Genomic DNA, 48,313 nt, shown 5'->3' on the forward strand with positions numbered 1-48,313 from the left:
CGACAGCCGCAGCTCCGGCAGCGGCTCGCCGGGGGCGGCGGGCTTCGGCCGGGGCGCGGTGGCGCAGGCGACCAGCGTGGCGGTGAGCAGGGCGGTGATGGCTAGGCGCACACGGCCTCGAGCACGCCCAGACGCCGCTTGCTCTCCGCGACGTAGGGGTTGTTCGTGTCCCAGGCGTAGCCGGCCAGGATGGCGGAGATCATCCGCCGCACGTCCGGGGACGGGGTTGGATGGAAGAGGACCCGCTGGAAGCCGCCCTCGTACCAGGACTCCACGAAGGTGCGGAAGGTGTCCACGCCCGCCTTGAGCGGCTTCGCGTAGTCCTGCTCCCAGTCCACCGTCTCCCCGTTGTGCGCCCGCTGGATGCAGGCCGCCGCGAGGCTCGCGGACTTGAAGGCGATGGTGACGCCCGAGGAGAACACCGGATCCAGGAACTCGCCCGCGTTGCCCAGCAGCGCGAAGCCCGGGCCCCACAGCGACTTCACGTTGGCCGCGTAGCCGGTGAGCTTGCGCGCGGGCGTGTCCCACACCGCGTCCTTCAGCAGCTCCGCCAGCGACGGCGTCTCCTTCACGATGGCCTGGAGCCGCTCGGTGTCCGTGCCCTGGTACTGGTCCAGGTATTCCGTCTTCGCGACGACGCCCAGCGAGCAGCGGCCGTCGGAGAAGGGGATGGTCCAGTACCAGACGTGCACGTGTTCGGGGTGCACCGTCACGCGGATCTTGTTGCGATCAAAGCTGCCCGGCGGCGTGCGGTCCAGGACGTGGGTGAAGATGGCGCCGCGCCGGGGGAAGTCCGACGGCGTCTCCAGGTTCAGCAGGCGCGGCAGCACGCGGCCAAAGCCGCTCGCGTCCAGGAGGAAGCGCGCGCGCACCAGGTACGTCTCTCCTTCGGGCGAGCGCACCGTCACCTCCGGCCTGGCACCGCTCGTGTCCACGGACAGGACTTCGTGGCGGTAGCGCACGGTGGCGCCCTGGCGCTCGGCGCTCCTGGCGAGCACGTGGTCGAAGTGGGCGCGCTGCACCTGGAAGGTGGTGCCCCAGCCGGGGGAGAACTTGTCGCGGAAGTCGAAGTCCGTGTACTGGTCGCCGCGCACGAAGGCCGCGCCGTTCTTGTACTGGAAGCCCGCCTCCACCACGTCCTGGAGCATGCCGGCCTCCTCGATGTACTCCATGCTCTGCGGCAGCAGGCTCTCGCCGATGGAGAAGCGGGGGAACTGCTCGCGCTCCAGCACGAGGACGTCCCGGCCCTGCTTGCGCAGGAGGCCCGCGGCGACGGAGCCCGCGGGGCCCGCGCCAATGATGAGGATGTCCGCCAGTTCAGTTTTCAAGGTGTGGCCTTCTTGGGTGGAAGTCGGAAGCAGGGGGTGAGGATCCAGATGGTGACCTCGCCCAGCAGCATGGCGAGGCCGAAGGAGCGCAACGCGGGCGTGGCCGACAGGGCCAGCAGGCCGAAGGACAGGAGCGTGCTCACGCCGGCCAGCGCCACCGCGAGCCACGCGGCGCCGTCACCGGGGTGCTCCAGCAGGAAGATGCCGTAGTCCACGCCCATGCCCAGCAGCAGCACCAGTCCCAGCACGGTGAACAGCTGCAGGGGCGCGCCCACCCAGCCGAAGAGCGCGAGCGTGATGAGCGTGCCCAGCACGGACGGCAGCCACGCGCGCCACGCCTGCCGCCCGAAGCGGGCCCCCAGCATGAGCAGCACCGCGACATAACCCGCGACGATGAGCCCGCCCATGATGCGCCGGTAGCGGCCGAGCAGCCCGGAGATCTCCGCCGTCTTGTCCACCCAGCGGATGCCCTCCAGGCCGCGCGTGGCCTCCTCCAGTCGCGGGAGCTGCTGGGGGTCGTTGAGGCCGCGCAGCATGAGGACGCTGTATTGACGCGCGCCCAGCGTCCCCAGCCATTGCTGGCGGATGGTGGCGGCGGCGGGGCCGGCCAGGAAGCGCGAGGGCGTGAGCGGCTCCTCGGCGAAGGCGGCGCGCGTGGGGGCCTCGCCCGTGGACTCGCTGACGGCGGCCACGGCCCGCGCTTCGGCGCGAGCGCTCAGGGCCGCGTCCTCGCGCTGCTGGGCCTGGGAGGGGAGCCAGTCGGACACGGCGCGGTAGCCCGCGAACACCCGGGCCGCGACCAGTGCGTCCAGCCGCTGCTTGAGCGCTGACTCGCGCGCGAGCACCTGTTCGTCGCTGTCCCCCTCCACCAGGAAGAACTGCGCGGGGCTGGGCAGGCCCAACAGCCGCCCCAGCTCGCGCTGGTCGGCGATGAGGTTCGCGGGGGCGCCCTGCAACTGGCGCAGGTCGTCCTGGGGCTCCAGCTTCCAGAGGCCCACGGCCACCAGCGCGGCGACGGCGGCGCCCGTCAGCCACCAGCCCCGCGTGGAGGTGATGCGCGGCCAGCGGGTGATGGAGGCGGAGAAGCGCGCGGAGAAGGCGGTGACGTGCAGCGTGCCCCGGTCCAGGGACGGGAACCAGCACATCACGGTGAGGAACGCGGCGGTGAGGCCGGCGGCGGAGAACACCGCCATCTGGCGCAGGCCGGGGAAGGGCGCGACGCCCAGCGCCAGGTACGCCACCACGCTGGTGACGAGCGCCAGCGCCATGCCCGGCAGGAGCGAGCGCATCACCGGCCCGCGCTCGGACGGGGCCCTGCCCTGGCGCGCGGCGAAGTAGTGGAAGCCGTAGTCCTCCGCCACGCCCACCAGGCTCGCGCCGAACACCAGCGTGAGCAGGTGCACCCGGTCGAACACGAGCGCGGTGACGCTCAGCGCCACCGCGCACCCCAGCGCGAGCGACACGCCCACGAGCAGGATGGGACGCAGCGAGCGGAAGGTGAGCCATACCAGGACGAGCACCGCCGCCAGCGAGCCGAGGCCGATGGTGGACATCTCCCAGCTCGCCTGCGCCGCGGCGGCCTCCGCGTACAGCGGCACGCCCGAGGCCACCAGCCGGGCGCCGGGCACGGCGGCCTCCACCCGCGCGCGGGCCTGCTCCACGGCGGCGGTGACGCGGGCGCCGTCTCCCAGCGCGAAGGCGGAGACCTTGCTCTTCCAGGTGAGGAGCACCCACTCGCGGCCCTCGCCCGACAGCCACAGCCGCCCGTCGCGGGGCCGCGCGGAGGTCTCCCCCGCGCGGGCCTGCCACCAGTCCGGCCACAGGCCCAGCGGATCCGCGTTCCAGTCCGTCATCCGCGCGCCCGCGGGCTGGTACAGCTTCATCAGGGCCGTGCCGCCCAGCTCCTCCGGCGTCGCGCGCGTGAGCCACTGGCGCTGCGCGGGCGTGAGCAGCCGGTCCCGATAGGGCCGGTAGAAGTCCACCGCCTGGTCCAGCGCGGAGGTGTCCACCACGGCGGGCTCCAGCACGTCGGAGGCCTGCGCCAGGGCCCGCGTGGCCTCGTCCGCGACCTGCTGCGCGGAGGCCCAGTCCTTCGCGCCCACCAGCAGCACCACCTGCCGGCCGGCCTCGTCGGCCAGCTTGCGCGTGGCGGCGTCCACCTCCGGCGCCTGCTCGTCCTCCGGCAGGAGCGCGAGCACGTCGGTGTCCAGGCGGGCCGCGCGCCAGAAGTGCACCTGGTGCACGCCCACGGCGAGCACCACCAGGGCCCAGAGGATGGCCAGCCTATTTGCCAAGGCGCTCGGTTTCCGTGGCATCCGGCGGCGGCGTCCGGGTGAGCTGGTCGAAGAGGATGACGCTCACGTCGCCGCGCGTCTCCTCCATCCGCACCTGCCGCACGTACCCGTCGCCTTCCAGTTGGATGTGCTTGAAGACGCGCGCGAGCCCGGCGTCCGTGGGCGTCAGCTCCAGCCGCCAGCCGGCGGGGCCCACCAGCGCGCCCTCCACCTTGAAGCGCTTCTGCAGCGTCGTCACGTCACCGGCGAGCAGCGCGAAGAGCAGCTCGTTCACCGCCGCCAGCGCCGGCTCCTTCGTGGAGTCCAGGTGGTAGGCCGCGCCGCCCTGGCCCTGCTCGGCGCTCAGCGACTTGCGCGTGAGCGTCAGCGTGGAGGCGAAGGGCGTGCGCGTGTTCCACAGCACGCCCTGGTCGCGGGCGAGCAGGAAGTCGCCCTTTGACACCAGCGGCTTCTTGAAGCCCGTCACGGTCTTCTTCTGCTCGAACCGGCCCCGCACGAGCGGCGCGTCCACCAGCCGGGCGCGCACGTCCTTCACGAGGTCGGAGGCGTGGGCGCTCAGCGACAGCAGCGCGCAGCCAAGGGCGAGAAGGCGCTTCATTCCGGTCTCACTCCCAGCTTGGTCCAGAGGACCTCCGGACAGACGAACTGCATCTCCCCCGTCGCCAGGGCCACCGCCACCTGGATGGTGTGGGCCTGGTTCACCTTGCGCCCCGTGGCCGCGTCGCGCAGCGCGTAGTCGAAGCGCAGCCGGTTCTCCCACTCGGTGATTTCGGCGCGCACGATGATCTTCTGCTTGTAGGAGATGGGGGACACGTACTTGAGCCGCATGTCCACCACGGGCCAGCCGTAGCCGGACTCGCGCATCCGCGGATAGTCGTAGTCGTGGCGGCGCAGGAGGGCGCAGCGCGCCAGCTCCAGGTACTTCACGTAGTGGCCGTGCCAGACGATCTCCATCATGTCGAGGTCGTGGAACGGCGGCTCGATTTCGATTTCGCAGCTCAGGTCAGGCTTCATGCAACCTCCACTCGCGGCGGCGGAGCGCCGTCAGCAGGCCCTGCAGCTCGCCATCCAGGGCCCGGTCCTCCACCAGCAGGGGGATGCGCGCCTCCAGGTCCGCGTGCATGGCCGCGAGCGCGGGGCCCGGCTTCACCTCCGCGTCCACGCGCTGCCGCAGGGTGACGCCCTGGCGCGCCGCGATGAGCATGGCCGCCACCACCTGCTCCGTCAGCTCCAGCACGCGCAGGCAGTCGCGCGCGGCGATGGTGCCCATGCTGACCTTGTCCTGGTTGTGGCACTCCGTGGAGCGGGAGAAGACGGACGCGGGCATCGTCTGCTTGAGCGCCTCCGCCGTCCACGCTGAGACGCTGATCTGCACCGCCTTGAGGCCGTGGTTGATGGCCGCCCTGGGGCCCGTGCAGGCGGAGAGGTTGGCGGGCAACCCGTGGTTGAAGCGGGGGTCCACCAGCAGCGCGAGCTGCCGGTCCAGCAGGTCCGCCACGTTGGCCACCGCCGTCTTCAGGCCGTCCATGGCGAAGGCGATGTGGCCGCCGTAGAAGTGGCCGCCGTGCAGCACGCGCTCGCCGTCGGGGTCGATGAGCGGGTTGTCGTTGGCGCTGTTCAGCTCGTTCTCGATGAGCGTGCGGAAGAAGGGCAGCGCGTCCTCCAGCACGCCGATGACGTGCGGCGCGCACCGCAGCGAATACCGGTCTTGAAGCCGCTGCTCGTTGCGGGACGGCCGGTCCGTGACCAGGTCCGCGCGCAGCCGGGCCGCCACGCGCTGCTGGCCCGCGTGCGGCTTGGCGGAGAAGAGCGTCTCATCGAAGTGGTGCGTATTGCCGGCGCTCGCCAGCACGTTGAACGCGGTCAGCCGCGTGGCCAGCCGGGACAGGTACTCCGCCCGCTCCCACGCCAGACACGCCAGGGCGGTCATCACGGCGGTGCCGTTCATGATGGCCAGCCCCTCCTTCGGCCGCAGCTTCAGGGCAGGGACGCCCAGCGACGCCAGCACCTGCGCCGCGGGCTTCCGCTCGCCCTGGTACCAGACGTCGCGCTCGCCGCAGAGCACCGCCGCCACGTAGGACAGGGGCGTCAAATCACCGCTCGCGCCCACGGAGCCCTCGGCCGGAATCAGGGGCAGCACGTCGTGCTGGAGCAGCAGCTCCAACTGGGAGAGCAGCCCCTCGCCCACGCCGGAGAAGCCCTGGCACAGCGAGGCGAGCCGCGTGGCCAGCACCGCGCGCGTCTCCTCGGGCGTGAGGAACCGGCCCGCGCCGATGCCGTGGTACGTGTAGAGGTGGTGCGGCAGCTCCGCGACGAGCGCGGGCGGGATGGACACCGTCACGGAGTCGCCGTAGCCGGTGGTGACGCCGTAGATGACGCCGTCCTCCGCCAGCAGCCGGTCCAGGAACGCGGCGCCCTTCGCGATGCGCTGGCGGAAGGCGGGGGCGGTCCCCAGCGCGGCCGGGCGTTCACGGCGCGCCAGCGCGCCCACGTCCTCCAGGGTCAGCCGCCCGCCGTCGAAGCGCACCGGCAGGTCAGTGGGTAGGGGGCTTCGCGGAGACATTCACCTGATCCCAGAAGGGAAAGAAGTTGAACCAGTCGTAGGGCGCGCGCTGGAGGAGCGCGGTGACCCGGGCGGCGTAGTGGCGTGCGCAGTCGGTGAGCGCGGCCTCGCGCTGGCCCCGGGGCAGGACGACGCGCTCGGAGAGGCACTCGAAGTGGATGGTGTAGCCGTCGCCTTCATGGATGCAGCCCAGCAGGTAGAGCGGACACTTGAGCAGCGCCGCCAGAACGTAGGGCCCCACGGGGAAGGGCGCGGGGTGGCCCAGGAAGTCGACGCGCACGGTCTGGCTGGCATTCACGGGAATGCGATCGCCCGCGATGACGACGAACTCGCCGGCCTCCACGCGCTCGTTCAACGCGACGGCGGTGGCCGGGCCCATGTCGGTGACCTCCATCAGGCGGAAGTCGCTCTCCGGGTTGAGCCGCTTGAGCAGGCGGTTGAACTGCTCCGCGTGCAGCGTGTGGACCAGGATGTTGAGCTTCACCTCGCCCCTGCGCTCCGCCATGGTGCGGCACAGCTCCAGGCAGCCCATGTGCGCGGTGACGATGACGCCGCCCCGGCCCGCCTTCGCCGCCTGGTAGAACTCCTCGCGGCCCTCGGTGCGCACGTTCTCGAAGCGGTAGCGCCCGCTGACCGCCAGCAGCTTGTCCAGCATCGTCTCCGCGAAGCTCAGCGTGTGGCGGACGCTGTCGCGCCAGTGGGGCTTGTGGCCCAGCGCGCCCGTCGCGGCCTCCACCCGCTCCAGGTACTGGCGCGAGGACTGGCGCAGCAGGGGCCGGCCCAGCCAGTGCGCCAGCACCACCGGGTACAGGCAGAGCCGGAACGGCCAGCGGCCCAGCAGCCGGTGGATCCAGTACAGCAGCCAGATGCCGGCGACGAAGGTCGTCTCCCCCATCTCCGCCCAATGGCGGGGCTTCATCGCGCCACCTTGCGCCACAGCAGCAGGGGCAGGCGCGCCAGCATCCCGAAGAAGAGCCGGGCGTGCATGCCGGAGATGCGCACGTTGTCCCAGAGCACGTCGAAGTGGGAGATGCCGTCGGTGGGGTAGCGCACGTGCGTGGGCTGGTTGAGGATGCGCATGCCGCGCCAGAACAGGCGCACCAGCACCTCCACGTCGAAGTCCATCCGCTTGCCGATGCGCACCGAGTCGATGAGCGCCACGGTGGGCGCCAGCGGGTAGACGCGGAAGCCGCACATCGAATCGCGGATGGCGAACGACAGCGTGTTGATCCACACCCAGACGTGCGTGGCGTAGCGGCCGTACAGCCGGCCCTTGGGCACGGACTCGTCGTAGACGGGCGTGCCGCACACCATCGTGTCGGGGTGCTGCTGCGCCAGCGCGAGGAAGCGGGGGATGTCGCGGGCGTCGTGCTGGCCGTCCGCGTCGATCTGCAACGCGTGGCTGTAGCCGCGCGCCCGGGCCGCGCGCAGGCCCGCCATCATCGCGCCGCCCTTGCCTTCGTTCCGGGGCAGGCGGACCACCTCCACGCCGCCGCTGTCGTCGCGCGCCAGCCCGTCCAGCACCGCCGCGCAGCCGGGCTCGCTGCCGTCGTCCACCAGCACGCAGGGCAGCCCGTGGGCGCGCACCGCGTGCACCACCGCGCCCACGGCCTCGCCGTGGTTGTAGACGGGAATCACCGCGCAGACCTTCATCCCACCCCTCCACCCAGCACGATGCGACCGCTGGCGTGCGCGCCCGCGTCCGACGTCAGCTTGAAGCCCAGCCGTCCGGACTCCGCCGCCCAGGTGAGCTCCAGCGTCAGGTGCGTGCCGGGCGGAATCACCTGCTGGAACTTCAGCGTCTCCAGCCGCAGGAAGTCCGGCGGCAGGGCGAAGTGCTCGCGGCCCAGCAGGAGCGCCCAGTCCACCTGGACGACGCCGGGCAGGATGGGCGTGCCGGGGAAGTGCCCCTCGAAGTAGGGCGAGCCCTCCTGGGCCTCCAGCGACAGGAGCACGCGGTCCGGGGCGCGCTCCAGCACGCGGAACGAGGGGCGCCTCGGGTCGAAGAGGGCGGCGAGCGCCGCTTCGGTGGATTTGCCCTGGGGGTTGACCGGCATGGCCTCCAGATACCGGAACCGGCGCGGCAAGGCACTGGACTCGAAATGCGGGGCCAGTTTCTCGCGCAGCGCCTGGTTCAGGGAGCGTCTGCCCCCCGCCTCCTGGAGCCGCCAGCCCGCCGCGTCCGGCACCGCCACCACCGCGAGCGTCACCCGGTGCCCGTCCGCCAGGGGCAGCACGCGCGCCTCGTGCACGAGCCCGCTGTCCACCAGCGCCCGCTCCATGGCGCTCAGGGACACGCGCTTCTCCTCCAGCTTGAGCAGCCGGTCGCGCCGGCCCAGCAGCTCGAAGCCGCCGGGCACGGGCCGCGCCCGGTCCTCTGTCGTGAACCACGCGCCCTCGGGCAGGTCCAGGTGCGGCGAGCGGACGGCCAGGACGTCGTCGGCGCCAGGGCCAGGGTCGGCGCCGGTGCGCACCTGCACGCCGGGCATCACCCGCCACGCCGCGGCGTCATCGGTGTCCCGCCTCCGCCACGCGACGCCGCCCGTCTCCGAGCTGCCGTAGACCTCCACCGGCGCCCGTCCCAGCAGGTCCCGGCAAGCCTGGAGCGCTTCGGGGCCGAGCGGCCCTCCCGACGAGAACAGCCCGCGCAGGTGGCCGCGCGCCGACGCCCAGTCGAGCGACGGGGGCAGCCGCTTCAGGTGCGCGGGGCTGGCCACCAGCAGCGCGGGGCCCGGGCGCAGCGCGGCCACGACGTCCTCCGGGTAGGGCAGCGCGTGCGCGTCGAAGGGCCGGCCTGACGCCAGCGGCCACAGCACCCGGAACAACAGGCCGTAGATGTGCTGGTGCGACACGGTGGCCAGGACGGGCACGTCCCCGGCCTCCGCGTCGAACAGGGCCCCCAACGTCACGACTTCGCGGGAGAGCTGCGACAGGCGCTTGGGGATGGCCGTGGGCTCGCCGCTGGAGCCGGACGTGTAGACGACCAGCGCGGCCAGCTCCGGCGCCAGCGAGTAGAACGCCCCGTCCGCGTCCGGGAGCGGCGCAATCGCCGTCACGCCCGCGGGGGCCCGTCCCGCGAAGCCCTCCACCTGGGCGCGCAGCGCGTCCAGCGTGGCGGGCCGCGCGTCGGCGGGGAGATAGATGCACACGCCCGCATGCCAGGCGCCCAGGAGCGCGGCGGCGAACTCGAAGGTGTCCTCCAGGAAGAGCGCGTGCCGCGTCCCCCCGTGCGCCGCGAAGGCCGCGCGCCAGCCCGCGACCCGGGCCCGGAGCGCGGCGAAGTCCAGCACCTGTCCCTCGCGGTGGGCCACGGGGTACCCGGCGGGACGGCCGTGGACGAGCAGGTGTTCGAGCGCGAGCGGCTCACCCATGGGCGTGCCGTGCGCGCACCCGCTGCCGCACCACCCATTCGCCGGCGAAGAGCAGCCCCATGAGGCCGTAGGCGATGAGGCCGTTGTAGAGCGCCCAGGTGGCGTCGCTCGCCCAGAGCGCGGTGGTGAGCGCGAGGCCGCCGTTGAGCACGAAGAAGCCGCACCACATCTGCGTTACCTTGCGCGTGTAGACGACGCCGGACGGGGGCAGGTCCTTCTCCCGCAGCCGCGCCAGCCGCTCAATGACGCTGGGGGGATAGGCGAGGCTGGTGGCGAAGACGGTGAGCAGCACGCCGTTCACCAGCACCGGGTAGAGCTTCAGGGGCAGCGCGTGGTTGCCCAGCATGCTGGAGGCCGCGAGCACCAGCGCCCCGACGGCGGCGGCGAGCCACATCTTCTCGCGGGTGGCCACCGCGCGCACCACCGCCATGCCCGCCAGGGGGAGCGCCATCCAGCGGGGCTCGAAGTGGCCCAGGCCCAGATAGACGAGTGGCGGATACGCGAGGCTCAAGAGCCCCAACAGCACCGGACGCAGGCGCTTCACGCCGCGGCGGAGTCGCTGCCGAGCAGGCCGTGCAGCGCGTCCACCACGTCCTGCAGCGTGCGCACCGAACGGAACACCTCCGGCGGAACGCGCTGGCCCGCCACGGGCTTCAGGCGCACCAGCAGGTCGATGGCGTCGATGCTGTCGATGTCCAGGTCATCATGCAGCCGCGCCTCCGGGATGATGCGCGACGGTTCGATGTCGAAGGTTTCCTGGAGGATGGCGCTGAGGCGCTCGAACAACTCGGGCTTGGTCATGGGGTGGGTGGCTCCGCGCTGGGGGTTCAGGAATCAGGATTTGGTGCGGTGGGTGCTGACGAAGTCCGCGAGCGCCCGCACGCTGGCGAAGTGGCGGCGGTTCTCCTTGGAGTCGCTCGCCAGCACGACGCCGTAGGACCGCTGCAACGCGAGTCCCAGCTCCAGGGCGTCGATGGAGTCCAGCCCCAGGCCTTCGACGAACAACGGCGCGGCCGGATCGATGTCGTCCGGTTTGAGGTCTTCGAGGTTCAGCGTCTCGATGACCAGACGCTTGATTTCGTGCTCAAGCTCCAGCATGGCCCTGGCTCTCCCGGGAGAAATGGTCGTGAAGGCGTGTGGTGAGGTGGCGCGCGGCCTTCGCCGCGTCGCCCGCATCCGCGTCCCTGGCGGAGACGGGGATGTCATCCTCCACGCGGATGATGAAGTGCATGGGCTTCGGCGGCACCTTCCACCAGGGCGTGCCCTTGGTGAGGCCCAGCGGCGCGACGCGGATGGTGACGGGCGTGATGTCGCAGGGGCCGCGCACCGCGATGTTGGCGGCGCCGCGCTGCAACTGCATGGGCCCGTGCACGGGCGTGCGCGTGCCCTCCGGGAAGATGATGAGGTTGTTGCCGGCCTTCACGGACGCGATGCAGTCCTGGATGAGCCCGGGCCCGGAGTCGTTGCACAGGTAGCGCGTCGCCCGGATGGGGCCGCGCATGAACGGGTTGTTCGCCAGGCTCGCCTTCACCACGCAGTCCGCGTTGGGCACCAGCGAGATGAGGAACACCACGTCGATGAGCGTCGGGTGGTTGGCCAGGATGAGCAGCCCGGAGCGCGACAGCTTCTCCACCCCTTCCAGCTCGTAGCGCAGCACGCCCAGGAACCGCATGTAGCCGACGAAGAAGCGGAAGGAGTGGTGCACCGCCAGCCGCGCCAGCCGCGTCTGCCGGGCCGGCTCGCGAACGAAGAGCTGGAGCAGCGGGAAGTAGATCAGGCGCAGCGCCAGCCCCCCCAGCCCGAACGTGGCGAAGGACAGGCCGGTGGCGAAGATGCGCCAGAGCCGGTCGAGCTTCTCAAGCATGGCGTTCCCACCGCCAGCTCCGGGCGCCGCCCACCGGGTGCTCCCACCGCCGCGCGCCGGAGACCAGGAAGCGCAGCGCGCGCAGGTCCTCTGGCAGCGACTCCGGCTCCTGTGACGGCGCGTCCAGGGTCCCGGCGTGGCAGCCCAGGTGGATGGAGTCCGGGCCCGTGGCGGCCGTCAGCAGGCACGCCCAGGCGCGCGGGAACTTCCACTCCGCGGCCGGGGAGAAGTGCTGCCAGGGGGCTGGCACCGGCTCGTCGTAGATGACGACCATGACGCGGGGCGCGCCGTCCGCCAGCAGGCCCCCCGCTTCCGTGAAGGCGGCCTCCACCGTCTCCTCGCCCGCGGCGATGGCGCCATAGGCGGAAGTGTCCCCCCGCGCGATGGAGTAGAGCGCGCCAATGGCGTTGTGCACCGACAGGCTGAACGACGTGGGCGACAGCGGCTCCGAGCGCGCCAGCTGCGTGAGCAGCTCCAGCGAGCGGCCCAGGTCCCCGTAGCGGGAGGCGAAGAGCACCGGGGCCTCCGGGGCGTCCGCGTGCGCCTGATACGTGGCCTGGAGGGCGATTCGCCCCAGCCGGTCCACCCGGCGGCGCATCATCGCGGGCATCTCCGTGAGCGCGGGCGTGCCTTCGGCAGGGAGGGGGTGGGGCTTCGCGAGCCAGGTGTCCCAAGCGGCCGGCTCAACGAGGCCAGGGGCCCATGCGGCCCAGCGCTGAACGGTGAATCCCATCATGACGGAGAGGCCCCAAGCGCTCCCAAAGGCAACCCTTACCAAAGCATCCACAGGGAGACAATTGCAGCCCCCAGACGGGCCAGCAGGGGAGCAGGGGGTTGCTTCGCTTTGTGCCCCCACGTCCTTGCAAGCCACCACTTTTGCTGGGGAAACGCGCAATCCGGACTCGGCTTTCAGGAACCAGCAGGTTTGTCCAGGGGGGCCTGCCTCCAGAGCCCCCGCAGGTCGAAAAGACCCCCACGGGTGATTCGGAGCCACCGTGGGCGCCGGGTCGCGTGCGTGCGTTGCCGACGTCGCGGAGGCCCTGCGTATTCACCGTCCCCGCGCGGCCATGCCGGAGCCCCGGCCGGAAGCGCTAAGGTTTTTCTGTTCTTGCTCTGAATCCAGGTTCATGGACGGGAGAGGCGCTCAAGACATGGGACGCATGACGACGTGGAAGCGGGCGGTGGTGGTGCAGGCGGTGTGGCTGTTGGGAGGTACGGGCACCGCGGGCGCGGTGACGCCGACGAACGTGACGAAGGTGGCGCGGGTGACGGGGGCGACGCCCGCGGGGGAGCTGCTGCCCAACCCGAACCAGACGCACACGAACTATGAGGTGTACGGCACGGACCTGGGCATCGTCTGGGACAAGGGCGGCGGGGAGGTGTTCGTCCTGTTCGGGGACACCTTCGGCGTGGGCTGGTGTGGCGACGGCGGGTGCGGGGGAGGGTGGCGCAGCAACGTGCTGGCGCGCTCGGCGGACGCCACGCTGTCCAACGGACTCACCTTCACCGCGATGGTGCAGGACCGCACGAGGCACGCGAAGGAGATCCTCCCGTCGAAGAAGGTGAACAACGACGAGATGACCGTCATCCCCACCGCGGGCGTCACCGTGGGGTCGCGGCACTACATCCACTACATGTCCGTGCACCACTGGGGTGACCCGGGGCAGTGGTTCACGAACCACGCGGGCATCGCGTACTCGGACGACAACGGCCAGAACTGGGTGAAGCACCCGTCGGCCCGCTGGGCGAACAACGCGGCCTGGACGAACCCCTTCCAGATGGCGGCGATGGTGAAGAACGGCGGGTTCGTCTACCTGTTCACCACGCCCAACGGCCGCTTCGGCAACGTGCACCTGGCGCGCGCTCCGGAGGGCGCGCTGCTGGACATCAACGCGTACCGCTACTGGGACGGCAACGGCTGGTCCACGTCGCAGGCGGCGGCGCGGCCCGTGGCGGTCGGCGTCGCGGGAGAGCTGTCCGTCGTCTACAACGCGGCGCTGGGCCGCTTCCTGATGACGTACCTCAACGAGCACCGTCAGGCCGTCGTCCTGCGCGACGCGGGCACGCCGACGGGGCCCTGGAGCGGGGAGAAGGTGCTGGCCACCGGCGCTGCCTTCCCCGGCATCTACAACGCGTTCATCCACCCGTGGGGCCAGAGCGCCACGGAGCTGTACTTCATCTCCTCGCAGTGGACGCCCTACAACACGTTCCTGCTGCGCGCGTCGCTCGCCGCCGACACGCAAGGGGACAACCTGCTGTCGGAGCCGGGCTTCGAGACGCAGGCCGCGACGCCGACGATGGCGCCCTGGTACCTCGCGGGCGGAGGCGGCATCGACCGCGCGCAGGGGCAGGCGCGCACCGGACAGGACAACGGCTTCGTGCGCGGCGGCAGCGGCTGGAACGCGCTCAAGCAGAACGTCGTCGTGCAGCCCCACACGGACTACACGCTCAAGGGGTGGCTGCGGACGTCCTCCAACAACGCGGCGGGCTACTTCGGTGCGCGCGCGGCGGGCAACGGCCCCGTCCTGGGCGAGGCGCCCTTCGGCGCGCTGGCGGCGTGGACCGAGCGCACCGTCACCTTCAACTCCGGCGCGAACACCGTGGTGGAGGTCTACGGCGGCGTCTGGGCGGACGCGGCCGACACCTGGGCGCAGCTGGATGACGTGAGCCTCACGCGGGGCGCGAACCTCGTCGCGCAAGGCGGCTTCGAACAGCAGCCCTCCGGCACGGCCACCTCCCCCTGGTACACGCTGGGCAAGGCGGGCATCGACCGGGGGCTGGGCTTCGCGCGCACGGGCGCGAACAACGCGTGGGTGCGCAACAACACGGGCTGGAACGCCATCAAGCAGGAGGTCGCGGTGACGCCCCACACCCGCTACACGCTGACGGGCTGGGTGAAGACGTCCGCCAACCAGGACGACGGCTACTTCGGCGCGCGCGGGCTCAACAATGGCCCCATCCTCAACGAGGCGCACCTCACCCAGGCCCTGGGCAACTACACGCTCCAGAGCGTCTCGTTCGACTCCGGCCCGAACCACGCCGTGGAGGTGTACGCCGGGACGTGGGCGAACACGGGCGACACCTGGCTCCAGGTGGACGACGTGGCGGTGACGCGAAACTAGCGCTGCGGCTCCGGGCCCCGGGCGGCCAACGTGCCGCTCAGGGCTCGGCGGGGAACAGCGCGCGCAGGTCCTTGAGCGTGCGGGGACTGGCGCCCCGGGGGCCGGTGACCCAGATGATCTCCGGCTCCAGCGCCAGCTCGCGCCAGGCCACCGCGCCGCCGTCGGGCAGCAGCACCTCGCCGTCCAGGCGCACCACCGAGTGGCGCCGCGACACCGCCTCCAGGCCGAACAGCAGCCGCTCCACGTCGCTCCAGCGCGCGGGGGCGAACAGCAGATCCACGTCCGACAGTGGCCGCAGGAAGGGCACGCCCGAGCGCAGCTGCCACGCCAGCGAGCCGAACACCGCCACCGTGAGGTCCAACACGGTGCCCAGCGCGAGGACGTCCTCCAGCGCGGGCTGCCACGCGGCGGGCGCGGAGGCGCGGGCCTCGCCCACGGTGGGCGGCGGCAACACGCGCACCACGGCCGGCAGGGCCACGTGCACCGCCAGGTGACGGCGGTCGGGCAGGGTGAGCCCCAGGCGCAGCTCGTCGTCCTGGTCCGGCATGTCCTGGCGGGCGACCGTGAGGGGCCGGCCCTGGTCGCTCCACGCCTTCACCTGCCGGAGGACGTCCGGGTTCAGCGGTGAGCGCAGGTGCTCCGCCCAGTCGGCGCCCAGGTACACCCAGTCGTGCCGTACCGGACGCTTACCCGGCATCAATGACGGACCCCTCTGCCCGGGCGGAACCCGGGCGCCCTCGCCGGGAGGCTCGCGGACGCGGAAGGAGGGGCGGAGCAACGGAGGCCATCACCACCCGATTCATTACCCGGATTCACGCCCCGGGTGGGGCCCAACCTGCACGCGGCGGCGCGACAGCCGTCCGGCCGTCCTCTGTCCAGCACCTCTCCCCGGAAATCCGGGTGGGAGGCCCTGTGTGAGGAGGCGCCTCGCGGGAGGCGGAGCGCTCCCGTGCCCGGCGTGTAGAACCGGAAACGCGGGGCTAACGGGGCGGGTGGAGCGCGGGGCGCACGGCGCCCACGTGCTGCCGGCGCATGTCGATGAGGATGTCGTAGTTGCGCGGCTCGGGGGCGACCGGGCCGGCGGCGAAGCGGTAGAGGCCTCCGACGTCCGGCTCCCGGGGGAAGCGCTCCTTCACGAGCGCCTTGAGCATCTCCTTGGCCACCCACTCCGCGTCCACGGAGACGGAGCCGAACTCGTCCAGGTAGTGGAAGGGCGCGGTGGAGTCCGCCTGCTTCGCGGTGAGCACGAAGACGCGCGGCCTCTGGGCCGGGACGACGAGGCTCGCGCCTTGCTCCATCAGCGCCAGCTCCCGCCCCTGGGGCAGGGCGAACAGCTCCAGGGACTGCTCGTGCGCGAGGAGCGCGCTGAAGGCCACGAACCCGCTGAGCAGCAGCGTGGCCGCGCGCGGCCCGTACCGGGGCCAGACGGTGCCCAGGTTCACCAGCGACGCGGCGAAGAAGACGGCCCACACGCCGGTGAGCGCGTTGAGCGTGCGGTAGGTGGGCCAGCGCTCGCCAGCGAGGAAGCCCGCCGAGTACGCCGCCGCCGACAGCGTTACCAGCGCCAGCAGCCAGCGCCCCACCCCGGTGAGCCCCGAGCGGCGGCCCTCCACGCCCACGCCCACGCCCAGCAGCGTCAACGTCAGCGCCACCATGCCCCAGTAGCCGTCCATGTCGCCGGGGGCCTCATTGAGCGCGGACAGGGCGAGCGCGTTGGGGAACACGTGCGTGAGCGCCCAGAGGGTCTTGTCCACCCAGTGCTTCTCGAAGGAGAAGCGGGGGGACGCCGTGAAGAGGCCCGTGGCGAACGTCACGCGGGTGATGGCGTAGGCGACCACCAGCCCCACGCCCATCACGACCAGGTGCTTCGCCATCCAGCGCACGGTGTCCTTCAGCGACGCGTCCTTCCGCACCACCACCGCCGCCGCCAGCAGCACCGCGTAGAACAGCCCGCTCACCTGGTAGATGAGCGTCGCGGTGGCCATGGCCCCCACCGCCGCCAGCATCCAGCCCGGCCCCCGCGACGCCCCCTCGTGTTCGTGGCCGATGGCGCGGCGGGCGCACGCGAAGGACACAAGCCCCAGCACCAACGCCACCGCCTGCGGCCAGCAGATGCTCCAGTTGGCGATGACCTGCGCGGACGGCGTCAGCGTCAGGAACGCCGCGAGCAGGGCCGCGGAGCCCGTCCTCCAGCCCTCCTTGCGCAACAGCAGGAAGACCGCCGCCGCCAGCGCGCCCAGCCCGGCCACGCCCAGGAGGCGCAGCCCCATCAACCCGTCGATGCCGCCCGCCGCCTTCGCGGACAGCTCCAGGAGCCAGCCGTACAAGGGGCGGCCCTGCGAGGCGCAGAAGCGGAGGATCTTCCCCGGCTCCTCGCGCGCCTCCCTCAGGATGGCGTAGTCGTCACGCAGGCCGTAGCGGTGGACGACCGCGCTCGAATAGATGAGCCAGGGGAGCAGGAACAGCATCACCACCGTGCCGGGAACCACCAGCGCACGGGGCGTGGGACGCATCATCAACGGAAAGGCCATCGCGGTTGACGCACTGTAGCAGGGCCCTCCCCACGACTCCCGGAGGAACCGGGACACGGCAGCGTTCCAGCGCCACTGAGAAGCGCGGTGTTCCAAGGACTTTCATGCGGCGGTGTCCGGGTTCGCGGAGGCTTCTGCGAACTCCGGTCCCCTGGGCTCGCGCAGCACGGTGAGCACGGGGCGCGCTTCGGTCAGGGAGGGCGTGAAGAGCGAGGGCTGGTCGGGATCCGCGAACACGGTGGCGAAGTCCTCCGCCGTGAGGCCTCGCGCGAGCCGCGCCGCGAAGGAGTCCTTGAGCAGGCGCACGTAGTATTCGACGTCGTAGTCGCGCGGGTCGTCGCCGGCAGGGGAGCCGACCGCGAGCCGGGCCGCGGGTTCGCCCTCCTCCGCGTCCGGCTCCACGAGCAGGCCCGCGCGGCCTCCGGTGGCGCGGTAGATGCGCACGCGCTCGCCCACGGCCCAGCGGTCGCGGCCATTGGTGAGCAGCGCTTCGTAGGACAGCTCACGTCGCTGCTTGCGCGTGGCCAGGTACTGCGCGGGCGACTTCGTCAGCCGCACCTGGGCCGTCACCTCGAAGGTGGGCACCAGCCGCCGCCGCAGCGCCATCACCGCGTCCACCCAGGTGTCCCGCACGGCGCGCACGTCCCCGGCCAGCAGGCCCTGGATGGCGCGGCGCAGGAAGTGCTCGCCATAGGGCTCCGCGCGGCTGGAGCGGAACGCCACGCCGCGCAGGAGCAGCGGCCCCGCGTAGGGGCGCAGCGCGTAGTTCTTCGGCTCGTGCGACAGCATGGAGGCGTAGCGCCCGTCGAACTCCAGCCGCACGCGGGGCGGCAGCAGGGCCGCGACCTCCGACACCACGCGGCGCTCGTCGGCCTCCGTCCACGCCTCCGGCACCGCGAAGTAGACGCCGTCCGTGTCCGCCTCCAGCAGCGTCACGCCCCGGCCCGCCAGCTCCCGGCACAGCAGGCCCAGCACCTCGCGTCCGTGCCGCGTCACCTCGTTGGCGGCGTGCACGTCGGAGAAGCGCGTGAGGCCCACCGCGCCCAGGTAGCCGTAGGCGGAGTTGATGACGATCTTCATCGCCGCGGAGAGCGCCTCGTGCGTGTGGCGCTCCGGCGAGCCGGGCGGGGCCAGCTTCGCCTTCGCCTTGGCGTCCAGCCGCTGATCCACCAGCCGGTCCACCAGCGCGAGCAGCACGTTCAGCCGGTCGCGCTTCGGTCCAATCCGGTACTGGCGCATGAGCGACGGGTAGAGGCTGGCCACGTCCGCCTTCACCACGTGGTGCGCGACGCCGGTGGCGAACAGGTGCAGCGCCGCGCCGCTGTGGGACGTGCCGTCGCCGGACTCGTGCGCCGGGAGCGCCGCGCCCTCGCGCAGGTAGGCGCGCACCAGCAGCGGATCCAGCACGCCGGTGGCCGGGCCCGCGTCCGCCAGCCGCTCGTACCGCCGGGGCGCCATGCGCGCGAGCGCGAACGCCGCGCCACCCAGCAGGTGCGCGAGCCCCGCGGCCTCCGTCACGTCGTCGCGCGCGTAGCGGCGCACCCGCTCCGGATCCTTGCCGAACACCTCGTACACGCGCGCGCCGGGGATGAGCTCGCGCTCGGGCCCGGACAGCCCCAGGTGCCGTGCCACCGCCTTGAGGCCGTGGCCGGGCAGGTCGCGCGCGGAGAAGTCGTGCCGGCGCACGGCGTCCAGCGTGTCGATGAATTCGCGCCCCGGGACGGTGTAGCGCGCGCGGCGCATGGCGTCCGCCTCGCGGCCTCCGGGCCCATGTCCCAGCGCGGCGCCCCGGGCGGAGGGCCGGTGGCGCAGGCCCGGCAGCCCCGCGCGGCCCAGCGCCAGCGGCACGTTCAGTTGCTTCGCGCGCTGGTCCAGGAACGGCAGGTCGAAGCCGTGCAGGTTGTGGTTCTCCACCACGTCCGGGTCCGCCTCCCGGATGCGCGCGACCAGCCGGCGCAGCAGGTCCGCCTCCCCCGCGTCGCCGTCCTGCGTCACCTCCAGCGTCTCCGCGCGGCCTTCGGGGTCCCTCAGCGCGACGAGGAAGATGCGGTCCTTCGTGGGATTGAGGCCGGTGGTCTCCAGGTCGAACTGGAGGCGGCGCAGGTCATCGAAGACGAGGTCGCGGAAGTACGTGCGCCCGGTGGCGACCAGGTATTGCTCCTCCGGGGGCAGCACCAGCACCGCGTGGGGGCCCAGGTCCCGCAGGTGCCCCACGCGCTGGCCCAGCCGCGACGACGCGCCCCGGAGCACCGCGGCCCCCAGCGCCCGGCCGTCGTCCGCGCTCACCTGATAGCGCAGCGCCCCTGGTCCCTCCAGTTCGCGGAACGTCACCGCGCCCGCCGGGGCCCGCGCCCCTTCCGGCTGGAGCGCCGGGCCCAGGTGCTCCAGGTCCTGGAGCGACGCGAGCAGCAGCCAGGGCCGGTAGCGCGCGTCCTCGCGAAGCCTCACGGAGGTGCCCGGCTGGCGCTTCCACACGAAGGCGCGCCCGTCCGGCTCCGCCCACACCGACACGATGCCCGGCGTGGGGTCCCAGCCCCACAACCACGCGTCCTCCTTCGGATGGGCCGGGGGCGGTGGGGCCATGGGGACGGGGTCGGGTCGCGGCGGGATGCGCGCGGCGCTCCCGGTGCTCATAGGCGCGCCGGTGCCGGGTTCGCAAGGGCGGGTGGCGCAAGGCGCGACGGCGCTGTCGAAGGGGCTTCGCATCACGGAGGCTCGGCCCGCAGCTTGAGGCCCCCGGCTGACAGCGGTATGTCAGGATACCCGGACCATGCAGCGCACCGAGCGACTCTTCGCCCTCGCCGAGTACCTGAGGGGCCGCCGCACCGGCGTCACCGCGGAGGTGCTGGCGGAGCGCTTCGGCGTGACGGTGCGGACCATCTACCGCGACCTGGACACGCTGCGCGCCGCGTCCCTGCCAGTGGGGGCGGAGCGGGGCCGGGGCGGGGGCTATGCGCTGGACCGCAGCTACAGCCTGCCGCCGGTGAACTTCACCGCGCGCGAGGCGGCGCTCATCGTGGCGCTGGGCCGCTTCGCCATCGACATGCGGCTGTTGCCCTTCACGGGGACGCTGGAGTCGGCGCTCGACAAGGTGCGCTCGGCCCTGTCCACGTCCGCGCAGCGGGAGCTGCTGGAGCGGCTGCGGGAGCTGACGTTCCTGGGCGTGCCGTCGCTGCCCACGCGCAAGCCCGTGCGCGAGGCGCTGGAGCGCGCGTGGTTCGAACGCCAGCCGCTGCGCATCACCTACGTGGACGGCAACTACCTGGAGACGGTGCGCGAGGTGCGCATCGAGTCCGTGGTGATGGACCGGCACGAGACGCGGCTGGACGCGGTGGACCTCGCGTCCGGCGAACGGCGCCACTTCCGGTTGGACCGCATCACCCGCGCGGAGGCCCTGGGGTGAGGCCGCGAGCCCCGGCTTCGGGGCCGGGCCCGCCGCGGACACGCCTCAGCCGCGCGAGGGGAAGATGCCTTCCATCGCGATGATGAAGTTCACGCAGGTGTACGGGTTCATGATGGGCACTGGCTGGCTGCCGCCAGCGATGCCCACGGCCTGGGGCCCCATCACCGTATTGGGCGTCGTGTTGTAGGGGGTCGGCGTGCTGCCGGGAGGATAGGCGGCGAGGTACGCGCCCTCCGGGCTCTCCGCGTTGCCCTCCTGCATGTTGGCCATCAGCGGGTGGGTGTGCGCGGGCATCTGCGTCGAGATGAGGGTCACGGCCTGCGTGCCGGCGGCCTCGCCCAGGGTGTGCGGTGCCAGGCCGGGGCCCTGGCCGGGCTGCATGGGGAAGCGGCCGCGCAGGTCCGGCAGCGCGAACGTCGTCGTGCCATTGCCGCCGTAGGTCGTGCCCAGGATGGCGAAGAGGGCCTGGTTCTGCGCGATGGGCAGCAGCGCGCCGTTGCAGAGCGCCCAGCCGCGAGGCGCGAAGTCGCCTCCGAACATGATGATTTGACCGAGGTACGGTTCAGACATGGTTCCCCCTGGGTGGGTGTTGGGCGTCGAACAGAACATGCCTCGACTGCCTGAAGAAAGGTCGTGGCGCGTCATTCACGAATCCGACCTGGGGTGTGCGATGCTTCACAGGGCGTGAACGCGTTTCCTCCTACGCTGCACGTCGCCGCACCGCCTGCTGTTGGGGAAGGACCCAATTCATGTCATTTCGATCCTTCGTGCCCCTCCGTGGGGAGTTCTCGGGCTTCCGTGTGTTGTCGCTCTGCGCGACCTTGATGGTGTCCGCTTGCACGGGCCAGACGGGAGATGGGCCCGCCGGCCCCGAGGGTCCTCCGGGAGCGACGGGCCCCGCCGGAGCGATGGGCCCCGCGGGTGAGAAGGGCGAGCCGGGCGAGATCGGTCCGCAGGGCCCGGCGGGTGAGCCGGGTCCCGGCGGAGGGGAGCAAGGACCGCAGGGCGTCCCGGGCCCCACGGGCCCTGCCGGCGCGACGGGAGCGCAGGGGGCGCAGGGGGCCATGGGCCCGATGGGTCCGATGGGGCCCCTCGGTCCGCAGGGCATCGCGGGTCCCACGGGGCCCGCCGGCGCCAAGGGCGACACGGGCGCTGCTGGCGCGAAGGGGGACACGGGCGCTGCTGGCGCGAAGGGGGACAAGGGAGACACGGGCGCGGCGGGTGCCGCCGGTGCGAAGGGTGACACGGGCGCTGCTGGCGCGAAGGGGGACACGGGCGCGGCGGGCGCTGCCGGTGCGAAGGGTGACAAGGGCGACCCGGGTGCGGCCGGTGCGGTCGGCGCGGCGGGGCCCGCTGGAGCGCCGGGTGCCACGGGACCTGCCGGAGCGCCGGGTGCCACGGGGCCGGCCGGAACGCCAGGCGCCGCAGGGCTTCAGGGACCGCAAGGTCCGCAGGGTCCGCAGGGCGCGTCGGGCTCGCAGGGGCTCTATGGCGACGGTTCCGCGGGCGCGTTCAACGTGGGCTCCGGCCAGACGGTGGACCTCACCACCCCCACGGGTGTCTCCCAGCTTCCGGCGGGCTTCAACCTCCAGTTCAGCAGCATCAACATCACGGGCAACCTCATCGTGCCCAGCGGCACGGTGCTGCGCTCCTCGGGTGACATCACCGTGAGCGGGACGGTCACCGTGCGTCCGGGGGCGGAGGACCTGGGCGGCGGTCAGGCTCCCACCGGCGTCGCCCGGACGGCGGCGGGTTCGTACAGCGGTGGCGTGGGGCTCGCGTCGTTCCAGGGCGCCCAGGTGCGGCGGGTCCAGAACACGTCCGGCGGGGCCGGTGCCCGCCTCTACGCGGGCGCGGGCGCGGAGGGTGGTGCTGGTGGTGGCGCGGTGATGCTGGCCGCGCGGGGCAATGTGCGCATCGTCGTCGGTGGCGCCATCAACGCGAACGGGGCCAATGGCGTGAACCCCCAGACGGGGGGCCAGTCCATCGTGGGGACGGGCGGCGGCGGTGGCGGCGTCGTCCTGGTGGCGGCGAAGGGGAACATCACGCTGGGCGGCATCATCCGCGTGCAGGGTGGCAATGGCGCGGATGGTTTCAACGGCAACGCCGGCACGGGTGAGGGCGGTGGCGGTGGCGGTGGCGGTGGCATCGTCCACTTCATCGCTTCCGCGACCCCCAGCGTGACGGGGACCGTGGTGGTGACAGGCGGTGGGGCGGGGGCCAACGCGGCAGCGCAGACGGGGAGCAGCATCCTCACGGCGGGCGGCGGCGGAGGCAGCGGTGGCTCGGGAGGCAATGGCGGTGGCATCATCCCGGGCACGACCACGAACGGGAACGCCAGCGCGGGCACGGGCGGCTACTTCCTCCAGACGGTCGCCCCCGAGCCGGAGTCGCTGCTGGGCCTGTAGTCGATGGGGCCCTGCCCGGAGCCGGCCTTCACCTGGGACCGGTTCCGGAGTCGCCCTCCGGCGCCCGCCAATGCAGCTCCAGGTACGGTGACGCCGGGTCGCTCCCTGGCACGGGCAGGAACCCGTGCCGGGTGTAGAGCCGCAGCGCCGGATTGTCGCGCGTGACGTTCAGCCGCACGGGCACGCGCGCCCGAGCTGCCTCCTCCTGAATCGCGCACAGCAGCCGCGTGCCCAGCCCCTGGCCCCGGTGCGAGGGCAGCAGGGCCATGTCCACCAACAGCGTCTCCGCTTGCGTGCGCACCAGCCACTGGCGGCCCACGGGCGCTCCGTCCACCTCGATGAGGGCGTGGCCTTCCGGGGCGTAGAGGGCGGCGTAGTGACGCGCCTGGGCCTGGTACTGCGTGCGCAGGAAGATCTCCTGCTGCGCCGGGTTCCAGCCCCAGGCGGCCAGTTCCTGGGCACGCGTGCTCGCGTAGAGCGTGAAGAGGAAGCCGTCGTCCCCGGGCGTGACGGGCCGCAAGTGGGGTGTGAAGGGCACGGGAGTCGTCACGGAGCAGGCTCCTCCTCGGGTGCACGCCAGGACATCCGGCGCGCGGGCAGGGGAACCGTATCCCCTCCGGAAGCTGCAAGGCACATCGCGCGCCCTCCATCATGAGCCTTGCAGGTCGCTGACCGCCGGGGTGCCGGGGCTTCGTGGTCCCCGCCTGCATCGGCGGTGGTCGTCCGAACGCGCAACTCCGCCCTCCGGCCCGGCACCACCTCCCCCTTCCGACGGCCTGTGGAGCACTTCGACCCCGCCGGCCACGTCACCTCCGCTCGCCTGTCCGTGGGAGGGCACGCCCGGGACTCCTGGCTGAGCCGTCCCATGCGGTGTCTCAGGCCTTCTTCTTCGCGCGCCGGGTCGCGGGCTTGCGCGAGGTGGAAGGCGTGCCCTTCTTCGCCCTCACGCTGCGGGCCGCCGCCACGGTCCGCGTCTTCTTTCCCCCGGTGCGCTTCGCCGCCACGGCGGTGCGAGTCTTCCTCACGCCGCCGCGCTTCGCCGCCGGACCCGAGCGCTCCTTCGCCGCGTGGTAGCGCTCCAGCAGCCGGGCCCCCTTGTCCGCGAGCTTCTTCGCCCCGGCGGTGTCGCGAGGCACCGGCTCTCCCCATGCACGGGCGGACAATGCCAGTCGCGTGGGTTTGCCCTTCGCATCCACCATGGGGCCCCGAGGGTGGGTGAAGTGACGGCGCAGGAAGCTGCCCTTGCGGCGCATCTTCTCCGGCGTGTCTGCCTTGCCCTTCACGCCCGGCTTGAGGTTCGCGCCTTCCTTGTCATGGAACCAGGCGCGGCCCGCATCGGTCAGTCCGCCCTGGGGGTCCTTCAGCGTCCGGCCGCGGGTGACGCGCTTGCGGACAGGGGAACGGGTCGGCATCGGCTCTCCTCCTCATGAGGCATGGGCCCACGTGGGCTCCACGGGAGAAGAGGTAGGTCTTCCCGACCGCGATGGCACGGCGCCCCCAGGGGCCTCCCTGCCTGCCCCCCTTCCCGGCGGTGTCTGGTTTGGGAAAGAATGGCCGCGCCTCCTCCGGAGCGCGGCCCCGCCCTGGATTCCACCCGCTGTCTGGGCGAACGCGCCCATGGAATGCCAATGACTCCCACGCTGCCGCAGAACGCCCCCGGTGTTGAGCAGGAGAAGCGCAAGCAGCAGCTTGCCCAACTCCAGACGGAGTACGTCTACGACTTCACCACGCGCGTCCAGCCCCTGGGCGTCGCCCAGTCCGTGCCCGCGGGGCAGGGCTTCGCCTTTGTCTGGACCCTGGGCGTGTTGAACCAGGCGCTTGGCATTACGGGAAACCTCATCTCCATGGGCTCGCACCTGTTCGAGTCGGCGGCCTCCCTCGCGAAGAAGCTGGAGGACTTCACCGAGGAGGAGCTCCACCGGGCCGAAAAGGCCTACCTGGAGCTCAAGACCCACCACCTGAACCTCTCGCGACTCTTCGACCAGACCCACGTCATCTCCGCGCCGGCCAGCGCCGTGGCGCTGGCGGGGGTGGCCTCGGGCCAGGGGCTCGCGACGGGAACGGGCCCGTCGCTCGCCATCGACCTGGGCGGCGGCGGTGGCACCCGGACGTCCACCGCCTCCCCGCTGACCCCGCGCGACCAGCCGGCGGCACCCGCCTCGCTGGAGCAGTTCGCGGAGGGGCTCAAGGACTCCCTGGGCCACCTGTCGGAGTTCCTGGGTGACACCGCCTTTGATCTGCTCCTGCGCGTCATCGGTCAGTACGGCCAGGCGAAGAACCTCCAGGGCTACCAGTCGCAGTTCCAACTGCTGCCCATGACCCCGGGGGCGGGCGCCGCGCTGGATGACGTCATGTTCGCGCGCCTGCGGGTCGCGGGTCCCAACCCCGTGGTGCTCCGCCGCCTGTCCAGGCCCGATGCGCGCTTCCCGGTGACGGAGGCGCAGTTCCGCTCGACGATGGGGCCGGACGACAGCCTCGCCGCGGCCATGGGCGAAGGGCGCGTGTACCTGGCGGACTACGCGGTGCTCGAAGGGCTGAAGGGGGGCACCTTCCCGAAGCAGAAGTACGTCTGCGCGCCGCTGGCCCTCTTCGCGGTGCCCCGCGCGGGCGAAGCGGATCGGCTGCTGCGGGCCGTGGCCATCCAGTGCTCCCAGACGCCGGGGCCCTCCACGCCCGTCGTCACGCCCGCGGAGGGGCTGGGCTGGCAGGTCGCCCGGCTCTTCCTCCAGGTGGCGGACGGCACCTGGCACGAGATGATCAGCCACCTGGGGCTCACCCACCTGCTGACGGAGGCCTTCACCCTCGCCACCGCGCGGCAGCTTCCGCCGGAGCACCCGCTCCAGGTCCTGCTGACGCCCCACTTCCAGGGCACGCTCGCCATCAACAACGCGGCGGTGGAGTCGCTCATCGCGCCGGGCGGCTTCGTGGACCGCCTGCTGCCGGGCACCATCGAAGCGTCCGCGTCCCTGGCGGTGCAGGCCGTGGAGGGCCTGCGCTTCAACCAGGAGCTGTTCCCTCGCACCTTCGCCAACCGGGGCGTGGACGATGCGCAGGCGTTCCCGGACTACCCGTACCGGGATGACGGGCTGCTCGTCTGGGCGTCGCTCCATCAATGGGTGTCGGACTACGTGTCGCTCTATTACGGCTCGGACGCGGACGTGTCGGCGGACTACGAGCTCCAGGCGTGGTTGAAGGAGCTGGCCTCGCCCCAGGGCGGCCGGTTGCAGGACATCGGCGAGGGCGGGAGCCTGCGGACCCGCGGCTACCTCGCGGACCTGGTGACGATGATCATCTTCACCGCGAGCGCGCAGCACGCCGCGGTGAACTTCCCCCAGTCCTACGTCATGTCCTTCACGCCGTCCCTGCCGCTGGCGGCCTACGCGCCCCTGCCTGGCGCGCCGCTCGTCGCGGAGCCCGCGAACATCGACGCGCTCCTCGCGTACCTGCCGCCGCTCCAGCAGGCCTTCTCGCAGCAGACGCTGATGACGCTGCTGGGCAGCGTGTACTTCGGCTCGCTCGGGTCCTATGACCGGTACAGCGCAGGGCCCTACTTCCAGGACCCGCGCGTGGCGGTCCCCCTGAAGGACTTCCAGCAGCGGCTCGGGGAGGTGGAGGCGACCATCGCGCGCCGCAACCTGCGCCGCATCCCGTACCGCTCGCTGCTCCCCTCGGAGATTCCGCAGAGCATCAACATCTGATGCATGTCCGCCGCCGGGGGCCTCGTGCCCCCGGGGGCCGCTTCCGCTACTTCGCCTCGCGAACCCCCAGCGAGTCGGCCAGCGCGCGAATCGCCCGGGCATGGCCGTGGAACAGGTCGCCCTCCGGGAACACCTCCACCGTCCGCTGGGGAGGCGCGCCGCGCGCCTCGAAGTCCTCTCCCCGCGCGTCGGTGTAGTGCTCGTTCGACAGGTGGACCGTCCAGCCATTCGGCAGCGGCTTGACGAGCACGTCGGAGAAGCTGCCCCGCGTGCGGGTGCCCACGTGGACCACCTGGGGCAGGGCGCGCATCGCCAGCGTGAAGACCTCACCGGCGCTGACCGTGACGTCGCTGGTCACCAGGTGGACGGGCCCGTGGAACGCCGGACGCGACGTGGGTGCGAGGATGAACGCCTGGGGCGCAACGTCCTTCGCCCCGTGCGCCCACTTGGAATACGCAAGCCGGAGCCGGTCCGCGAAGCGCGCCGCGATGGCCCGCGCGACGACGTCATGGCCTCCCCGGTTGTTGCTCACGTCCACGATGACCGCCGTGGCCCCGGCGAAGGCGGCCATCGCCTCATCCAGCACCGGCTCCAGCGCGGCCAGCTCCTGCTCCGGCGTCGCGTCGCCTCCCTCGGTCGCGGCGACGAAGCCGCCCATCGTCATCACGTTGAGGTAGCCGACGCCCGGCGCGGCGAAGCCCCAGAACACGCGCTGGTTCGCGACGTGGTGTCCCTGACCGCGCAGCACCTGATGGAGCACTCCGTCGCGGTAGGCGCCCAACCACTGCTTCTGCACGGCCTTCGCGGTGCGCCCCGTCCGCCGGGCCTCCTGCTCCAGGAGCGCGAACGTGCCCGTGGCGGGCTCCTCGTACGTCAGCGTGTCGGACGAAGCGTCATCCGGCACCAGCGCCACGTGCGCATCGCCCAGCGTCCGCAGGGCCTCCGCGAAGAGCGTGAACAACGCCCGGCCCTCCATGTCCGGCGACACCCGGGGCCGCTCCGCCTCCAGCCGCGCCAGCCAGTCCGGGCCCCGCTGGGGAAAGTAGGCATAGTGCTCCGCGAAGGTCGCCTGGAACACGTCGAACAGCTCCGGCGCGCTCCACGCGTGGGGGGCGTCGCAGCCGGCGGGAAGCGCGGCCACGCGGTCGAATCGGTAGCGCGTCTCCCCCGGCGCGGCGAGGAAGTCCCGGACGTCCCCTGAGGGCCCCGGCTCCTGGGTGCCGAACAGCGCCTTCAGCTCCGACGACGACGCCGGATCCGGATGGCACCCGGCCGCCGTCTCGTGGTGCAGGCGCAGGCCCTCCGGCGTCACCGACAGCAGCCACCCATACCCCCGGGACCGCCACACCTCCGGAGCGGATCCGCTGACGGGGCCCGCCGGAGCGCGCGCCGTGGCGCACGCGGTCAGCAGGCCCGCGAGGAGGAGGGGCGCGAAACGAGGAAGCGCACGGAGGCGGGGCGGAGCGTTCATGGCAATCATGCTTCCTTCAACATCCGACATCCCCTGGCGCACGGGGCAGGCTGGGACAAACGGTGCGCTATAAGCCCCACGCGGGGTGCCGGTGCGGGGCCCGCGACGGGGAGTCCTCATGGGTGGCATCGCTCGGAAGCTGGGATGGGGGCTGGTGGCCGTGGCCGGGGCGTTCAGCCTGGGCGTGGTGGCGCTGCACCGGGGGGAGTCCATCAACGCCATCTGGCTGGTGGTCGCCTCGGTCGCGGTGTTCATGCTGGGATATCGTTTCTACGGCCGGTTCATTGCCGAAAAAGCGCTGCGCTTGGACCCCACGCGCGCCACCCCCGCCGAGCGTCGCAATGACGGCCTGGACTACGTGCCCACCGACAAGTGGGTGGTGTTCGGCCACCACTTCGCGGCCATCGCGGGCGCGGGGCCGCTCGTGGGCCCGGTGCTGGCCGCCCAGATGGGCTACCTGCCCGGCACGCTGTGGATCCTCGTGGGCGTGGTGGTGGCGGGCGCGGTGCAGGACTTCATGACGCTGTTCCTGTCCGTCCGCCGCGACGGCAAGTCGCTGGGCGACATGGTGCGCATGGAGCTGGGGCCGGCCGCCGGCGTGACGGCGATGGTGGGCGTGCTGATGATCATGATGATCATCCTCGCGGTGCTGGCGCTGGTGGTGGTCAAGGCGCTGACGCACAGCCCCTGGGGCACCTTCACCGTGGCCATGACCATCCCCATCGCGGTGCTGATGGGCCTGTATTTGCGCTACGTGCGCCCCGGCAAGGTGCTGGAGGTGTCCATCGTCGGCTTCGTGCTCCTGATGCTCAGCATCTTCCTGGGAGGCCTGGTGTCGGAGTCCGCCACCTGGGCGCCCTGGTTCACCTTCGACAGCAAGGCGCTGGCGTGGATGCTCATCGGCTACGGGTTCTGCGCGGCGGTGCTGCCGGTGTGGCTGCTGCTCGCGCCGCGCGACTACCTGTCCACCTTCCTCAAGATTGGCACCGTGCTGCTCCTGGCGGTGGGCATCGCGCTGGCGGCGCCGGAGCTGCGCATGCCGGCGGTGACGAAGTTCGTGGACGGCTCCGGCCCCGTGTTCTCCGGCAGCCTGTTCCCCTTCCTGTTCATCACCATCGCGTGCGGCGCGGTGTCCGGGTGGCACTCGCTCATCGCGTCGGGCACCACGCCCAAGATGCTGGCCAACGAGGGCGACGCGCGCATGGTGGGCTATGGCGCCATGTTGATGGAGGCCTTCGTCGCCATCATGGCGCTCATCGCCGCGTCGGTGCTGGACCCGGGCGTCTACTTCGCCATGAACTCGCCCGCGGCGCTCATCGGCACCACGGCGACGCAGGCGGCGCAGACGCTCAGCCAGTGGGGCTTCGTCATCACCCCGGACGTCCTGGAGCAGACGGCCCGCGACATCGGTGAGACGACCATCCTGTCCCGCGCGGGCGGCGCGCCGACGCTGGCGGTGGGCATGGCGCAGATCCTCCACGGGCTCGTGTCCGGGCAGGGGATGATGGCCTTCTGGTACCACTACGCCATCCTCTTCGAGGCGCTCTTCATCCTCACCACCGTGGACGCCGGCACGCGCGTGGGCCGCTTCATGATTCAGGAACTGGCGGGCCTCGTGTACGCGCCCCTGAAGCGCACGGAGTCCTGGGGCGCCAACCTGCTGGCCACCGCCGTGTGCGTGGGCGCCTGGGGCTACTTCCTCTACCAGGGCGTGGTGGATCCGCTGGGCGGCATCAACACGCTGTGGCCGCTGTTCGGCATCGCCAACCAGATGCTCGCCGCCGTGGCGCTCACGCTGGGGTGCGTGGTGCTCATGAAGATGAAGCGCGAGCGCTACGTCTGGGTGCCCGGCATCCCCGCCGCGTGGCTGGTGCTGTGCACGCTCACCGCCGGCTTCCAGAAGGTCTTCGGAGGCGACGTGCGCGTGAGCTTCGTCGCCCACGCCAGGGCCTTCTCCCGCGCGGTGGACGAAGGCCGCGTCATCGCCCCCGCGAAGTCCCTGGAGGAGATGGAGCAGATCATCCGGAACGACTACCTGGACGCCGGCCTCACCGTGTTCTTCATGGCCGTGGTGGTCGCGACGCTCCTCTTCGGCGTGCGCGCCGTCCTCGCGGCCCGGCGCTCCTCGGAGGCCACCGCGCAGGAGACGCCCTACGTGGCCGCCGCCACGGGGGAGCGCTGATGCCAGGCTTCGTCCAGACGCTCCAGCAGGCCTGGCGCAAGGCCGTGCGCATCGCGCGGCAGATGATTGGCGTGCCCGACTACGACACCTATGTCGCCCACATGAACCGTCACCATCCGGACAGCGCGGTGATGACCTATGCGGAGTTTTTCAACGACCGCCTCCAGGCCCGCTACCGGGGCGGCGGAGGCCGCTGCTGCTGAAGCGATGAGTCGTTGAGGTTTACGGGAAAAACTGCTTGATGGGTTTTTGCGGGTTCGGCCCGTCAAACCCATGATGCAGGAGTCTTCCTTGTCTTTCATCGCAACACCGTTCCGGACGTTGGCGCTGGGCGCCGTGATTCTCGCCTCGCTGGGGGCCTGCGCGGGCCCCGGGGACGTGGCCCCGGCCGAAGAGTCGCCGGGCGTGGTGGAGTCCCCGGCGCTGGCGACGCGGGTGGTGGGCTACCTGCCGACGTGGGCGGGGAACGTGGACACGCTGCCGTACGACAAGCTCAGCCACATCAACTACGCGTTCGCGCTGCCCACGGCGCAGGGCGGGCTCACGGGCGTGAGCAGCTCGGATGCGCGGCTGCGCTCGCTGGTGACGAAGGCGCACGCGCAGGGCGTGAAGGTGCTCATCGCGGTGGGCGGCTGGAACGACGGCAACGACAGCGCCTTTGAACAGATGGCCGCGAACGCGAGCACGCGCACCGCGTTCGTGAACTCGGTGGTGAACTTCGTCAACGCCACCGGCCTGGACGGCGTGGACATCGACTGGGAATACCCGGACCCCGGCACGTCGGGGAACAACTACGCGCTGCTCATGCGCGAGCTGGGCACGGCGATGCACAGCCGGGGCAAGCTCCTGACGGCGGCGGTGGTGGCGCTCGGCTACACGGGCGGCGGCGTGCCCGCGTCGGTGTTCAGCGACGTCGACTTCCTCAACCTCATGGCCTACGACGGCGGCCAGCCGCACTCGACCTATGACCTGGCGGTCCAGTCGCTGAACTACTGGAAGGGGCGCGGGCTGCCGGCGTCCAAGGCCGTGCTGGGCGTGCCGTTCTACGGCCGCTCGCCGTCCAGCTACGTAGGGTACTCGGAGCTGGTCGCGCGCGACTCGCAGGCCCCCTACAAGGACAACGTGGGGGACGTCTATTACAACGGCATCGCCACCATCCAGGCGAAGACGCGGCTGGGGATGCAGAACGGCGGCGTGATGATCTGGGAGCTGAGCCAGGACACGTCCGGGAGCACGTCGCTGCTCAACGCCATCTATTCGGTGGCGCAGGGCACGGGCGGCACCAACGTGTACCGGCTGGTGAACAAGGCCTCCGGGCGCTGCGTGGACATCTCCGGCCCCAGCACGGCGGACGGCGCCATCCTCCACCAGTGGACCTGCCACACCGGCCCCAGCCAGCAGTGGTCCATGGAGGCCACGGACAGCGGCTACTTCCGCTTCGTGTCGCGCCACAGCGGCAAGGCGCTGGACGTGCGGGACGCGAGCGGCGCGGACGGCGCGGGCTTCCAGCAGTGGACGTACTCCGGCGGCGCCAACCAGCAGTTCAAGCCGGTGGCCCTGGGCAACGGCTACGTCCGGCTGGAGGCGCGGCACAGCGGCAAGGTGCTGGACGTGACGGGCTGCCAGGGCGGCAGCGGTGACGGCACGCTGCTCCAGCAGTGGACGTGGTCCAACAACGACTGCCAGCAGTTCCGGATGGAAGCGCGGTAGTCCCGCCGGACGGGACGGGGTCGGCCGGCTCGCCGTCCCCGTCCCCCCGCGCGCTCAGGTGCGCCGGGGCAGCCGCAGGATGAAGGTGGAACCCTCACCCAGCGTGGAGCGGGCGGACAGCGAACCGCCGTGCAGCTTCGCGAGCGCGGCGGCGATGAACAGCCCCAGGCCATGCCCCCGGCCCCGGTCCGCGTCCGCGCGCTGGAAGCGCTCGAAGATGTGGGGCAGGGCGCTGGCGGGGATGCCCACGCCCCAGTCGCGCACGTGGATGAGGACGAGCCCCGGGCTGAGCGTCATGCCCACCTCGATGCGCCGCGCCTCCCCGCTGTACTTCACCGCGTTGGACAGCAGGTTGTTGAGCACCTGGCGCACCCGCTCGGCGTCCAGGGACAGGGGCTCCACCGGCTCTCCCAGGTGCAGCGTGATGTCCATCTCCGGCTGCATCTCGCGCCAGTCCTGCACCAGCTCCTGGAGGAAGGGCCCCAGGTCGGTGGGCTCCTGCTTCAGCTCCAGCTTCCCGTCCGCCAGCCGGGACGCATCCAGGATGGAGGTCACCAGCCCGTTCATCCGGTCAAGCTGCCGCAGGATGGCCTCCGCCGAGCGGCTCTCGTCCTCGATGCCGCGCTTCTGCACCTTGCGCAGCAGCAGCTGCGTGTTGAGCCGCGCGGAGCTCAGGGGCGTCTTCAGCTCGTGCGCCACCCAGTTGAGCATCTCCTCGCGCGCCAGGCTCACCGCGGTGGCCGGCTCGCGCAGGGCCTGGGTCGCCTCCGTGCGAGCCGTCGCGCGGTGCTGGAGCGCCGAGTTCACCGCGTGCTCGAAGGTGGCCAGGTCCACCGGCTTCGCCAGGAACGTCTGGGCTGCTTCACGCCCGGACGGCCGGGCCGCGCTCAGCAGCAGGAAGGGCACCTCCGACAGCGTGGGCTCGGAGCGCATGGCGTGCAGCAACTGCATGCCCGTGCGCCGGGGCATCATGTGGTCGCTGACCACCAGGTCCGGTGGCTCCGTGCGTGCCAGCAGCAGCGCCTCCTCGCCGTTGTGGGCCCGCACGACGCGGTGGCCCAGGTCCTCCACCACCTCGGAGAACACCTCCAGGAGCGCCTCCTCGTCCTCCGCGATGAGGACCAGACTCATTCGCCGCTCCCTCCGACGCTGGTGCCAATGGGCCGGGCCTGTCCTGTCAGCAAGCCCGCCGCGGAGCGCAGGGGCGCCAGCACCTTCACCCCGGAGTCGTTGATCTGGAACTCGCGCAGGTCGCTGGCGTACTTGCTGTCGCGCATCTTGAGCACCGACAGGATGCGGTGCATCTGACCGTGCAGTTCCACGTACCGCAGGAGCAGCAGGTTCTCTCCCAGGATGGCCACCGGCGCGTCGCTGAAATCCAGCTCCGTGCCAACCACCTTGGGCACCTCGCGCGTGAAGACGGACGTGACGCCCCGCATGCGCAACCGCATCGCCAGGGAGGCCAGGAACGTGCGGCGCCGCGCCGGGTCCAGGATGGACAACTCCAGGTCGGTGAGGCCGTCCAGCACCAGCCGCTTCACGCCCAGCGCGTCTACCTTTCTCAGGATCTCCTGCACGAGCACGTCCGCCTCTATCTCGATGGGCGGCACGTGGTGGAGCGTCAGCATCCCCCCGCCGTGCAGGGCCGACACGTCCAGCCCCACGCGCTGCGCGCGGGCCATCAGCATCGCGGGCGAATCGAAGAAGGAGACGAAGAGCCCCGGCTCCCCCTGGCGCGCGCCGTCCGCGACGAAGTGGGTGGCCAGCAGCGTCTTGCCAATGCCCATGCTCCCCGCGAGCATCGTGGTGCTCAGCTCCGGCAGCCCCCCCTGCATCAGCGCGTCCAGCTCCGGCAGGCCAAAGCCCTTGCGCTTCAGTGTGGGAGGCTCGTCCTTGAAGTCCAGCGGGGTGGACTCCAGGCGCGGCACGAACTCCACGCCCGTCTTGTTGATGGCCATGACGTGCTCGCCGTGCAGGTGCTCCCGGCCGCGAAGCTTCACCACCTCCACCCGGCGCACCCGGCGCGAACCCTGGGCCTGGATGGACAGCGACACGATGCCGTCCACCGTGGTGGCCTCCGGCAGCGACATCAGCTTCTCCAGCGGGTACTCCGTGGTGAACATGCCCACGCAGTTGATGGCCGCCAGCCCGATGCCCAGCTCATAGAGGAACTCGCGCAGCCGGGACTCGTCCTGCCACAGGTCCCGGATGGAGCGCAGCCCGTCGATGAACAACAGGGCCGCGCCCCGCTCGCGCACCGTCTGGAGCAGCAGGTCCCGCGCCTCCTTGGGCCCCCGCTTGAGCGCGGAGTAGGCGCTGATGACGAAGAGCTTCTCGCCCAGCACGTCCGGCTGGAAGAAGTCGAAGCTGGACAGCGCCCCCATCAGCTTGTCGTGCGGCTCCGAGGTCACGGTCGCCACCACCACCGGGATGCCACGCGCCGCGGCCTGGAAGGCCACCTGGCTGCACAACACCGTCTTTCCGCACCCGGGGGTCCCGGTGACGATGAGCGCCTGACGCTCGGGGATGCCTCCGCCCAGGATGACGTCGAAGCTGGGGATGCCACTCTGGAAGAGCGGCGGCTTGCTGCTTTGCATTCCGGGTCCATCGGCGGCGGTGGGCCACGCGCGCAGCTTTGCCGCTCGAAAGCGCGCGCCGGGACAAGGATAGGTGCCGTGGAGGCGGCATGCCCGAACAACCACCCCCTTTGCGGGGCATAGCGAACGCTCAGGGTCAGGGCCAGCGCCACGCACGGTGCCTGCTGCGCTCAGGCGCCCGGTGAACACCTCCGGCCCCCAGGCGGGCGGGCCGAGGCTCAGCGTGCCGTCAGGGAGCGCTCGTCCGCGTCGCCCTCGCGGGTGCCGGAATCGGGGCCGGCGGAGGCCTTGCGGAACAGATACGCCGCCACCACCAACCCCACGCAGCAGACCGCCGTGACGTAGGAGGCCGGCGCCAGGGGGCTCTGCTTCATCGCGAGCGTGACGATGAGCGGCGTCAGGCCGCCGAACAGGGCGTACGCCACGTTGTACGAGAAGGAGATGCCGGAGAAGCGCACCGCCGGAGGGAAGGCGTGCACCATCACCGCGGGCACGACCCCGACGACGCCCACGCAGAAGCCCACCAGGGCGTACAGGGGCACCAGCAGCTCCGGCGCGCTGGCGACGCCCCGGTAGAAGAGCTGCACGGTGACGAGCAGGGCAACCGTCCCCACCGTCAGCGCCCGCGCCGTCCCCAGCCGGTCCGCGAGCATGCCGAAGCAGATGCAGCCCAGGGTGAGCGTGAGCGTGGCCACGCTGTTGGCCCCCAGCGCCCGGGCGGCGGGGATGCCGTGCAACTGCTGCATCAGCGTGGGCGTCATCAGGATGACCACCACGATGCCCGCGGTGAGCACCCACGTGAGCAGCATGGACACCGCGACGGCGGGCGCGTGCCCCTTCAGCGCGGCCTTGAGCGGCAGCTCCCGCACCAGCGCGTGGCGCTGACGCATCTCCTCGAAGACGGGCGTCTCCTGGAGCCACCGGCGCAGGAACACGGCGAAGAAGCCGAACACGCCGCCCACGACGAAGGGCAGGCGCCAGGCGAAGGCGAGCACCTCCTCCGGCGCGAAGACCGTGTTGACGGCGGTGGCCACCAGCGACCCCAGCAGGATGCCCAGCGTGAGGCCCGCCGTGAGCGTGCCGCACGCCAGCCCCACGCGGCGCGCCGGCACGTGCTCGGAGACGAACACCCACGCCCCCGGCACCTCGCCGCCCACCGCCGCGCCCTGGAGCAGCCGCAGGGCCAGCAGCGCCAGCGGCGCGGCGTACCCCGCCGTGGCGAACGTGGGCAGCAGCCCCATCAGCAGCGTGGGCACCGACATCATGAAGACGCTCAGCGTGAACATCCGCTTGCGCCCCGTCCGGTCCCCGAAGTGCGCCATCACGATGCCGCCCAGCGGACGCGCCAGGTAGCCCGCCGCGAACAGCCCGAACGTCTGCAACTGCCGCAGCCAGTCCGCCGTCTCGGGAGGGAAGAACAGCCGGCCCATCACCGCCGTGAAGAACACGAAGATGATGAAGTCGTAGAACTCCAGCGCGCCCCCCAGCGCCGCCAGCCCCAGCGTGCGGACGTCTCGCGCGGACAGCGGACGGGATGCGGCGGAAGCGGGGAGGGCGTCGGAAGGGAGGGTCGCCATGCGGGAGGCCCCGGAGGATATGCCGGGACACCCGGACCCGCCCCATCCGTCACGTCATTAAAGGGGATTCACCGCAAAACAAGTTGACAGGGAGAGCGAAACTTGTCGGGACCTCTTGGCATCGCTATCTTCCGGGGATTCCGAGTTCCGTCCTGGGAGTACAAGTTGGACAGGGTTGACATGGTGACGCCGCCAACGGTCGCGCCTGAAGCCGATGAGCGCTTCGGGAAGTACCGCATCCTGCAGCGGCTCGCCGTGGGCGGGATGGCCCACATCTTCCTGGCCACCCTCGACGGGCCGGACGGCTTCTCCAAGGCGTGCGTCATCAAGCGCATCCTCCCGGAGTACGCGAACCTGGAGCCCTTCAGCCGCATGTTCGCGGACGAGGCCAAGGTCGCGGCGCTGCTGACCCACCCGAACATCGTGCAGGTGTTCGACTTCGGGAAGATCGACGGCCAGTACTACCTGGCGATGGAGTGGATCCAGGGTCAGTCGTTGGACCGCATCATGCGGCACGCGGCGGCGGCCTCCATGCCCCTGGGCCTGCGCGTCACGGTGGACGTGGGCCTCGCGATGTCGGACGCGCTGACGTACGCGCACGCGAAGACGCTGTCGGACGGCACGCCCCTGAAGCTGGTGCACCGGGACATCACGCCGGGCAACGTGCTGGTGTCGCGCGACGGCATCGTGAAGCTGGCGGACTTCGGCATCGTGAAGAGCTCCGTGAACCTGGAGCGCACGGTGGCCGGGGTGGTGAAGGGCAAGTACGCGTACATGTCCCCGGAGCAGATCACCAACCGGGAGCTGGACCACCGCTCGGACCTGTACTCGCTGGGCATCGTCCTCTACGAGGCGTCCACCGGGCGGCGGCTGTTCAAGCGCGACACGATGGAGGCCACCATCGTGGCCGCGTCGCAGGGGGACGTGCCCCCGCCGTCGCAGGTGTCGCCGGGCTTCCCGCCCGACCTGGAGCGCATCCTGCTGCGCCTGCTCGCGAAGGATCCAGACGCGCGCTATCCGAACGCGCGCGAGCTGCACGACGACCTGGAGCGCTTCCGAGGCACGCAGCACTGGACGTCCGGGGGGCGGGAGCTGGCCACGCTGATGGCCACGCTGTTCCCGCCGGACGCGAAGGGGCGGGTGGCCACGGCGGTGGCGGCGCCGGGCTCGATGCCGGGCTCCTCCAGCCAGGGCTCCACGCGCACGCCCACGGGCATCTCCCACCTCGCGGACCTCCCACCGCAGGAGCGCGGCGCACCCGGGGAGTCCAGCGCGCGGGTGGTCACCGGCGTGATGGCGCGCGGCACGGACACGGGCGCGACGGGCCTCGTCGCCCCACCGGAGCAGGTCGTGGGGGCCGAATCGTTCCCCTGGGGGCTCGCGGCCGCGGCGGGCGCCGCCGCGGTGGGCAGCGCGTTGTTCTGGCTGTTCGTGGCGTGAAGGGGCAGGGGCGCACCGTGTCGTGGGAAGCAGGACAACGAACGTGAAGAATCAGAAGACCTGGGTCGCCGTCATCCTGCTGGGCACCGTGGCCGTGAACACCGGGGCGTACCTGGTGGTGCGCTCCCGCCGTGCCGCGCAGTCCCCCGTCCCGTCGGAGCTCCCCGTCGCGCGGCCGGTGCCTTCCACGCCCGCGTCGCCACCTCCCGCCGGGGTGGTGGCCGCCTCCGACGAAGCGAAGGCGGGCCTCGCCAGGGCCCGGCGCGCGTCGGGGCTCGCCGCGTTGGAGGACCGCGACTACGCCAGGGCGGTGGAGGAGTTCACCGCGGTCATCGACCTGGGCCAGGATCCCCTCGGGGACATGGGGGACCTGCTGCGCATCGCCACCGACCTGCGCTCGCGTGAGCAGGCGCGCGCCGCCAAGGCCCCCGCCCAGCGCGAATCGCCCCCGTCGAAGCCCGCGCCCCGCACCCGCGCCGCCAGACTGGCCGCCGCGCGTGCCCAGGCCCGGGAGCAGCAGCAGGCCGCCGAACCGGAAGTCGCGCGGGGGGGCCTGCTGCTGGTGACCTCCACGCCGCCCGGGCTGGTGGTGCTGGTGGACGGCAGGGCGGTGGACATGACGCCCGCGCGTCTGCCCGTGTCGGCGGGGTCGCACCGCGTGGTGCTCGCGCAGGGCGACCGCCACCTCTATTCGGAAACGGTGGAGGTGGACGAGGACGCGGTGCGCTCGCTCAACCGCGACCTCACCGCGGAGCTGGCGCCCGCCGCCGCCAGGCCCACGCCGCCCGCCCCGGCGCCGGTGGTGACGACGGCGACCGCGCCCGCCCCCACCGCCCGCTCCCCGGAAGCGGCGCCGCCCCCGGAGCCGTCCGTCGCGAAGGCGGCCGTGGCGCAGGGGCCCCGGCTGGGGGACCTGGAGGTGTCGTCGCCAGGGCTCTACGGCGAGGTGTGGATCAACAACCGGCCGTATGGCTTTCCACCCGTCTCCGCGCTGGCGCTGCCGGCCGGACCCGCGCGCCTGGAGGTCCGCGTCAACGGCGAGGTGAAGCGGCGCATGACGGTGGAAGTCGAGCCGGGGCGCAGCACCCGCGTCCGCGTGCGCTGAAACACAGTCCGGCGTCGGGATTCGAAGCAGTGCTCGCAATCCCAGAACTTTCGGATGGCGCTGGAGCCGGTACACTCCGGGCTCGCGCGGACGGTGTCTCTCCCCCGGGACGACGCCGCGCGCATCCTTTGCGTCTTCGAGAGGTTTGTCGCGTATGGGTTTCACCAGGCGCTGCGGGTCGGGCCGTCGTGTGGGTGTGTTGCTGGCGCTGTTGGGCGCGGGCACGGGCTCCGCCCAGACGGAGACAGGGCCACGAATCGACCCGGGACCGCCAGAGACGCCCTCGCAGGAGGCCCGGCTCGAAGCGCTGGAGGACGAACCGGAGGTGCACAGCCAGGTGGCGTCGTTCGCCATCACGAAGCTGCACGACTCGCCGGCGGTCGTCACGTCGGTGACGGCGGAGGAGATTCGCGCCTCGGGCGCGCGCGACCTGATGGACGTGCTACTGCTGGTGCCGGGCTTCTTCTTCGGCGTGGACGTGTCGGGCGTGGTGGGGCCGGGCTTCCGGGGTCTCTGGGGCCAGGAAGGCAAGGTGCTGCTCATCATCGACGGCAAGGAGATCAACGAACAGCTCTACTCCACGATGCAGCTGGGCCACGAGTTCCCGGTGGAGCTCATCGAACGCATCGAGGTGGTGCGCGGGCCCGGCTCGGTCATCTACGGCGGCAACGCGGAGCTGGCCGTCATCAACGTCATCACCCGAGGCATCCAGGGCAGCACGGACGTGATGGCGGTGGGCACCTACGGGCAGCTGTCGCACGGCAACGGCCGGCGCAGCCTCACGCTGTCCGGGCGCAAGGTGTTCGAAGGCGTGCCGGGCCTGAGCGCCTTCGCCTCCGCGTCGCTGGGGCAGGGTCAGCGCAGCGACGTCATCTTCGACGACTTCTATGGCGGCTCCGCGAGCATGAACGGCGCGTCGCGCCTGGACCCCACGGTGGTGCAGGCGGGCGTGGGCTATCGCGACCTGCAACTGAGCCTGCTCTACCAGCGCCAGGACACCACCACCGTCGTCTCCGTGGACGAGGTGCTGCCGGAGCCCGTCAACACCGACTTCGAGTCCTTCCACGCGGAGCTGAGCGACCGCTACCGCCCGACGGACCGCATTGAAATCATCCCCCGCCTGAACCTCACGCTGGGCGAGTCGTACCGGGACTCCGACGAGGCGTCGGACTTCTTCTACGACAAGCGCTACCGCCGGCTGCGCGGCCGGGCCCTGGCGCGCTGGGCGGCGCTCGACGTCCTCCAGCTCACCGGCGGCCTGGACCTGGCGTTCGACCAGGGCAAGCTCCTGGGGCCGGCGGGCCTCGGTCAGCAGGAGCCCTTCAACGGCGACCAGGACGTCGTGTCGTACCGCAACTTCGCGGGCTTCGTGGAGGCGTACTCGGACAACCCCATCGCCACGGTGGTGGCGGGCGCGCGGTTTGAAGACCACAGCTTCTTCGGCAGCTCCTTCGTGCCGCGGCTGGTGTTGCTCAAGTCCTTCGGCCCGGTGAGCGGCAAGGCCCTCTACAGCCGCGCCTTCCGGGCGCCCGGCATCGAGAACATCTCCCTGGGCGACGACGTCCGGCCGGAGCGCACCACGGTGTACGAACTGGAGGCCACGGTGCGCCTGGGCGAGGGCCAGACGGTGAGCGCCAACGCCTTCGACGTGGGCGTGACGGACCCCATCATCTACTCGTACGACACGGACACGGACTCGGAGGCCTACCGCAACCTGGGCCGCCTGGGCAGCCGGGGCGTCGAACTGGACTACCGCGTCCGGGGCGCCTGGGGCCGCGCGCAGGTGGGCTATTCGTTCTACCGGCCCGGCGGCCGCAACGACGTGGAGGACTACCTGGTGCCGGGGCAGCCCCACGCCTTCACCGGCCTGCCCACGCACAAGGCGACGCTGACGGGCACCGCCCGGGTGTTGCCGTGGCTGTCCCTGAGCCCCACGGCCGTGCTGGTGGGCCAGCGCTTCGCCGTCGGCGCGCCGGACGAGGAGGGCGTGTCGGAGGTCCAGAAGCTGTCGCCCCGGCTGCTGCTCAACCTCTTCGTGCGCGCGGAGAACGTGGGGACGAAGGGCCTGGAGATTGGCGCGGGCGTCTACAACCTGTTGGGCAGCGACTTCCGGGTGGCCCAGCCCTACAACGGTGGCCACGCGCCCCTGCCCGTCTTCACCCGCGAGTTCATGGTGCGGCTCACCTACCTGTTCGAGCCGGCGTACGACGACGAGTAGGGCAGCCGTCAGTCGGGACGCATCGGACGTTGCGCGCTGGCGTGGCGGGGCGTAGGGAAGTCGCCCCTGCCATGTCCGAGAACGCCCAGCTCCTCGAAGCCGTCCGTAAAGAAGCCCGCCCCGGAATCTGGTCCAACGGCGTGAGCCTCGCGCGCGCCGGAGCGGTGGCGCTCCAGTCCCGCTCGGCCTCCGAAATCGAGCTGCGCGTGAAGGCGGCGGGCCGGCCGGTGGCCCTCACCGTCGTCCTCTACCCGGGCGACGAGGCGTGGGAGTGTGACTGTCCCAGCCGCGTGGACCCCTGCGAGCACGTCGTCGCGGCGGCCATCTCCCTGGAGCAGGCGGAGAAGCAGGACGCGCCGCTGGAGGCCGTGGCGGAGCGCTGGTCGCGCGTGGTGTACCGCTTCACGCGCGTGGAAGGCGGCCTGCAACTGCACCGCGTCCTCGCGCACGCGGACGGCACGGAGGAGCCCCTGGAGGACAGCCTCGCGGGGCGCATCGCGAAGCCCACGGGCGGCGTCACGTTGCAGGTGGAGCAGGTGGACCTGAACATGGACCGCCTGCTGGAGCGGCGCACGCGGGGGCCGCTGCTGGCGGAGAAGCTGGACGCGCTGCTGCGGGCGCTGGAACCCGCGCGCAACGTGCTGCTGGACGGACGTCCGGTGGCGGTGTCCAGCGAAGTGCTGCCCCCACGAGCAAGGGTGGAGGACCGGGGTCAGCAGTGGGTGCTGACGGTGTCCGGCGACCCGCGCATCAAGGAGGTGGTGAGCCCGGGCGTCGCGCTGACGTCGGACTCGCTGGTGCGCCTGGGCGAGACGGCGATGACGGGCGCCTGGCTCCAGCACCTGCCGCTGGTGCGCACCTACGCGCCGGAGCAACTGGGTGAGCTGTCCGCCAAGGTCCTGCCGGAGCTGGCGCGGCGCATGCCGGTGGACGTGAAGAGCCGCCGCCTGCCGCCGTTGGATCGCGACCTGAAGCCGCGCATCCTCCTGGAGTTGAACCAGCTCACCGCGGGGCTGTCGGTGCTGCCCACGCTGGTGTACGGCGCGCCGCCCACGGTGCGCATCGACAACGGGCGCATGGTGTACCTGCGCGGCGCGGTGCCCCTGCGCGACGAGGCCGCGGAGACGAAGCTCCTCCACCAACTGCGCGACGAGCTGAACCTGGTGCCCGGGCGAAGGCTCACGGTGCAGGGGCCGGAGATGATGCGCTTCGCGGACAAGCTGCGGAAGTGGCGCGGCGACCTGGGCGGGGACGCGGCGGGCATCGTCAGCCCGGACATGCGCCTGCGGCCGTCGCTGCGGGTGGAGGGCGGCGCATCCGGCGAGGGCGTGCCGGAGGTGCGCTTCACGCTGGAGTTCGACGTGGAGGGAGGCAAGGGCGGCGCGCGCACGGTGGACGCGGCGGCCGTGGTGCGGGCCTGGACCGAAGGGCTGGGGCTCGTCCCGTTGGAGGGAGGCGGGTGGGCGCCGCTGCCGCGCGCGTGGCTGGACAAGAACGGCCAGCGCGTCGCGGACCTGCTGGCCGCGCGTCAGTCGGACGGCCGCGTCGCGAACCACGCGCTGCCGGAGCTGACCGCGCTGTGCGAGTCGTTGGACCAGCCGCCGCCTCCGGGCCTCGACAAGCTGGCCCCCATGGTGGAGGGCTTCGACAAGCTGCCGCCGCCCGTGCTGCCTGCGGAGCTCAACGCCACGCTGCGCGCCTACCAGCAGCAGGGCGTGAGCTGGCTGGGGTTCCTCAAGGGCGCGGGGCTGGGAGGCATCCTCGCGGACGACATGGGCCTGGGAAAGACGCTCCAGACCATCTGCATCCTGGGGCCGCGCTCGCTGGTGGTGTGCCCCACCAGCGTGTTGCCCAACTGGGTGGCGGAGCTGCAGCGCTTCCGGCCGTCGCTGAAGGTCTGCGTCTACCACGGCCCCGGCCGCAAGCTGGACCCCACGGCGGACGTCACGCTGACCACCTACGCGCTGCTGCGCCTGGACGCGCCGACGCTGGGCGCGCCCACGTGGGAGGCGGTGGTGCTGGACGAGGCGCAGGCCATCAAGAACCCGGAGAGCCAGGTGTCGCGCGCCGCGTTCGGCCTCAAGGCGAACCTGCGGCTCGCGCTCAGCGGCACGCCGCTGGAGAACCGCCTGGACGAGCTGTGGAGCCTGATGCACTTCACCAACCCGGGCCTGCTGGGGGGCCGCCGCCAGTTCGAGGAGAAGACGGCGCAGCCCATCGCGGACGGCAAGCCAGGAGCGGCGGAGGGCCTGCGTCGGCGCATCCGGCCGTTCATCCTGCGGCGCCTGAAGCGGGACGTGGCGCCGGAGCTGCCGCCGCGCACGGACTCGGTGATGCACGTGCAGTTGGATGAGCGCGAGCGCTCCGTCTACGACGCGGTGATGGCGGCCACGCGGGCGGAGGTCGTCGCGCTGCTCAACGAGGGCGGCAGCGTGCTCAAGGCGCTGGAGGCCCTGCTGCGACTGAGGCAGGCGGCGTGCCATTCCGCGCTCGTGCCCGGCCAGCACGCGAAGACGTCCTCCAAGGTGCAGACGTTGGTGGACGCGCTGGAGACGGCGGTGTCGGAAGGTCACAAGGCGCTGGTGTTCTCGCAGTGGACGTCGCTGCTGGACCTCATCGAGCCGGGCTTGAAGGGTGCGGGCATCGCGTTCGAGCGGCTGGACGGCACGACGACGAACCGGGGCGACATCACGTCGCGCTTCCAGGGGCCGGACGGAGCACCGGTGCTCCTGATGTCGCTGAAGGCCGGCGGCACGGGCCTGAACCTCACGGCGGCGGACCACGTGTTCCTGATGGACCCGTGGTGGAACCCGGCGGTGGAGGCGCAGGCGGCGGACCGTGCGCACCGCATCGGGCAGGAGCGGCCGGTGATGGTCTACCGGCTGGTGTCCCAGGGCACGGTGGAGGAGAAGATCCTGGGCCTCCAGGAGAAGAAGCGCGCGCTGTTCGAAGCCGCGCTCAGCGAAGCCTCCGGAGCCGCCGCCATCACCCGCGAGGACCTGCTCCAGCTCTTCGCGTGAGGCCCGTCGTCACTTCTCGAACGTCACCGCCACGGCGGTGGCGTCGGGTTCGGTGAAGCGGAGCACGTCCTCACCCTCCTGGGCGAGGGCGTCGCGCACCGGCTTCTTGAGGGCGCCAAAGGGCTTGCACACCAGCGTCGCGGAGCCCTTCTTGCGCGTGGTGGCCCACATGCCGGCGACGCGGCCATCCACCAGGAACACGGGCTGCACGCGCAGGTTGCCGGTGGACATGGCCTTGCGCTGCGCATCGGTGACGAAGCGGGTCCGGTCCGCGTGGGACAGGATGAGGTTGTCGTAGTCGGGCAGGAAGCGCACCGGCGCGGGCGTGTCCTCGGAAGGACGAGGAGCCCTGGGCAGGTCGAAGAGGACGCGCTTCTTCTCGTCGCGGAACTCCACCAGCTCGTCGCGCACCTGCTCGAAGGCGCCCTTCAAGGACTTGAGGCCGGACCAGTTCTGCATGTCCGCCACGGAGGCCGGGCCGAAGGCGGCCAGGTAGCGCGACACCAGCGAGGAGGCGTCCGCGTTGGGTTCCAGCGGCTTCCCCAGCCAGGACTCCGCCAGCGTGAAGCCGGAGTTGCCCGGCCAGCCCCAGTCCAGCCCCTCCTCGGGCACCTGGATGAGGGGCAGCAGCATGCGCGTGGCGAAGCCCATGGCCCGCTCGTCACCCTCCACGTGGTGCTTCATCAGGTGGGCGCGCACCTCCTCGAACGTGCGGGGCGTCTCGTCCAGGAAGGGGCGGGCGGTGGCCAGCAGGGCGGGCAGGTCCAGCGACGTGGCGCGCTGCTTGAGGACGCTGTGCATGGCGGCGGTGAGCAGGGGCCGGTACAGGTCGCGGTAGCGCAGGTAGTCCTTCGCGCTCATCAGGTGAAGCGTGCCGCGCATCATCGTGCCGCGAACCACGTCCCGCTTGAGCGCGAGCTTCGTGAGCGAGTCCCGCTGGAAGCCCTGGATCCGGGACCACAGGGCCAGGTACGGCGGCCGGGCGAGCTGGGCCTGGAGCCCCACCAGGTGCTCGACGGCGCGAGCCACCGCCATCTTCTCGCGTGTGAGCAGCAACTGCCGCGCGAGCGTGGCGCGGTTGAGGGCCTGGGACGACAGGACTTCGGTAGCCATGCGCCCGAGCATAGCCAGGGCGCATGGCCAGGGGGCTCAGCGAGTGAGCGCCGGAATCACCTGCGCGCCGAACGCGTCGATGAACGCGTCCTGCTCCCGGTTGACGTTGTGCAGGTACAGCCGCTCGAAGCCCAGGCGAAGGTCTTCGCCCAGCCAGTCCACATGCTGCTGGAGGCTGTTGGAGACCCGCAGCGGGCCATCCAGGTCATGCGGCTGCACGACGCGCGCGGCCTCCTGGAACTGGGCGGGCGTGCGCAGGTCGGTGAGGACGGTGTTGGCGAAGATGTTGGAAGCCCACTGGTCATAGGCACCTTCGCGAGCCCTCGCTTCGTCCGCCGCGTACGACAGCTGGACCTTGAGGAACATCGGCTTGCCCTCGCCGCCGCCCTCCCGGAAGGCGCTCACCACCTCGCGAAGCTCTGTCGGGGGGCGCGCCGTGGTGAGCAGGCCGTCCGCCCAGCTCCCCACCCAGCGCGCGGTCTTCGCCGTGACGGCCGCCCCCAGGAGCATGGGAGGCTCCACGGGGCGCGTGTACAGCTTCGCCTCCTCCACGGTGACGAGGCCCCGGTGGGTGACGGTCTCCCCGCGGAAGAGCGCGCGCATCACGTCCACGCACTCCTTCAGGCGAGCATTGCGCAGGTCCTTGGCGGGCCAGCCGGTGCCGGTGATGGCCTCGTTGAGGTACTGCCCGCTGCCGAGCGCCGCCCATGCCCGTCCAGGAAACATCTCGTTGAGGGTGGCGAGCGCCTGGGCGACGAGGGCCGGGTGGTAGCGCTGTCCGGGCGCGTTCACCACGCCGAAGGACAGGCCGGTGGAGGCGAGCGCCGCGCCCATGAACGACCAGGCGAAGCCGCTCTGCCCCTGGGCGTCCGTCCACGGATGGAAGTGGTCGGAGTTGAGGGCGGCCTGGAAGCCCGCGCCCTCGGCCTTCCGGCAGAGGCGAAGAAGCTCGCTGGGCGTGAATTGTTCGTGCGAGGCGTGGAATCCGAGCAGGGCCATGAGGCCCTCCACCCTGGCGTCAGAGTCGCCGCGCCGCGAGGCCTTCTTCCGCGCGAGTGTTCGCTGAAGAAAGCCCGTTCGCCCCCAGGTGTGGGGTTCCACACGCGCGCCTGGGACCGCCAGCCGGTCGGGACACCCTGGATGCTTAAAGGGACCGGGTGTCCCTCGCGCCGGGGGCACCCCCTGGGAGATGGGATGATCGAAGACCTCTGGTACAAGAACGCCGTCATCTACTGCCTCGACGTCGAGACGTTCATGGACGGCAACGGCGACGGCGTGGGGGACTTCGTCGGCTTGCGGCGCAAGCTGGACTACCTGGCTGGCCTGGGCATCACCTGCCTGTGGCTCCTGCCCTTCCAGCCCTCGCCCAACCGGGACAACGGCTACGACATCAGTGACTACTACGGCGTGGATCCCCGCCTGGGGGACCTGGGTGACTTCGTGGCCTTCACGCACGAAGCGAAGCTGCACGGCATCCGCGTCATCATCGACCTGGTGGTGAACCACACGTCGGATCAGCACCCGTGGTTCCAGGCGGCGCGCAAGAGCCCTGACAGCCGCTTTCGCGACTACTACGTCTGGTCGAAGAAGCGACCGAAGGACGCCAACAAGGGCATGGTCTTCCCGGGCGTGCAGCCATCCACGTGGACCTACGACAAGGAGGCGAGGCTCTGGTACTTCCACCGCTTCTTCGACTTCCAGCCCGACCTCAACGTGGCCAACCCCGAAGTGCGCGAGCAGATCCTCAAGGTGATGGGGTTCTGGCTGGAGCTGGGGGTGTCCGGCTTCCGGGTGGACGCGGTGCCCTTCCTCGTGGAGTTGAAGGGCGTGAAGAATCCGGACGTGAAGGACCCGTACGGCCTCCTGGTGGAGATGCGCGAGTTCCTCTCCTGGCGGAAGGGCGACGCCATCCTGTTGGCGGAAGCCAATGTCACCATGGATGAGGTGGTGGAGTTCTTCGGTGAGAACGACCGCATGCAGCTCGTCTTCAACTTCCTCGCCAACCAGAACTTCTACCTCGCGCTGACGCGAGGCGATGCGACGCCGCTCGTTGACGCGCTGAAGGAGGCGCCGGACCTGCCGCACACCGCGCAGTGGGCGAACTTCCTGCGCAACCATGACGAGCTGGATCTGGGACGCCTGTCGGATGAGGACCGGGCGGAGGTGTTCCACGCGCTCGGCCCGGACAAGGGCATGCAGCTCTACGACCGGGGCCTGCGCCGCCGGTTCGCGTCGATGCTGGATGGGGACCGCCGCCGCATCGAACTGGCCTACAGCCTGATGTTCACGCTGCCGGGAACACCGGTGCTCTGGTACGGCGACGAGCTGGGCATGGGCGAGAACCTGGCGCTCGTGGAACGTCAGTCGGTGCGCACGCCGATGCAGTGGAGCCCGGAGCCACACGGTGGCTTCACGCTGGCGGACAAGCCGGTGAAGCCCCTGGTGACGGAGGGGCCCTTCGGCTATCGGCACGTGAACGTCGCCCAGCAGCGGAGGGACCCAGGCTCACAGCTCAACTGGACCGAGCGCATCATCCGCGCACGCAAGGAGTGCCCGGAGCTGGGCTGGGGCGCATGGAAGCTCCTGCGCACGGGAAACAAGGGCGTCCTTGCCCTCCGCTACGTCTGGAAGGGCAACGCGATGGTGACGTTGCACAACCTGTCGTCCCGGCCCTGCACGGTGAAACTGGACACGGGCGGCGATGAGGCCTGCCCGCTGTACAACGTCCTTACCGAGGCCCACTCCGAACCCGTGGACGGCAAGCGCCATGTGCTGACGCTGGAGGGCTACGGCTACCGCTGGTTCCGGGTGGGACAGGAGAACCCCGCGCGCAAGCACAAGGTAGAGCCCCTGCGGTGAGGGATGCAGGGCGGCCTCGCGAAGGGGCAGCACGAGCCTGGGGCGAGGAGGCGAATGGGCCAGCAGGGAGAGGCCATCCACCTGTGCGGCAGGCAGACAACCCTCAGTGGAACAGCCCTTCGACTTCAGCCGTGACCCCGACAGGGGAGGCGGTCGAGCCTCCCGGAGTTCGTCGAAGAGAGACCCGCTTGCTCCTTGATCGGTGGCTACCGGGCGAGGAAGCAGTCTTGCGAGGGATGCCACCGCAGTTGGAGGCACCGGAGCGACACGGCGTGCCGAGCATGAAGGGCACCCCGTCTCGCGAGAACCTTGCTGGTGGCAGGGCAGGGGGCTGTACGCCGTGCTTCTGGGGGAAGGCACACGGCTCAAGGGAGCGAGTAGGTCGCCCCTCTGTCCGGACTGCCCGCGCGGGGCAGTCCGCCTGCTCGAGCCGGTGTGC

Annotated in this window: 38 protein-coding genes (1 of these 38 running past the window's edge); 12 read left to right on the top strand and 26 right to left on the bottom strand. The window is 71.5% G+C overall.

From position 1 onward, the window contains the following. The 14 genes in view from OV207_RS31395 to OV207_RS31460 are tightly spaced (at most 33 nt apart) and all read right to left on the bottom strand, a layout consistent with a single transcriptional unit that may run on beyond the window. Positions 1-111, bottom strand: partial view of a DUF3261 domain-containing protein gene (locus OV207_RS31395; protein WP_267558689.1) — the beginning only. 459 nt of this gene lie to the left of the window's left edge; the window shows 111 of its 570 coding nt (coding positions 1-111); it begins with the start codon at positions 109-111; its stop codon lies beyond the left edge, outside the window. Continuing rightward, positions 102-1,328 (bottom strand): NAD(P)/FAD-dependent oxidoreductase, encoded by a 1,227-nt coding sequence (locus OV207_RS31400; RefSeq protein WP_267558690.1) that lies wholly within the window; start codon positions 1,326-1,328, stop codon positions 102-104. The genes OV207_RS31395 and OV207_RS31400 overlap by 10 nt, the downstream gene beginning before the upstream one ends. Further along, on the bottom strand, positions 1,325-3,622 hold the full coding sequence (locus OV207_RS31405; protein WP_267558691.1) for an MMPL family transporter: 2,298 nt from the start codon (positions 3,620-3,622) through the stop codon (positions 1,325-1,327). Before OV207_RS31405 ends, OV207_RS31400 begins: the two co-directional genes overlap by 4 nt. Then, positions 3,612-4,220, bottom strand: coding sequence for a LolA family protein (locus tag OV207_RS31410; protein ID WP_267558692.1), 609 nt, complete (start codon positions 4,218-4,220; stop codon positions 3,612-3,614). The genes OV207_RS31405 and OV207_RS31410 overlap by 11 nt, the downstream gene beginning before the upstream one ends. After that, positions 4,217-4,636, bottom strand: a complete 420-nt coding sequence (locus OV207_RS31415) for an acyl-CoA thioesterase (RefSeq protein ID WP_267558693.1) — start codon at positions 4,634-4,636, stop codon at positions 4,217-4,219. The genes OV207_RS31410 and OV207_RS31415 overlap by 4 nt, the downstream gene beginning before the upstream one ends. Continuing rightward, positions 4,626-6,185 carry an HAL/PAL/TAL family ammonia-lyase gene (locus tag OV207_RS31420; RefSeq protein ID WP_267558694.1) on the bottom strand — a complete coding sequence of 520 codons (1,560 nt, stop codon included), beginning with the start codon at positions 6,183-6,185 and terminating at the stop codon, positions 4,626-4,628. Before OV207_RS31420 ends, OV207_RS31415 begins: the two co-directional genes overlap by 11 nt. After that, positions 6,157-7,104, bottom strand: a complete 948-nt coding sequence (locus OV207_RS31425) for an acyltransferase (protein WP_267558695.1) — start codon at positions 7,102-7,104, stop codon at positions 6,157-6,159. Before OV207_RS31425 ends, OV207_RS31420 begins: the two co-directional genes overlap by 29 nt. Further along, positions 7,101-7,838, bottom strand: a complete 738-nt coding sequence (locus tag OV207_RS31430; RefSeq protein WP_267558696.1) for a glycosyltransferase family 2 protein — start codon at positions 7,836-7,838, stop codon at positions 7,101-7,103. The genes OV207_RS31425 and OV207_RS31430 overlap by 4 nt, the downstream gene beginning before the upstream one ends. Beyond that, the gene (locus tag OV207_RS31435; protein ID WP_267558697.1) at positions 7,835-9,556 is read right to left on the bottom strand and encodes an AMP-binding protein; all 1,722 of its coding nucleotides are present in this window, start codon (positions 9,554-9,556) and stop codon (positions 7,835-7,837) included. Before OV207_RS31435 ends, OV207_RS31430 begins: the two co-directional genes overlap by 4 nt. Continuing rightward, positions 9,549-10,100, bottom strand: coding sequence for a hypothetical protein (locus OV207_RS31440; protein WP_267558698.1), 552 nt, complete (start codon positions 10,098-10,100; stop codon positions 9,549-9,551). Before OV207_RS31440 ends, OV207_RS31435 begins: the two co-directional genes overlap by 8 nt. After that, positions 10,097-10,357: an acyl carrier protein gene (locus OV207_RS31445; protein WP_193430475.1), complete on the bottom strand. Its 261-nt coding sequence runs from the start codon at positions 10,355-10,357 to the stop codon at positions 10,097-10,099. The genes OV207_RS31440 and OV207_RS31445 overlap by 4 nt, the downstream gene beginning before the upstream one ends. Before the next feature lie 33 nt (positions 10,358-10,390). Continuing rightward, positions 10,391-10,654 carry a phosphopantetheine-binding protein gene (locus OV207_RS31450; RefSeq protein WP_193430476.1) on the bottom strand — a complete coding sequence of 88 codons (264 nt, stop codon included), beginning with the start codon at positions 10,652-10,654 and terminating at the stop codon, positions 10,391-10,393. Continuing rightward, entirely contained in the window at positions 10,641-11,420 is a 780-nt protein-coding gene (locus tag OV207_RS31455; protein WP_193430477.1) for a lysophospholipid acyltransferase family protein, read from the bottom strand. Before OV207_RS31455 ends, OV207_RS31450 begins: the two co-directional genes overlap by 14 nt. Continuing rightward, positions 11,413-12,156, bottom strand: a complete 744-nt coding sequence (locus tag OV207_RS31460) for a beta-ketoacyl synthase chain length factor (protein ID WP_267558699.1) — start codon at positions 12,154-12,156, stop codon at positions 11,413-11,415. The genes OV207_RS31455 and OV207_RS31460 overlap by 8 nt, the downstream gene beginning before the upstream one ends. Before the next feature lie 424 nt (positions 12,157-12,580). Between OV207_RS31460 and OV207_RS31465 the strand changes: the two genes are divergently transcribed. Further along, positions 12,581-14,542, top strand: coding sequence for a DUF4185 domain-containing protein (locus tag OV207_RS31465; RefSeq protein WP_267558700.1), 1,962 nt, complete (start codon positions 12,581-12,583; stop codon positions 14,540-14,542). 37 nt (positions 14,543-14,579) lie between these two features. Here the strand turns inward: OV207_RS31465 and mdcG are convergent, their stop codons facing one another. The 3 genes from mdcG to OV207_RS31480 form a co-directional block, all read right to left on the bottom strand. Continuing rightward, entirely contained in the window at positions 14,580-15,239 is a 660-nt protein-coding gene (gene mdcG / locus OV207_RS31470) for a malonate decarboxylase holo-[acyl-carrier-protein] synthase (protein WP_193430480.1), read from the bottom strand. 283 nt (positions 15,240-15,522) lie between these two features. Next, a complete protein-coding gene (locus OV207_RS31475; RefSeq protein WP_267558701.1) occupies positions 15,523-17,058 on the bottom strand; it encodes a hypothetical protein in 1,536 nt (511 codons plus the stop codon). 117 nt (positions 17,059-17,175) lie between these two features. Continuing rightward, complete coding sequence (locus OV207_RS31480; RefSeq protein WP_267558741.1) at positions 17,176-19,656, bottom strand: ribonuclease H-like domain-containing protein; 2,481 nt, start codon at positions 19,654-19,656, stop codon at positions 17,176-17,178. A 187-nt stretch (positions 19,657-19,843) separates the two neighbouring features. Here OV207_RS31480 and OV207_RS31485 point away from each other — a divergent pair, with 187 nt between their 5' ends. Continuing rightward, positions 19,844-20,476 carry a helix-turn-helix transcriptional regulator gene (locus tag OV207_RS31485; RefSeq protein WP_193430483.1) on the top strand — a complete coding sequence of 211 codons (633 nt, stop codon included), beginning with the start codon at positions 19,844-19,846 and terminating at the stop codon, positions 20,474-20,476. A 45-nt stretch (positions 20,477-20,521) separates the two neighbouring features. Here OV207_RS31485 and OV207_RS31490 read toward each other — a convergent pair whose 3' ends face one another. Next, positions 20,522-21,046, bottom strand: coding sequence for a phage tail protein (locus OV207_RS31490; protein WP_267558702.1), 525 nt, complete (start codon positions 21,044-21,046; stop codon positions 20,522-20,524). A 512-nt stretch (positions 21,047-21,558) separates the two neighbouring features. Between OV207_RS31490 and OV207_RS31495 the strand changes: the two genes are divergently transcribed. Next, entirely contained in the window at positions 21,559-22,884 is a 1,326-nt protein-coding gene (locus OV207_RS31495) for a collagen-like triple helix repeat-containing protein (protein ID WP_267558703.1), read from the top strand. A gap of 28 nt (positions 22,885-22,912) precedes the next feature. Here OV207_RS31495 and OV207_RS31500 read toward each other — a convergent pair whose 3' ends face one another. After that, positions 22,913-23,434, bottom strand: a complete 522-nt coding sequence (locus tag OV207_RS31500; RefSeq protein WP_267558704.1) for a GNAT family N-acetyltransferase — start codon at positions 23,432-23,434, stop codon at positions 22,913-22,915. Between the two features lie 325 nt (positions 23,435-23,759). After that, a complete protein-coding gene (locus OV207_RS31505; RefSeq protein WP_267558705.1) occupies positions 23,760-24,296 on the bottom strand; it encodes a DUF6321 domain-containing protein in 537 nt (178 codons plus the stop codon). A 216-nt stretch (positions 24,297-24,512) separates the two neighbouring features. Between OV207_RS31505 and OV207_RS31510 the strand changes: the two genes are divergently transcribed. Beyond that, complete coding sequence (locus tag OV207_RS31510; RefSeq protein WP_267558706.1) at positions 24,513-26,582, top strand: lipoxygenase family protein; 2,070 nt, start codon at positions 24,513-24,515, stop codon at positions 26,580-26,582. 46 nt (positions 26,583-26,628) lie between these two features. Here the strand turns inward: OV207_RS31510 and OV207_RS31515 are convergent, their stop codons facing one another. Further along, the gene (locus tag OV207_RS31515) at positions 26,629-28,053 is read right to left on the bottom strand and encodes a S41 family peptidase (RefSeq protein WP_267558707.1); all 1,425 of its coding nucleotides are present in this window, start codon (positions 28,051-28,053) and stop codon (positions 26,629-26,631) included. 118 nt (positions 28,054-28,171) lie between these two features. Here OV207_RS31515 and OV207_RS31520 point away from each other — a divergent pair, with 118 nt between their 5' ends. The 3 genes from OV207_RS31520 to OV207_RS31530 all read left to right on the top strand — a co-directional run bounded on the left by OV207_RS31520 (position 28,172) and on the right by OV207_RS31530 (position 31,945). After that, positions 28,172-30,235 (top strand): carbon starvation CstA family protein, encoded by a 2,064-nt coding sequence (locus tag OV207_RS31520; RefSeq protein ID WP_267558708.1) that lies wholly within the window; start codon positions 28,172-28,174, stop codon positions 30,233-30,235. Beyond that, positions 30,235-30,438, top strand: coding sequence for a YbdD/YjiX family protein (locus tag OV207_RS31525; RefSeq protein WP_193430490.1), 204 nt, complete (start codon positions 30,235-30,237; stop codon positions 30,436-30,438). Before OV207_RS31520 ends, OV207_RS31525 begins: the two co-directional genes overlap by 1 nt. An 88-nt stretch (positions 30,439-30,526) precedes the next feature. Further along, positions 30,527-31,945 carry an RICIN domain-containing protein gene (locus OV207_RS31530; RefSeq protein ID WP_267558709.1) on the top strand — a complete coding sequence of 473 codons (1,419 nt, stop codon included), beginning with the start codon at positions 30,527-30,529 and terminating at the stop codon, positions 31,943-31,945. Between the two features lie 54 nt (positions 31,946-31,999). On the opposite strand, the gene OV207_RS31535 is transcribed toward OV207_RS31530, so the two are convergent. The 3 genes from OV207_RS31535 to OV207_RS31545 all read right to left on the bottom strand — a co-directional run bounded on the left by OV207_RS31535 (position 32,000) and on the right by OV207_RS31545 (position 36,119). After that, positions 32,000-33,076 (bottom strand): hybrid sensor histidine kinase/response regulator, encoded by a 1,077-nt coding sequence (locus OV207_RS31535; protein WP_267558711.1) that lies wholly within the window; start codon positions 33,074-33,076, stop codon positions 32,000-32,002. Continuing rightward, on the bottom strand, positions 33,073-34,542 hold the full coding sequence (locus tag OV207_RS31540; RefSeq protein ID WP_267558712.1) for an ATPase domain-containing protein: 1,470 nt from the start codon (positions 34,540-34,542) through the stop codon (positions 33,073-33,075). The genes OV207_RS31535 and OV207_RS31540 overlap by 4 nt, the downstream gene beginning before the upstream one ends. Positions 34,543-34,760: 218 nt before the next feature. Next, positions 34,761-36,119, bottom strand: coding sequence for an MFS transporter (locus OV207_RS31545; RefSeq protein ID WP_267558713.1), 1,359 nt, complete (start codon positions 36,117-36,119; stop codon positions 34,761-34,763). A gap of 180 nt (positions 36,120-36,299) precedes the next feature. On the opposite strand from OV207_RS31545, the gene OV207_RS31550 reads away from it, so the two are divergent. The 4 genes from OV207_RS31550 (at position 36,300) to OV207_RS31565 (ending at position 43,902) form a co-directional block, all read left to right on the top strand. Next, the gene (locus tag OV207_RS31550) at positions 36,300-37,559 is read left to right on the top strand and encodes a serine/threonine protein kinase (protein WP_267558714.1); all 1,260 of its coding nucleotides are present in this window, start codon (positions 36,300-36,302) and stop codon (positions 37,557-37,559) included. Positions 37,560-37,602: 43 nt separating this feature from the next. Beyond that, entirely contained in the window at positions 37,603-38,664 is a 1,062-nt protein-coding gene (locus tag OV207_RS31555) for a PEGA domain-containing protein (RefSeq protein WP_267558715.1), read from the top strand. A 154-nt stretch (positions 38,665-38,818) separates the two neighbouring features. Next, on the top strand, positions 38,819-40,882 hold the full coding sequence (locus tag OV207_RS31560; RefSeq protein ID WP_267558716.1) for a TonB-dependent receptor plug domain-containing protein: 2,064 nt from the start codon (positions 38,819-38,821) through the stop codon (positions 40,880-40,882). 71 nt (positions 40,883-40,953) lie between these two features. After that, complete coding sequence (locus OV207_RS31565; protein WP_267558717.1) at positions 40,954-43,902, top strand: DEAD/DEAH box helicase; 2,949 nt, start codon at positions 40,954-40,956, stop codon at positions 43,900-43,902. Between the two features lie 9 nt (positions 43,903-43,911). On the opposite strand, the gene OV207_RS31570 is transcribed toward OV207_RS31565, so the two are convergent. Both OV207_RS31570 and OV207_RS31575 read right to left on the bottom strand, forming a co-directional pair. Beyond that, positions 43,912-45,015 (bottom strand): winged helix DNA-binding domain-containing protein, encoded by a 1,104-nt coding sequence (locus OV207_RS31570; RefSeq protein WP_267558718.1) that lies wholly within the window; start codon positions 45,013-45,015, stop codon positions 43,912-43,914. Between the two features lie 36 nt (positions 45,016-45,051). Beyond that, positions 45,052-46,014 (bottom strand): TIGR03885 family FMN-dependent LLM class oxidoreductase, encoded by a 963-nt coding sequence (locus OV207_RS31575; RefSeq protein ID WP_267558719.1) that lies wholly within the window; start codon positions 46,012-46,014, stop codon positions 45,052-45,054. A 195-nt stretch (positions 46,015-46,209) separates the two neighbouring features. Between OV207_RS31575 and OV207_RS31580 the strand changes: the two genes are divergently transcribed. Beyond that, positions 46,210-47,874: an alpha-amylase family protein gene (locus tag OV207_RS31580; protein ID WP_267558720.1), complete on the top strand. Its 1,665-nt coding sequence runs from the start codon at positions 46,210-46,212 to the stop codon at positions 47,872-47,874. Positions 47,875-48,313: the final 439 nt, after the last annotated feature.

This window comes from Corallococcus sp. BB11-1 (assembly GCF_026626625.1).
Taxonomy (GTDB): Bacteria; Myxococcota; Myxococcia; order Myxococcales; family Myxococcaceae; genus Corallococcus; species Corallococcus soli.

Excerpts from the sequence above, each read along its gene's own strand:
- OV207_RS31425 (WP_267558695.1), bottom strand. The coding sequence starts at position 7,104 with ATGAAGCCCCGCCATTGGGCGGAGATGGGGGAGACGACCTTCGTCGCC.
- OV207_RS31465 (WP_267558700.1), top strand. The coding sequence starts at position 12,581 with ATGACGACGTGGAAGCGGGCGGTGGTGGTGCAGGCGGTGTGGCTGTTG.
- OV207_RS31505 (WP_267558705.1), bottom strand. The coding sequence starts at position 24,296 with ATGCCGACCCGTTCCCCTGTCCGCAAGCGCGTCACCCGCGGCCGGACG.
- OV207_RS31560 (WP_267558716.1), top strand. The coding sequence starts at position 38,819 with ATGGGTTTCACCAGGCGCTGCGGGTCGGGCCGTCGTGTGGGTGTGTTG.
- OV207_RS31565 (WP_267558717.1), top strand. The coding sequence starts at position 40,954 with ATGTCCGAGAACGCCCAGCTCCTCGAAGCCGTCCGTAAAGAAGCCCGC.
- OV207_RS31540 (WP_267558712.1), bottom strand. The coding sequence starts at position 34,542 with ATGCAAAGCAGCAAGCCGCCGCTCTTCCAGAGTGGCATCCCCAGCTTC.
- OV207_RS31520 (WP_267558708.1), top strand. The coding sequence starts at position 28,172 with ATGGGTGGCATCGCTCGGAAGCTGGGATGGGGGCTGGTGGCCGTGGCC.
- OV207_RS31460 (WP_267558699.1), bottom strand. The coding sequence starts at position 12,156 with ATGATGGGATTCACCGTTCAGCGCTGGGCCGCATGGGCCCCTGGCCTC.
- OV207_RS31480 (WP_267558741.1), bottom strand. The coding sequence starts at position 19,656 with ATGGCCCCACCGCCCCCGGCCCATCCGAAGGAGGACGCGTGGTTGTGG.
- OV207_RS31415 (WP_267558693.1), bottom strand. The coding sequence starts at position 4,636 with ATGAAGCCTGACCTGAGCTGCGAAATCGAAATCGAGCCGCCGTTCCAC.
- OV207_RS31515 (WP_267558707.1), bottom strand. The coding sequence starts at position 28,053 with ATGAACGCTCCGCCCCGCCTCCGTGCGCTTCCTCGTTTCGCGCCCCTC.
- OV207_RS31450 (WP_193430476.1), bottom strand. The coding sequence starts at position 10,654 with ATGCTGGAGCTTGAGCACGAAATCAAGCGTCTGGTCATCGAGACGCTG.
- mdcG (WP_193430480.1), bottom strand. The coding sequence starts at position 15,239 with ATGCCGGGTAAGCGTCCGGTACGGCACGACTGGGTGTACCTGGGCGCC.
- OV207_RS31545 (WP_267558713.1), bottom strand. The coding sequence starts at position 36,119 with ATGGCGACCCTCCCTTCCGACGCCCTCCCCGCTTCCGCCGCATCCCGT.
- OV207_RS31575 (WP_267558719.1), bottom strand. The coding sequence starts at position 46,014 with ATGGCCCTGCTCGGATTCCACGCCTCGCACGAACAATTCACGCCCAGC.
- OV207_RS31420 (WP_267558694.1), bottom strand. The coding sequence starts at position 6,185 with ATGTCTCCGCGAAGCCCCCTACCCACTGACCTGCCGGTGCGCTTCGAC.
- OV207_RS31535 (WP_267558711.1), bottom strand. The coding sequence starts at position 33,076 with ATGAGTCTGGTCCTCATCGCGGAGGACGAGGAGGCGCTCCTGGAGGTG.
- OV207_RS31485 (WP_193430483.1), top strand. The coding sequence starts at position 19,844 with ATGCAGCGCACCGAGCGACTCTTCGCCCTCGCCGAGTACCTGAGGGGC.
- OV207_RS31445 (WP_193430475.1), bottom strand. The coding sequence starts at position 10,357 with ATGACCAAGCCCGAGTTGTTCGAGCGCCTCAGCGCCATCCTCCAGGAA.
- OV207_RS31495 (WP_267558703.1), top strand. The coding sequence starts at position 21,559 with ATGGGGCCCCTCGGTCCGCAGGGCATCGCGGGTCCCACGGGGCCCGCC.
- OV207_RS31435 (WP_267558697.1), bottom strand. The coding sequence starts at position 9,556 with ATGGGTGAGCCGCTCGCGCTCGAACACCTGCTCGTCCACGGCCGTCCC.
- OV207_RS31410 (WP_267558692.1), bottom strand. The coding sequence starts at position 4,220 with ATGAAGCGCCTTCTCGCCCTTGGCTGCGCGCTGCTGTCGCTGAGCGCC.
- OV207_RS31570 (WP_267558718.1), bottom strand. The coding sequence starts at position 45,015 with ATGGCTACCGAAGTCCTGTCGTCCCAGGCCCTCAACCGCGCCACGCTC.
- OV207_RS31475 (WP_267558701.1), bottom strand. The coding sequence starts at position 17,058 with ATGATGCGTCCCACGCCCCGTGCGCTGGTGGTTCCCGGCACGGTGGTG.
- OV207_RS31525 (WP_193430490.1), top strand. The coding sequence starts at position 30,235 with ATGCCAGGCTTCGTCCAGACGCTCCAGCAGGCCTGGCGCAAGGCCGTG.
- OV207_RS31550 (WP_267558714.1), top strand. The coding sequence starts at position 36,300 with ATGGTGACGCCGCCAACGGTCGCGCCTGAAGCCGATGAGCGCTTCGGG.
- OV207_RS31455 (WP_193430477.1), bottom strand. The coding sequence starts at position 11,420 with ATGCTTGAGAAGCTCGACCGGCTCTGGCGCATCTTCGCCACCGGCCTG.
- OV207_RS31430 (WP_267558696.1), bottom strand. The coding sequence starts at position 7,838 with ATGAAGGTCTGCGCGGTGATTCCCGTCTACAACCACGGCGAGGCCGTG.
- OV207_RS31490 (WP_267558702.1), bottom strand. The coding sequence starts at position 21,046 with ATGTCTGAACCGTACCTCGGTCAAATCATCATGTTCGGAGGCGACTTC.
- OV207_RS31510 (WP_267558706.1), top strand. The coding sequence starts at position 24,513 with ATGACTCCCACGCTGCCGCAGAACGCCCCCGGTGTTGAGCAGGAGAAG.
- OV207_RS31580 (WP_267558720.1), top strand. The coding sequence starts at position 46,210 with ATGATCGAAGACCTCTGGTACAAGAACGCCGTCATCTACTGCCTCGAC.